The organism is Pseudoalteromonas sp. SANK 73390 (genome assembly GCF_054966645.1).
Map to the genome: position 1 here is coordinate 1 of NZ_ARPN01000118.1, position 57,671 is coordinate 57,671.

48 protein-coding genes, 1 tRNA gene and 4 pseudogenes (1 of these 53 running past the window's edge) are annotated in these 57,671 nt (G+C 40.1%); 27 read left to right on the plus strand and 26 right to left on the minus strand.

Annotation, left to right across the window (positions count from 1 at the left end; genetic code table 11):
* Positions 1 to 402: 402 nt before the first annotated feature.
* Positions 403 to 1,821: an alanine/glycine:cation symporter family protein gene (locus SANK73390_RS16425; protein ID WP_462767413.1), complete on the plus strand. Its 1,419-nt coding sequence runs from the start codon at positions 403 to 405 to the stop codon at positions 1,819 to 1,821.
* Between the two features lie 120 nt (positions 1,822 to 1,941).
* Positions 1,942 to 2,018, plus strand: a tRNA-Pro gene (locus SANK73390_RS16430).
* Between the two features lie 162 nt (positions 2,019 to 2,180).
* Here SANK73390_RS16430 and SANK73390_RS16435 read toward each other — a convergent pair.
* Complete coding sequence (locus SANK73390_RS16435) at positions 2,181 to 3,287, minus strand: replication initiation protein (RefSeq protein WP_462767414.1); 1,107 nt, start codon at positions 3,285 to 3,287, stop codon at positions 2,181 to 2,183.
* 74 nt (positions 3,288 to 3,361) lie between these two features.
* Positions 3,362 to 3,580, minus strand: a complete 219-nt coding sequence (locus SANK73390_RS16440) for a helix-turn-helix domain-containing protein (protein WP_462767415.1) — start codon at positions 3,578 to 3,580, stop codon at positions 3,362 to 3,364.
* Positions 3,581 to 3,787: 207 nt separating this feature from the next.
* On the opposite strand from SANK73390_RS16440, the gene SANK73390_RS16445 reads away from it, so the two are divergent.
* A complete protein-coding gene (locus SANK73390_RS16445) occupies positions 3,788 to 4,633 on the plus strand; it encodes a TIGR02391 family protein (RefSeq protein WP_462767416.1) in 846 nt (281 codons plus the stop codon).
* 99 nt (positions 4,634 to 4,732) lie between these two features.
* Here the strand turns inward: SANK73390_RS16445 and SANK73390_RS16450 are convergent, their stop codons facing one another.
* Entirely contained in the window at positions 4,733 to 4,924 is a 192-nt protein-coding gene (locus tag SANK73390_RS16450; protein WP_462767417.1) for a hypothetical protein, read from the minus strand.
* A 95-nt stretch (positions 4,925 to 5,019) separates the two neighbouring features.
* Between SANK73390_RS16450 and SANK73390_RS16455 the strand changes: the two genes are divergently transcribed.
* Positions 5,020 to 5,286 (plus strand): helix-turn-helix domain-containing protein, encoded by a 267-nt coding sequence (locus SANK73390_RS16455; protein ID WP_462767418.1) that lies wholly within the window; start codon positions 5,020 to 5,022, stop codon positions 5,284 to 5,286.
* A 140-nt stretch (positions 5,287 to 5,426) separates the two neighbouring features.
* Here the strand turns inward: SANK73390_RS16455 and SANK73390_RS16460 are convergent, their stop codons facing one another.
* A complete protein-coding gene (locus SANK73390_RS16460; RefSeq protein WP_281179878.1) occupies positions 5,427 to 5,555 on the minus strand; it encodes a hypothetical protein in 129 nt (42 codons plus the stop codon).
* 874 nt (positions 5,556 to 6,429) lie between these two features.
* Here SANK73390_RS16460 and SANK73390_RS16465 point away from each other — a divergent pair.
* The 4 genes from SANK73390_RS16465 (at position 6,430) to SANK73390_RS16480 (ending at position 10,592) form a co-directional block, all read left to right on the plus strand.
* Positions 6,430 to 6,651: a hypothetical protein gene (locus SANK73390_RS16465; protein ID WP_462767419.1), complete on the plus strand. Its 222-nt coding sequence runs from the start codon at positions 6,430 to 6,432 to the stop codon at positions 6,649 to 6,651.
* Positions 6,644 to 7,525, plus strand: a complete 882-nt coding sequence (locus tag SANK73390_RS16470) for a site-specific integrase (RefSeq protein ID WP_462767420.1) — start codon at positions 6,644 to 6,646, stop codon at positions 7,523 to 7,525. Before SANK73390_RS16465 ends, SANK73390_RS16470 begins: the two co-directional genes overlap by 8 nt.
* An 89-nt stretch (positions 7,526 to 7,614) precedes the next feature.
* Positions 7,615 to 9,738 (plus strand): retron Eco8 family effector endonuclease, encoded by a 2,124-nt coding sequence (locus SANK73390_RS16475; protein ID WP_462767421.1) that lies wholly within the window; start codon positions 7,615 to 7,617, stop codon positions 9,736 to 9,738.
* Between the two features lie 137 nt (positions 9,739 to 9,875).
* Entirely contained in the window at positions 9,876 to 10,592 is a 717-nt protein-coding gene (locus SANK73390_RS16480; protein ID WP_462767423.1) for a reverse transcriptase domain-containing protein, read from the plus strand.
* Between the two features lie 447 nt (positions 10,593 to 11,039).
* Here SANK73390_RS16480 and SANK73390_RS16485 read toward each other — a convergent pair whose 3' ends face one another.
* The 3 genes from SANK73390_RS16485 to SANK73390_RS16495 all read right to left on the minus strand — a co-directional run bounded on the left by SANK73390_RS16485 (position 11,040) and on the right by SANK73390_RS16495 (position 14,359).
* The gene (locus SANK73390_RS16485; protein WP_462767424.1) at positions 11,040 to 12,221 is read right to left on the minus strand and encodes a helix-turn-helix domain-containing protein; all 1,182 of its coding nucleotides are present in this window, start codon (positions 12,219 to 12,221) and stop codon (positions 11,040 to 11,042) included.
* A gap of 3 nt (positions 12,222 to 12,224) precedes the next feature.
* A complete protein-coding gene (locus tag SANK73390_RS16490) occupies positions 12,225 to 12,920 on the minus strand; it encodes a hypothetical protein (RefSeq protein WP_462767425.1) in 696 nt (231 codons plus the stop codon).
* 179 nt (positions 12,921 to 13,099) lie between these two features.
* Positions 13,100 to 14,359 (minus strand): tyrosine-type recombinase/integrase, encoded by a 1,260-nt coding sequence (locus SANK73390_RS16495; RefSeq protein ID WP_462767426.1) that lies wholly within the window; start codon positions 14,357 to 14,359, stop codon positions 13,100 to 13,102.
* A gap of 547 nt (positions 14,360 to 14,906) precedes the next feature.
* Here SANK73390_RS16495 and SANK73390_RS16500 point away from each other — a divergent pair.
* The 5 genes from SANK73390_RS16500 to SANK73390_RS16520 all read left to right on the plus strand — a co-directional run bounded on the left by SANK73390_RS16500 (position 14,907) and on the right by SANK73390_RS16520 (position 20,596).
* Positions 14,907 to 15,320 carry a LexA family protein gene (locus SANK73390_RS16500; protein ID WP_462767428.1) on the plus strand — a complete coding sequence of 138 codons (414 nt, stop codon included), beginning with the start codon at positions 14,907 to 14,909 and terminating at the stop codon, positions 15,318 to 15,320.
* Positions 15,308 to 16,564, plus strand: a complete 1,257-nt coding sequence (locus SANK73390_RS16505; RefSeq protein WP_462767430.1) for a Y-family DNA polymerase — start codon at positions 15,308 to 15,310, stop codon at positions 16,562 to 16,564. Before SANK73390_RS16500 ends, SANK73390_RS16505 begins: the two co-directional genes overlap by 13 nt.
* 236 nt (positions 16,565 to 16,800) lie before the next feature.
* Positions 16,801 to 16,992 carry a hypothetical protein gene (locus SANK73390_RS16510; RefSeq protein ID WP_462767432.1) on the plus strand — a complete coding sequence of 64 codons (192 nt, stop codon included), beginning with the start codon at positions 16,801 to 16,803 and terminating at the stop codon, positions 16,990 to 16,992.
* A gap of 198 nt (positions 16,993 to 17,190) precedes the next feature.
* Positions 17,191 to 19,041 (plus strand): hypothetical protein, encoded by a 1,851-nt coding sequence (locus SANK73390_RS16515; protein ID WP_462767433.1) that lies wholly within the window; start codon positions 17,191 to 17,193, stop codon positions 19,039 to 19,041.
* Positions 19,034 to 20,596, plus strand: coding sequence for a hypothetical protein (locus SANK73390_RS16520; protein ID WP_462767434.1), 1,563 nt, complete (start codon positions 19,034 to 19,036; stop codon positions 20,594 to 20,596). Before SANK73390_RS16515 ends, SANK73390_RS16520 begins: the two co-directional genes overlap by 8 nt.
* Positions 20,597 to 20,720: 124 nt before the next feature.
* Here the strand turns inward: SANK73390_RS16520 and SANK73390_RS16525 are convergent, their stop codons facing one another.
* Together SANK73390_RS16525 and SANK73390_RS16530 are read right to left on the minus strand one after the other, a co-directional pair.
* Positions 20,721 to 21,137 (minus strand): glycoside hydrolase family protein, encoded by a 417-nt coding sequence (locus SANK73390_RS16525; protein ID WP_462767436.1) that lies wholly within the window; start codon positions 21,135 to 21,137, stop codon positions 20,721 to 20,723.
* 489 nt (positions 21,138 to 21,626) lie between these two features.
* Positions 21,627 to 21,785, minus strand: coding sequence for a hypothetical protein (locus SANK73390_RS16530; RefSeq protein ID WP_462767437.1), 159 nt, complete (start codon positions 21,783 to 21,785; stop codon positions 21,627 to 21,629).
* A 478-nt stretch (positions 21,786 to 22,263) separates the two neighbouring features.
* Here SANK73390_RS16530 and SANK73390_RS16535 point away from each other — a divergent pair, with 478 nt between their 5' ends.
* Positions 22,264 to 23,253: a LacI family DNA-binding transcriptional regulator gene (locus SANK73390_RS16535; RefSeq protein WP_462767438.1), complete on the plus strand. Its 990-nt coding sequence runs from the start codon at positions 22,264 to 22,266 to the stop codon at positions 23,251 to 23,253.
* Between the two features lie 174 nt (positions 23,254 to 23,427).
* Here the strand turns inward: SANK73390_RS16535 and SANK73390_RS16540 are convergent, their stop codons facing one another.
* Together SANK73390_RS16540 and hrpB are read right to left on the minus strand one after the other, a co-directional pair.
* Positions 23,428 to 24,321, minus strand: a complete 894-nt coding sequence (locus tag SANK73390_RS16540; protein ID WP_462767440.1) for a hypothetical protein — start codon at positions 24,319 to 24,321, stop codon at positions 23,428 to 23,430.
* 524 nt (positions 24,322 to 24,845) lie between these two features.
* Positions 24,846 to 27,272, minus strand: coding sequence for an ATP-dependent helicase HrpB (gene hrpB / locus SANK73390_RS16545; protein WP_462767441.1), 2,427 nt, complete (start codon positions 27,270 to 27,272; stop codon positions 24,846 to 24,848).
* A 297-nt stretch (positions 27,273 to 27,569) separates the two neighbouring features.
* Between hrpB and SANK73390_RS16550 the strand changes: the two genes are divergently transcribed.
* Both SANK73390_RS16550 and SANK73390_RS16555 read left to right on the plus strand, forming a co-directional pair.
* The gene (locus SANK73390_RS16550) at positions 27,570 to 28,913 is read left to right on the plus strand and encodes an ABC transporter permease (protein WP_462767443.1); all 1,344 of its coding nucleotides are present in this window, start codon (positions 27,570 to 27,572) and stop codon (positions 28,911 to 28,913) included.
* A gap of 9 nt (positions 28,914 to 28,922) precedes the next feature.
* Positions 28,923 to 30,140 carry an ABC transporter permease gene (locus tag SANK73390_RS16555; protein WP_462767444.1) on the plus strand — a complete coding sequence of 406 codons (1,218 nt, stop codon included), beginning with the start codon at positions 28,923 to 28,925 and terminating at the stop codon, positions 30,138 to 30,140.
* A gap of 63 nt (positions 30,141 to 30,203) precedes the next feature.
* Here the strand turns inward: SANK73390_RS16555 and metH are convergent, their stop codons facing one another.
* The 4 genes from metH to SANK73390_RS16575 all read right to left on the minus strand — a co-directional run bounded on the left by metH (position 30,204) and on the right by SANK73390_RS16575 (position 35,632).
* A complete protein-coding gene (gene metH / locus SANK73390_RS16560; RefSeq protein ID WP_462767445.1) occupies positions 30,204 to 32,837 on the minus strand; it encodes a methionine synthase in 2,634 nt (877 codons plus the stop codon).
* A 9-nt stretch (positions 32,838 to 32,846) separates the two neighbouring features.
* Positions 32,847 to 33,902: a homocysteine S-methyltransferase family protein gene (locus SANK73390_RS16565; RefSeq protein WP_462767446.1), complete on the minus strand. Its 1,056-nt coding sequence runs from the start codon at positions 33,900 to 33,902 to the stop codon at positions 32,847 to 32,849.
* A complete protein-coding gene (locus SANK73390_RS16570) occupies positions 33,892 to 34,839 on the minus strand; it encodes a homoserine O-succinyltransferase (RefSeq protein WP_462767447.1) in 948 nt (315 codons plus the stop codon). The genes SANK73390_RS16565 and SANK73390_RS16570 overlap by 11 nt, the downstream gene beginning before the upstream one ends.
* Before the next feature lie 400 nt (positions 34,840 to 35,239).
* A complete protein-coding gene (locus tag SANK73390_RS16575) occupies positions 35,240 to 35,632 on the minus strand; it encodes a tellurite resistance TerB family protein (RefSeq protein WP_261592853.1) in 393 nt (130 codons plus the stop codon).
* A gap of 518 nt (positions 35,633 to 36,150) precedes the next feature.
* On the opposite strand from SANK73390_RS16575, the gene SANK73390_RS16580 reads away from it, so the two are divergent.
* The 3 genes from SANK73390_RS16580 (at position 36,151) to SANK73390_RS16590 (ending at position 41,191) form a co-directional block, all read left to right on the plus strand.
* On the plus strand, positions 36,151 to 38,412 hold the full coding sequence (locus SANK73390_RS16580; RefSeq protein ID WP_462767448.1) for a polysaccharide deacetylase family protein: 2,262 nt from the start codon (positions 36,151 to 36,153) through the stop codon (positions 38,410 to 38,412).
* A gap of 281 nt (positions 38,413 to 38,693) precedes the next feature.
* Positions 38,694 to 39,512 carry a hypothetical protein gene (locus SANK73390_RS16585; RefSeq protein ID WP_462767450.1) on the plus strand — a complete coding sequence of 273 codons (819 nt, stop codon included), beginning with the start codon at positions 38,694 to 38,696 and terminating at the stop codon, positions 39,510 to 39,512.
* A 332-nt stretch (positions 39,513 to 39,844) separates the two neighbouring features.
* Positions 39,845 to 41,191 (plus strand): amidohydrolase family protein, encoded by a 1,347-nt coding sequence (locus SANK73390_RS16590; protein WP_462767451.1) that lies wholly within the window; start codon positions 39,845 to 39,847, stop codon positions 41,189 to 41,191.
* A 199-nt stretch (positions 41,192 to 41,390) separates the two neighbouring features.
* Here the strand turns inward: SANK73390_RS16590 and tnpC are convergent.
* Positions 41,391 to 42,865: pseudogene (gene tnpC / locus SANK73390_RS16595) on the minus strand (IS66 family transposase).
* 253 nt (positions 42,866 to 43,118) lie between these two features.
* Here tnpC and SANK73390_RS16600 point away from each other — a divergent pair.
* A pseudogene (locus tag SANK73390_RS16600) lies at positions 43,119 to 43,355 on the plus strand (transposase domain-containing protein); the annotation flags it as partial.
* Positions 43,356 to 43,641: 286 nt separating this feature from the next.
* Here SANK73390_RS16600 and SANK73390_RS16605 read toward each other — a convergent pair.
* From SANK73390_RS16605 to SANK73390_RS16625, 5 genes are all read right to left on the minus strand, one after another.
* Entirely contained in the window at positions 43,642 to 43,929 is a 288-nt protein-coding gene (locus tag SANK73390_RS16605; protein ID WP_462767453.1) for a hypothetical protein, read from the minus strand.
* A 2-nt stretch (positions 43,930 to 43,931) separates the two neighbouring features.
* Positions 43,932 to 44,240, minus strand: coding sequence for a hypothetical protein (locus SANK73390_RS16610; protein WP_462767454.1), 309 nt, complete (start codon positions 44,238 to 44,240; stop codon positions 43,932 to 43,934).
* A 106-nt stretch (positions 44,241 to 44,346) separates the two neighbouring features.
* On the minus strand, positions 44,347 to 44,727 hold the full coding sequence (locus tag SANK73390_RS16615; RefSeq protein WP_462767608.1) for an RHS repeat-associated core domain-containing protein: 381 nt from the start codon (positions 44,725 to 44,727) through the stop codon (positions 44,347 to 44,349).
* A complete protein-coding gene (locus SANK73390_RS16620) occupies positions 44,727 to 45,221 on the minus strand; it encodes a hypothetical protein (RefSeq protein ID WP_462767456.1) in 495 nt (164 codons plus the stop codon). The genes SANK73390_RS16615 and SANK73390_RS16620 overlap by 1 nt, the downstream gene beginning before the upstream one ends.
* A 110-nt stretch (positions 45,222 to 45,331) precedes the next feature.
* A complete protein-coding gene (locus tag SANK73390_RS16625) occupies positions 45,332 to 45,982 on the minus strand; it encodes a hypothetical protein (RefSeq protein WP_462767458.1) in 651 nt (216 codons plus the stop codon).
* A 99-nt stretch (positions 45,983 to 46,081) separates the two neighbouring features.
* Here SANK73390_RS16625 and SANK73390_RS16630 point away from each other — a divergent pair.
* Positions 46,082 to 47,057, plus strand: a pseudogene (locus tag SANK73390_RS16630) (IS3 family transposase); the annotation flags it as partial.
* 549 nt (positions 47,058 to 47,606) lie between these two features.
* Here the strand turns inward: SANK73390_RS16630 and rluB are convergent.
* From rluB to rnm, 5 genes are read right to left on the minus strand one after another with little or no spacing between them, the layout of a single operon-like run.
* Positions 47,607 to 48,467, minus strand: coding sequence for a 23S rRNA pseudouridine(2605) synthase RluB (rluB, locus tag SANK73390_RS16635; RefSeq protein WP_462767460.1), 861 nt, complete (start codon positions 48,465 to 48,467; stop codon positions 47,607 to 47,609).
* Positions 48,467 to 49,054: an SMC-Scp complex subunit ScpB gene (gene scpB / locus SANK73390_RS16640; RefSeq protein WP_261592849.1), complete on the minus strand. Its 588-nt coding sequence runs from the start codon at positions 49,052 to 49,054 to the stop codon at positions 48,467 to 48,469. Before scpB ends, rluB begins: the two co-directional genes overlap by 1 nt.
* A gap of 49 nt (positions 49,055 to 49,103) precedes the next feature.
* Positions 49,104 to 49,907 (minus strand): segregation and condensation protein A, encoded by an 804-nt coding sequence (locus SANK73390_RS16645; protein ID WP_462767462.1) that lies wholly within the window; start codon positions 49,905 to 49,907, stop codon positions 49,104 to 49,106.
* A gap of 6 nt (positions 49,908 to 49,913) precedes the next feature.
* Positions 49,914 to 50,534 carry an L-threonylcarbamoyladenylate synthase gene (locus tag SANK73390_RS16650; RefSeq protein ID WP_462767464.1) on the minus strand — a complete coding sequence of 207 codons (621 nt, stop codon included), beginning with the start codon at positions 50,532 to 50,534 and terminating at the stop codon, positions 49,914 to 49,916.
* Between the two features lies 1 nt (position 50,535).
* A complete protein-coding gene (gene rnm, locus SANK73390_RS16655; RefSeq protein ID WP_462767466.1) occupies positions 50,536 to 51,384 on the minus strand; it encodes an RNase RNM in 849 nt (282 codons plus the stop codon).
* A gap of 438 nt (positions 51,385 to 51,822) precedes the next feature.
* Here rnm and SANK73390_RS16660 point away from each other — a divergent pair, with 438 nt between their 5' ends.
* The 6 genes and pseudogenes from SANK73390_RS16660 to trpA all read left to right on the plus strand — a co-directional run.
* Positions 51,823 to 53,403 (plus strand): anthranilate synthase component 1, encoded by a 1,581-nt coding sequence (locus tag SANK73390_RS16660; RefSeq protein ID WP_462767468.1) that lies wholly within the window; start codon positions 51,823 to 51,825, stop codon positions 53,401 to 53,403.
* On the plus strand, positions 53,393 to 53,983 hold the full coding sequence (locus tag SANK73390_RS16665; RefSeq protein WP_261625843.1) for an aminodeoxychorismate/anthranilate synthase component II: 591 nt from the start codon (positions 53,393 to 53,395) through the stop codon (positions 53,981 to 53,983). Before SANK73390_RS16660 ends, SANK73390_RS16665 begins: the two co-directional genes overlap by 11 nt.
* A gap of 8 nt (positions 53,984 to 53,991) precedes the next feature.
* Positions 53,992 to 54,998, plus strand: a pseudogene (gene trpD, locus SANK73390_RS16670) (anthranilate phosphoribosyltransferase).
* Entirely contained in the window at positions 54,991 to 56,358 is a 1,368-nt protein-coding gene (gene trpCF / locus SANK73390_RS16675) for a bifunctional indole-3-glycerol-phosphate synthase TrpC/phosphoribosylanthranilate isomerase TrpF (protein ID WP_462767470.1), read from the plus strand. Before trpD ends, trpCF begins: the two are co-directional and overlap by 8 nt.
* Positions 56,359 to 56,365: 7 nt before the next feature.
* Positions 56,366 to 57,550: a tryptophan synthase subunit beta gene (gene trpB, locus SANK73390_RS16680; RefSeq protein WP_462767472.1), complete on the plus strand. Its 1,185-nt coding sequence runs from the start codon at positions 56,366 to 56,368 to the stop codon at positions 57,548 to 57,550.
* A protein-coding gene (trpA, locus tag SANK73390_RS16685; protein WP_462767474.1) for a tryptophan synthase subunit alpha crosses the window boundary here: on the plus strand, positions 57,550 to 57,671 show its beginning. 685 nt of this gene lie beyond the right edge of the window; 122 of the gene's 807 nt are visible here — the first part of the coding sequence; its start codon is at positions 57,550 to 57,552; its stop codon lies off the right edge, out of view. The genes trpB and trpA overlap by 1 nt, the downstream gene beginning before the upstream one ends.

Sequence of the window (57,671 nt, forward strand, 5' to 3'; positions counted from 1 at the left end):
GTAAAGCGCTTTGCTTTATCTCGCTAGGGCTGCGCATGTTACGCTTTCCTATTTTTTTGTCAACACTTAATTTGAAGTTCTTGTTTTACTAAAAAATCATTTTAAGTTTTACTCGACGCTGACTCGTTTTGCTTTGCTTGTTAGCGCCGCTCTCCGTGTCAGTGGGGTCGCATTATAGGGCGACGAATAAAAAGCGCAAGCGCTTTTTTGAAGAAATTGATGCTTTTTTTAATCCCTTTTTCCTATACATATTTAGACACCTAGTTCACACAAGTTACCCACAAAAACCTGTGCATAACCATGCTAATTTGCCCTTACCAACCCTTTAAAAGACTCTTCTATATATATGTGCTAAATTACGCGCCCTGATATATTCGTTCATTTAAAGTAGGCTTTGTAGTTATGGCTGATGTTTTAAACTTTATTAGTGGGTTGCTTTGGGGTCATGTCCTTATCTATCTATTAATAGCAGCAGGTTTATTCTTTACCCTTCGTTTAGGGTTCATTCAATTTCGTCAATTTCCTTATATGGTCAAAGTAATGGCTAATAGCCGCAGTGGTGCCAATGATGGGATCTCTTCATTCCAAGCATTTTGTACCTCCTTAGCCGCGCGTGTTGGCACCGGAAATATGGCCGGTGTTGCAGTGGCACTTTATTTAGGCGGTGCCGGTGCTATTTTTTGGATGTGGCTTATTGCCTTAATTGGTATGGCAACCAGCTTTGCAGAAAGTACTCTAGCTCAGCTTTATAAAATCAAAGACGAAGATGGTAACTTCCGTGGTGGCCCTGCTTATTATATGGAATATGGCTTAGGTAAACGCTGGATGGGTGTTCTCTTCTCTCTTTGTTTAATTTTAGCATTTGGTTTGGTATTTAACGCCGTACAAGCTAACTCTATTACCGCAGCATTCGAAGTAGCCTTTGACATACCAAAATATGTAATGGGCATTATCTTAGTTATTGGTTCTGCCTTTATTATATTTGGTGGTTTGAAAACAATTTCTCGCTTTGCTGAACTTGTTGTGCCATTTATGGCATTAGCTTACCTGTTAGTAGCACTGTATGTATGTGCGATTAACTACAACTTACTCCCTGATGTGTTTATGCAAATTATATATAGTGCATTAGGTATTGAGCAAGCAGGTGCTGGGGCTATTGGTTATGCAGTAATGCAAGCTATGATCCAAGGTATAAAACGTGGTTTATTCTCCAATGAAGCAGGTATGGGCAGTGCAGCTAATGCCGCAGCTACAGCAACCCCTAATCCAAACCACCCTGCTTCACAAGGCTATGTACAAATGCTAGGTGTATTTGTTGATACCATCGTGATTTGTTCCGCAACCGCGGCGCTTATATTACTCTCAAATCAACTTGTACCCAACTCTGGTGTAACTGGTATTGCACTTACTCAAGCGGCATTGGTTCAACATGTTGGTGAATGGGGTGCTACCTTTATTGCTATCGCTATTTTGTTCTTTGCGTTTACTTCGATTGTGGCTAACTACTCTTATGCCGAAACCAATCTGATGTTTTTAGAACACAACCATAAGCACGGCATGCTAATATTCCGTATCTGCGTGTTAGGGATGGTGATGTTTGGTGCTGTTGGTGAGCTAGGCATTATTTGGACTATGGCTGATATCTCTATGGGTATGATGGCAATTGTTAACGTTATTGCACTGTTTATGCTATCAAGCTTTGTTATTTGGTTATATAAAGACTACAACCGTCAATTGAAAGTAGGTGTTACCCCTGTGTTTAATGCTGACGAACACCCTAAAATGAAAGAGACTTTACCCAGAGGTATTTGGTTTAAGTAACCTTTCAACATGTGGCTGCCTGTTTTGCAGGCAGTTACACGTAGGTGCGCTCATTTAATGTTCAAACAAACCAACTACTTATTGCCTTTCGAAAAAATATCCGTATAGTTACACCCAAGTCGGTATGTAGCGCAGCTTGGTAGCGCACTGTCATGGGGTGTCAGGGGTCGCAGGTTCAAATCCTGCCATACCGACCAGTTTTTCCTCACCCTTTTCAATAAGTTAACTCTATCAACATTTGAAAATGTAGCACTCTCTAAGAGTTAATCTTATTTTGATGTAGCATATATGTAGCCTGTTCTACTTCTACATTTTAAAGCTACATACATACTACGCTTACTCCCCTAAGTTTATATCCCTTAACTCTTAATACCCTGAGGGGCAGCATACCTAACATCATCAATTAATTGCTTATACTTCGCTACTGTTTGTCTAGTAAGTCCCGTTTCGTTCGCAATATTCTTCTGAGTAAGCTTTTGACCTTCAGAGCACAACTTGCTGAGAGCTTGTTTGATCAACGCTTCAGATGTTTTACGCCTTTTAGCGTGGGTATATCGTGCGCCTTCACGCTGAGCGAGCGCAGTGGATTGGATTGGAATTTGATATTGCCAAGTACCTGCAATCCCTCGATTGTGGTTAGGAAAGTATTTTTGCCAAGTCCAAGACGCTACGCTCTGAGTAATCGACTGCAATTCTTTGTACTTCAGGGGATATTCTTTTGCTAAGCCAAAACCTTCAAAGTTATTCAAACTTTCAGCAACCCCAAACAAGTGTTTGTGCCAATCTTCAAATCGCCAATTTTCTCTGGCGTAGTTAATTCTTTTATAAGCTGTGAAGCGTAGTTGGTGAAACAAATAACAATTACGGGAATTTGCAACTGTCCCCCAATCAAACCCATGACCATACTCCCTTTTAGGTTTATGTAGGAAGTCATTTAGTTCGTTGAGGCTGTACTCATGCGCATGTAAGAAAGTCGTTTTCCAGTGAGGGTGAAGCGGGTTTTTACACAAAGGTCCAGTATAGTCTTCATCAGCTCCAAGCTTTATTCTCATTAAATCATATACATGCTTCAAGAATTTGATAGGCTTACGCCTCGCTTTTATGCTTGTTGTGACACCCTGAATAGCATAAAGCAGATGCGCACCTCCTTGGTCAGCTTTCACGCTAAATTTGCTTATAGATGGACCACTAACAATTATATTTGGTGCAGGTAGTAGATTGTCTTCCCAAGAAAACGCGGATTCATCATCTATATCAAAAATCAGCCAATATTGAATAGCTTTTGGGTTAACTTGAATATGAAGATATTCCCCTAAAGCTATTTCACCATAACGGTAACGGCCCATTGTTATATCTTCATTTGTACAGAGTGTTCTTGGTGGTGTGGTTCTATAAAGCCTTTGAAATAGCTGTTCTCGCACGCACAAAGGCACAGCAGGAGCTAGCTGTTCTGCAATATTTGTCATAAGATATCCGTGTTGGAGTATATTCAACACGGCAGGCGGATAGTTTGGTCGCTTACGCCTGCCGTATTCGCAAGCTAAGCAACTTCGCCGTACTTTCTAAGCCAAGCCTCTAAAGTAGACTCTTCAAAAAGCAGCTTTCCGCCTATTTTTATCGCTTCTGGCGCAACTTTTTTAGCAAGATCGGAATCACCTTGCTTAAGTGCAGCCTTGCGTCTATTTCGGATATTGTACAAATGCTGCGGTGTACAATTTAAAAACCTTGCAGCTTCTTTTGTGGTAATAAATGTGGACATGAGCCCTCCTAACAAACCAAACCTGTTAAATACGTATCAACTGTGCTTTTTATAAAAAGCCGTAAGTTTCCTCATTACGTGTAACAGGCAGCCAATTAGAAGCGCCTTTTTTGATGCTGGTTTGAACCAGCACATCTAGGCTAAGATACGATTAGTTAAAAGTAAAGTGTTTATTAACCGCTTAGTAGTAAATAGGAACAAAGGAATATGAAAACAAATTTGGCAGGCATCGACTACCGAGGGCTCGCTGGTATTTCACAAGACTGTGTTGATGCTGTAGTGGAGATGATTCATTTCGGCCGAAAAATCAATACAGTCAAAATATTAACCAGCGGCAGTGACCATAGCTGTCGCCATGCATTAATATTGAACGTCGATGCTGACATAAATATTGCGATAAAATCAGGATTTACTTCTGGCTACTCGGGTGAGGGGCCACGATCTTTTGCCTATATTTTATCATTACTCAGAAAGTTCGCTGATGATATTGATGAATGTAGAGTTTCCAAAGACTTTATAAGACGAATAAATAGCTCTGCTCTAACACTACAAGATTTGGAGTGGCTTGTAGATCAAGAACCAATTAGACCTCAGCAGTGGTACGAATATATCTATGACCACCGCCATAACAACGCTTCTTGGATAGATAGTTTTCCAGCAGAAATCCCGCTTTCTCTAATAGATAAGCGGTTACTTGAAGTTGCGATATCATTCAAGGAAAACCCTGATTACGCACTAATGACAGGGTACAGACTGCTAGAGCGTTTAGTTAAAGAGAAATCAGGGCTAACTACAGAAACAGGTGCCAAGCTCTTCTCAAAAGCATTTACTGGTGAGAATGCACCGTTATATTGGGATGATTTGGATGGCAGTGAGAGTACTGGCCGTGCAAATATGTACTCAAGCATTTTTATGGCCTTTCGTAATCGCAGAGCCCATCAACAGCTAGAAAGTAACGTTCATGATGATATAAGAGAGTTTTTGGTATTGAACCAACTCTTTGTCTTAGAACAATCAACCAAAGTTAGAGAAGCTGAATATCAAAGCATCTAAAAAGGCTCCTCTAATTAAAGCGATACGCAGCTGTAAGCTGCGTATCGCATGCTATTCTGTAAAAACCCCACCCCACACTGACACTAATAACCTCGGAAATCAATAATAAAACTCCCCCCTGTCGTCAGCTTCTCGTGCTTCTTGCTCTGTGTATTCGTCACCATAGAAGTTTACGTTACCCATTCCATCATTGTGTTCATCAATAAATTTGTCTTGGTCTGATTTTTTATCGTCGTCGATCATGACTTCAAGCGCTATTAACGCTGCCGCCTTCAGTGCTTTTAAAAACATGGTTTAACCTCTCACATTAAAACTAAGGATTCCTGAGTATCAGAATACAATTAAAGCTAAGAGACTCTTAGTTTTCAAGAATTAATTGATTTACGATGAAAACAAATGACGAGTCGCCCTTTCCAAAGCGCTTAAAAGAGGCTCGAAAGAGGAAAGGTTTATCTCAAAAACAGTTAGGTATTTTGGCAGGAATGGACGAATTCTCAGCCTCTGCAAGAATGAACCAGTATGAAAAAGGGGTTCATGCACCTGATTTTAAAACAGTCAAAGCACTCGCTAAAGTTTTAGACGTACCCACTGCCTTTTTGTTTTGTGAAGAGGATGATCTTGCCGCGAGAATAGGCATATATAGAGATGATTAGGTTATTAGTATCCTATCAGAACTTGTTATCACAAATACGAATTTTTTCTAAATGAAGCGCGTAAGAGCATTCAGGGGATCTTTATTGACCATCATTATGTAAACTGCGAGTCACTTCTTCAGAGTCACTTTTAACTAATACTACTTTTTTGAAGATTTACTTGGCTTTAGATCTGGGGTATTTCCCGGAGTGTTTTTATTATCGCGTCGTCGTTGATCAGGCTTACCTGTAGAATCAGCAATTGGTTTTGGACCTGGTTTTAGAGCCATTGTGATTTTCCTTAATTATCTGAGAGCAAATCGCTCCATTACTATATATGAACGACACCTCGTATTATCAATGGGTAAAATATAACCAAATGGTCACTACAATGTGATTTAATTACTAACAGTATGAATTTATTCCATGTTTACACATGATAAAGAAGCAAAAATTCCCACGCTCATAAAGTCATTGATCAATTAAGTGCAAACAGCTTTGTGTAACGTTTTTAATTTGCGTATTCAGTAACAGTAAAGGACTAGTAACCTTCCTTGCTTGCATAGTGAAACAACACTGCAAAAAACACGACCAAACTCAGAATTAAGATATTACCGACAATAACGGGACCCATATTTTTACTCCAACGCTCGCTACTTCACTAAGCCTAATTGAGTTTTTGTACACCTGCAAATTTGCTAAAGACCAAGCCCTTTTAACCGAGGCATCATGAGCAATTTCCTGCTCTTTTAAAAGGGGCTATGCCCCCCGCTATGTCGAAGCGATAAATCGCTCGCTTCATAGCGGGGGGCTTGGTTTTGCTGAGCCTATACGCAGATTTTTATTTGCAGATTGAAAGCTGTCTTATTTAACGCTAACCTAAACTTGATTTAGCCCTTTGGGCATTGAAGAAAAACGGCGCTGCTCAGCTGCCGACAACACGTAGTGAGGACCCTCACTGTTTTAATATTTATGTCATGCCGCGCCACATTTATGGCGCTTTTCAAATTCGGCGCTTAGTTGCTGCCGCTTCCACGTATCTGAGGTTTTTATTTTAGGCGAGATCAGTCTGAGCCTTGCGCTGTTGCGCTTAACTGGGGCGAATAGGCTTTAGTGCCGCTGAGCAACTGTGTTGCCAGTTAATCTTACAACCAAGGAACAAGCATGACTTTTAACCCCAATACTGAAGTCGCTTTATTGAAAGCGCAAACAAAACTACGTGCCCGTAAACGTCATAAATCATCCAAGCTTGATAAGTATCGCACTCAACTTTGTATGCTATATGACGCGGGTGCAACTAAAGCTGAGTTACAACGCTGGCTTGCCATGAGAGGTATCGTTGTACAGTGGACGACTGTTAAAAGGTGGCTCGATAAAAATGCCTAAATTTGCCAAAGCCAGCACACAAGCCAAAAACGTTATCAAAGGGCTGACCAAAGCAAAACATATACGCTCTTTAGGCACAGCGAGAAACTACGAACAGGCACTAAAAACGGTTGCCAGCTGGTCAAAGGATATTGGTATAAACGGCATTCAATCTATGAGCATTGAGCAAGCTCGTATGTATCTCGATTACAGAGCCGAGATCGTTGGCCAAAAAGCCCTAGATATGGAGCGTCAAGCAATACAAGCTATGATGCAACTAAACGGTAAGCTACAGCCAAAAGAAACACTCTATCGAGTAAAGTCATGTTTAGAAGAAATCAAGCGCTCTCGGGCTTACACTACAGATCAAGTCAGAGCTATTTCACATCGGCAAACAGCAAAGCATCAACTCGCTACACAAATCGCCTATGCCGCAGGCCTGCGCGCCCATGAGCTACTGACGCTTGCCAAAGCAAGTGATCGAGGTCCAGACAAGCGCCCTACCATAGATTCAAAATGGCATGGTCGAAGCGGCGAGCTATATACCGTGCAAGGTAAAGGCGGCTTAATTCGCCATGTGCTGATTCCAACCACACTCGCCAATAAGCTAGAGCAACAACGTTTAGCACAACCTATCACGGTAGTAGACAGAAAAATTAACTATCTTCAGCGCTATGATATCGCTGGCGGTAAAAAGTGGTCGGACTCTTTCTCTAAGGCGTCAAACCGCGCACTGTTATTTTCGACTGGCGCACATGGCCTTAGACATAGTTATGCTCAAGAGCGGGTGGTTGAGCTGAAAAGCTTAGGGTATAAGTATGAAACAGCCTTAGAAACCGTCTCGCAAGAGATGGGGCATTTTAGGGCTGAGATTACCGAGGTTTACTTATATTAAATATTGGTTACCAAAATGGGTAGTCTTACAGCAATGTATTAGGTAAGGTTAGACTCATTCAATAGAAATAGCTAAATAATTACTTTCTAATGGCAATTAAGAATATAAAAATAACAAACTTGCTATCTTTTGATGAGCTAGAAATAGATGATCTAGAGGATGTCAATTGTATTGTAGGTAAAAACAATGTAGGTAAATCTAATCTACTCAAAGCCTTAGCGTTTTTCTATAACAAACTAGGTGGCTTAGAAGAACTCCCACCTAAATTAAACTCTAACTACTCATTTAAAGGAAGTATATCGTTAACATTCGATACTACGAGGTTGTTTAGGATTTCTAGGCGTAACACATCCAGCAAGTATTTTGATTTTATTAATAGAAAATTAATTCCTTTGCATAAGAGAAGCCCTTTTGCGCTGCAAACCTATGACAAAGACCAAACACTATTCACTTTGACACTATTTGTATATAGCAATGGCTCTGTAAAATGGTCAACCAAAGACAAGAAAACTAGAGACCTAATATTATATCTTTTCCCATTTTTTTATATTGAGCCTCGCCACATGAATTTACATGAATGGGATGGGTTGTGGGATCTCATTGCAAGAATAAAGTCGTTTAACCTATCAAATATCAAAAATGATGATGTAATAGACTTTTTTGATAACATCATAAGTTCCGGAGGCGAAAATTCTTACAAAAAATATATTATGGAGTTGAATGAGGTATTTTCAACAAAGCCAAGCACCCAGAAAGAAAAGGTTTTGAGTTATATTAAAGCTGGACTAAGAGGCTATAGATTTGAAATTGATGACAACGATTTAAAGCTTCAATCAGATGGAACAAACTCCTTCCATTTTATCAACACATTTTTAAGAGTTTTAATTACCATTTCAAGGAGAGAGTACATAACGCCTTTTGTATTCATTGATGAACCTGAAATCGGTCTACACCCCAAGATGATCGAGGTTTTAATTCATGGTATTTATGAGAGTTATAATTATAATATAAATAACAAAAACAATTTTACTAGACCAAAGTTATTTATTACCACACACTCACCGAGCATTGTAAAAGAGGCAATAAAGTGCTTTAGGGATAAACAGCGCGTATTCTGTTTCCAAAAGCAGAAGCAGTCGTCAACGAAAATTCACCCACTTAATTCAACCTACGACAGTGAAAGTTTCATCAACATATTTAGTGATAACGAATCTAGGCTCTTTTTTAGCAGCTTCATTTTATTTGTAGAAGGAGAAAGTGATATGGAAGTATTCGGTAATATGAGGCTATCGAGACACTTTCACCATCTAAAAAGCATCGATATATACAAGAGTAGTAGTAATGTAGTTGGAGAAAGAATTAACCCATCCTATTCAAACTCCTCTATTCCATATTTATTTTTATTTGATGCAGACAAAGCGATTACAATAGCTGGAAACCCAAACAACTATACTTTAAATTTGGAAAAAAATGGGAACTATTTTAGCTTAAAAAAAGAAGCTCTCGAGCTCGAGTATAGAAAGTATAAGTTTGGTTTCAGCCGTCAGTACAAAGAAAGAAAGATAAACATAGGCATGATAATAAAATATTCAAACACGAATCTAAAGGTGGAATTAACGAAACAGATTTTTTCAAAAGACAGTCAATTTGATGTTATTTTCGATGCTATAAAGAGGCATTTGCTTCTTAAAAATGTTTACTTAAATCGAACAACCATCGAAGGTTGTTTAATTCAAGAAGCTAGCGCTCCAATTTTATATAAGTGGCTAAACTATAAGTATAACATCGATATAAGCCCCGTTATAAATAGGGTTAAACAAAGTCGCTACTTAAATGAAAAGATGATAATCGATTATCTACGTGTCATTTTCGATGGTAAAACTGACACCTTAGTAGACTACAGCTCATTCAATCCAGAAGCATTTAGGCAAGCTATTTCAAATGGTAGAAAATTAAGCGCCAAGTTGAAGAAAACAAGCAGAAGAGCCAAGTTCGTAATGGAAGAACTTGAAAATTGCACTGTGAAAAATAGACACTTATCAAAAACAAGCGGATGGATAACTGAATTCTTAAACTATTCAATTATAAAAATTGAAGCTGAATGTATAACAGATAAAAAGAAATTTGGAAGTATATTTAAACTGTATTTCCCAGAGTTAGATGATATAATTAAGCGGCTTCAACCCGATAGTAGAGGGGAGATAAAATTGTAAAGTCTTTATCTGAGGGCCTGTTCCTCCAGTCTTCGGACATAGTCCCATTGATTACCACTCGAAGTTGGCTATATTAGCGTGTAGAGGGGTCACACCTGCGGTGTAATGATGTTCTTTTGTATCGGGTTGAAGCACCTATGAATAATAAAATTATCAAAAACGACTTTTTTGAACAAGCTGTTCTTAAAGGCAAGACACAACTTTTAAATAAATTTACTCCCAGTGCAGTAGAGCGAACCGTTGGCAATGATATATTTTTCGAAATCCCCAAAGATAGTGACCATTTTCTAATTAACAAAAGGATAGAGCAGCTTATTCTTTCGTCTATCCCCATTAACTCCTCCTGCTGCGGCTTTGTAAAAGCAAAATCTTACCTCGACTTTCTCAAACCACACATTAAAGGCTATTATTTTTTACGGTTGGACATAAAAGATTTTTTCCACTCTATACAGCTTTCTGATATCAAAGCACTTCTTGGTGATTATTTTGAAGATGATAAAAAAAGTTTCAAATATTCGCCGTTAGACATCGCACTAATGAGTTTAACGCACTCTGTTAGCTCAACACATCCTGCAAAAGATATGAGAGGCAAGACAATTTTGCCTATTGGCTTTCCTTCGTCTCCTGTTATTTCAAATATTTTGTTTCGGAAAGTAGATATTACAATACAAAAGTTTTGTGAGGATAAGAAAATAACTTACAGCAGATATGCTGATGACCTACTTTTTTCTTCAACAAGCACTAGGTTCCTTCATAGTGAGCAGTTTGAGAAAGAGATATCTATCTTCATCTCAATGTTGGCGCTAAGGTTGAAAAGAAAAAAAGAATCGCTGGTGAAAATACTATTTCGTTAAATGGCTACACAATACAAAACAAGAAAAAAAGCAATGTATCATTCCTGAGAGACTACCAGCAAGATCCAATTGGCAGTATTCGATTATCAAATAAAAAGCTCAAAACTCTAAAGAAGCTAGCGGCTAGCCTTATTAAAAAGCATTCTGCCGTTTCAATAATGGAAAATTTATTCGGCCTATCTTTCCAAAAGTTTAAAAGGAATCACTTCCCTGATAAAAACTTTTACAGGAAATACGCTAGGGATCAGCTGCAAAATAAACTAAAAGGGTATCGCTCGTACTTAATATCTTGGGTTATTTTTGACGATAAACACTCTTGTGTTGCTAGTGATTTTTTATTAACCGCAAGGTGCTTGATTGATATTTATGAAAAAAATATCGAATAAACACTCCTTTTCAAGTGATTCAAACATATTTAACATGTTCCCCGCCATTACGGGGAACACCCTAAAAAATTTTTACCACATCCGCTTTTTCACTTTTCACATCCCCTGAGCGATAACGGCTTTTGAGCTCTACAACATTATCCATATGGTGTGCGTCGTCAAAGTATCCCATTGGCAAACTCATTAGTTTTTCAGCGATATGAGGCGATAAAACCAACTCATGCACCAACTCAAGTTTGCTCATTAAATTTTCAGTGATCAGGTTAACCGTTCTGGGCAATACTCTAGGTATCTCAAACTCAATTTTGTCATCAAAAGGTTCTTTAGTACGCCACTTCCTCGCCGATAAACGCTTATAAAGATTTAGCTTTTGAGCATCATCAATTACTTCAAGATGATGCAAACGCATAATCATCGCAGCAATTGAAACCTTCCACTTCATTTTTAAAGCAAGTAAAGATTCAACCGTAACGTATTTAACCTCGTTTAAAAACGCCCTTTCAGGCATCAAAAAAGCGCCAGCAAATAAATGCGCCTGCCGTTCAATTTCTGCATGATGCTTCTTGTGTTCGCCATCAGTCACAAATTTGTGTAATACCAAATGCCCTAATTCATGCGCTGCATTAAACCTACTTCTACACCCATTACTTTTGTCGTCAGCTAAAAAAACGAATGGCCGTTTGGTATTCGGGCACCAAAAAGAAGTTCCATCAATTTTTTGATAGCCAATTTCATCCCGAGTAACAAATGCACCACAATTTTCAATAGCCAATACCATATTTGGCACAGGTCCAGATTTAACACCAGCAGCCTCACGAGTAGCCAAAGCAAATACTTCAATTTCCTCGTCAGATAGCTGCAAAAAGTGGGTGCTATTTTCTGGTAACCGTATATCAGGCCAGCTCACATATTTTGAAAGCGTTTCAGTTAACTCAGATAGCCAATTAAGCCTAACTTTTGTTGTCATCCTACCTCTACGAGACGACGAAGCCATGCTCCTATAAAAATACGTACTATCTGCACCATAACTCAACTCCTTGATAAACCACTCAATTGGCTGGTTAAGACACCTACTCAATGCCTCAACCTTCTCAATTTCAGGTTTTAGTTTCCCACTTTCCCAGTTGGTAACAGATGCAGGTGATACGCTAACCATAGTTGCAAGATCGCTTTTGGATATACCTAAAACCTCTCTCGCTTGGGTTAACCGCACGCCTTGAAAACCACCTATACCCGCTCTCATTTTTTACCTTTTAAATATATCTTTTTCTCGGTCAATCATGACGTCTTTCAGCGCTGGCATTGCCATATCTTCCATCGCTTCCAACTCTTCATTACCATACATACCGAGAATTAATTGCAAACTTACGAATAAATGATAGTCCGTCCAATCTGAATAAGGAACTGCTACATATATCCCCTCAGGCTCCGTAGCATCACTCGCTATTTTACTTTTATGCAGAATATATAAAGCAATATGAATCGTATTTTTAACAGCACTTTTCTGAGTGTTATCAAGAATGTCATCAAAATGCTCGAACCTTAATTGACGCGGCTCAATCACCTCGTTCTTCTTCGCCATCTTCTTTCTATGCTTGGCTGGGCGCTTCTTCTCATCCGTATGTGCTTCACAGTGACTCATCGAAATCGACCCATTACTATAAATAGTATAATACTCCCCTTTTGGCTCCGTGCTTTGAAGAGCATCGGGACCAAACATATTAACGAAGACCTGATCCACTGCATATCGGTGCATCTGTGGCTTAGCTCGATTGGCAACATCAGGGCGGTGCTCTAATGCATATGACACATCACGTGCATACTCTACATGAATCGCATTTTCTAACTGTTCTAAAACTTCTTTGTCTAGATTATCAACAATAAACTTAACAATTCGTTGTTGTGATTCATTAAGACGTTCAAACTTACTTCTATCAACCATTAAATTGAGTCTCCGCAGGTGATTTAGTTAATGTGAAATGCTGGGTTATTTTTTTAGTTATGACGAATATAGCACATTTCACAACTAGTTTTGCAACTACTATGGCTGTTTCTCGAAATTACTTTTATATGTTTATTTGACCAGTAAGAACTTAATCCGGTTGATGTCAATACTAATTATCAGATCTTATTAAACTTTCGCTCCCAAGCTGCTAGTACTCGTACTCTTTTCTCCATATACTCCTGCAAGTTATAAACCTTTTGCATCCCTTGCAATTGGTGGTTGAGTATCTTCTCAACCACTATCGGATCAGCGCCAATATCATCATCACCAAGTCGTGTAGCCATTGTTCTGCGCAGGTCATGGGGCACAAATTTAGGCACACCTAGCTCTTTTTGTTTTCGGTTTACCGCTCTTGAAAGAGAGTGTCTATCAATGGGCTGTTCACCTACAGCGCTCGTTGTGCAGGTGGTACTTGGGAACACGTATTTTGAACCTAAATAGCTGAATGAAGCGCGCAGTTCATCAAGCATAATGATCATATTTTGGGTGATGGGCACTTTGTGGATTCGCTCCCCGCCTTTGTTTTGCTTTACTCGCTCGGCTGGGATGGTCCAAATCATTTTATCAAAGTCGAACTCTTGCCACTTCGCGCCCGTCACCTCTATCGGCCTGCAACCAGTTAAGGCGATAAACTTAAGGGCATAGATCACTTGCGTGCTTACGCCTAGCTTAGGTAGGCGCTCGAATACTTGTATCAGCTCTTCAAACTCAAGAGCGCGTGTACGTGGCTTTTCAATACCGCCAACGTTCTTTTTCTTGGCGGTGCTAATGGGGTTGCCCTGCATTAAGTCACGCTCAACGGCAAAGTCGAACATTTGCTTAAGGATCGTAAGGGTTTTGTTGGCTTGAGTGCCTGCTCCCCTGTCGGTGATTGGGTCTAATACTTTGCTTAAAATGTCTCGGCGGGTAATGTCTTTTAATTTAACGCCCCCAATCGCTGGCAGAACGTCTTTTTCAAACATACGCTCAACTTCTAAAGGGTCTTTGCGATTAACCTTGATATAGCGCTCTAGGAACTCTGAGAATAGTAATTCCACCGTTGGCGAGTGATCTTCAATAAATTGTTGCTTGATGCTTAGCTGTTTGATTTCGTATACGTCTTCACCCGCAGCGATTCGCCCTTTTAAGCTTTCTACCTCTTTACGGACTTCTTTTAAATCTCGTTCACCAAAATAGCCTAACAGGTAATTACGCTGTTTGCCTTTTGCACCACCAAGTCGGTAGTTTAAATAAAGCGCTATACGGGGCTTACTATTTCCTGAAGCTTTACCTATACGAGCGTGAAACCCACTTAACTTAGTATCATTTATTCGCTTTATTTGAGCAGGAACATTATTGAGCGTAGAGTCACTAAGCAGCATTTTTATCGTAGACATATGTAGCACCAATCTGACTAAATGAACTACATGCAGCATATATGTAGCAGAAAACAAAAACAACTCATTGCTTCTACTCATTTCTAATCAAAACCAATTATTTATTTATCCTGTTGTTTTAAAGCAAGTTAAATTAGCCGAACACATCTAATCAAAGCTACTTTGAAATAATTAAAACTAATCAATTCTTTTATGGGGTGTCAGGGGTCGCAGGTTCAAATCCTGCCATACCGACCAACTTTCCCCATCCAAATCAATAAGTTACAACGCTTTTCCATTCAATTAATTTTGAACTCCGTACAAACAACGCATCATTATACAGTAGTTTAACCTCCAATTTGTCTAACATGAAATGCTCATTTAAGCTGTGTAAATCTATGGTATTTTCGCCTTTAATTATTTTGAAAATGCCAACAACCTAATGCCACATCAACTATGAGCGAGCGCAAATCCTACCCCGTCTGATTGTCTATTACGTTTACTTTAAGATCGTTGATAAAAGTCGACATTACACCTATACTGTATAAATGAACAGTATAGGTGCAGTATGAAAATAATCCCCATTAAAGCACAGGCAGGTATCACAGGGTTTGAGTCTCCTGCAGCCGAGTATCGAGAACTGGGACTGTCATTAGATCAGTTGTTAGTTCAACACCCGAATGCTACGTTCATTGGTTTAGCTTCTGGCGATTCAATGCAAGGTGTGGGTATATTTGAGGGCGACTTACTCATCGTAGATAGGGCTGTTACTCCGCAGCAGAATGATGTGATAGTTGCAAACTATAACAATGAATTTGTTTGCAAACTCTTGGACATTCAACACCGAACCTTAAGATCTGCTTCTCCCATATATTCACCTGTAAATATCAGTGACTGCGATAACTTTCAACTTGAAGGCGTTGTCATAGGCTCAGTACGAATGCATCGAAACAATTTGGAGCTCATAACATGTATGCGTTAGTAGATGCCACATCATTTTATGCCTCAGCAGAAAAAGTGTTTGACCCAAGTATTCGGAAAAAGCCCGTTGTCGTGCTTTCTAACAACGATGGATGTATTGTAGCTGTATCTGCAGAAGCAAAAGCACTTGGCATCCCTAAGTTTCAACCTTATTTTAAGCTCAAAGGTGAACTAGAGAAATACGCTGTTGTTATTCGCTCCTCTAACTATGAGCTATATACTGATCTCTCAGACAAGATGATGAGTGTAATCAATCAGTATAGTGATCAGCACTACATATACTCGATAGACGAGTCATTTCTAAAATTTGATGGCTATGCGGGCGTTGTCGATAGCTGGTATGACTATGGGCATTTGATAAGAAGAACCGTATGGCGCAGAACAAAGCTGCCTGTTGGCGTTGGATTTGGCCCTACATCTACGCTTGCAAAAGCTGCAAACCACGCAGCCAAAAAATTTTCTGATGCAACTGGTGTTGCTGTAATAGATAGCGAGCAAAGTCGCAAACAGATCTTATCTCGGATGGCCGTTGGTGATGTCTGGGGTATAGGGCGTAGACTAGCGAAAAGCCTTAATCTATTAGGCGTTGAAACCGCTTTAGATTTAGCTAAACAAAACCCTAAACGGATGCGCCAGCAATTTAGCGTTGTGCTAGAGCGGACTATTTCAGAGTTAAATGGCGTTAAGTGTTTATCATGGGATGAAATAAAACAGCGAAAAAAAGAGATTTATAGCACTCGAAGTTTTGGCGAACGAGTTACCGATCCCTCTTCTTTGAAAGCTTCACTTGTAACACACTGCTCTATTGTCACTAAAAAACTAAGACAACAAAACTCACTCGCCAAACGTATTGTTATCTTTGCTCATAGCTCCCCCTTTGAAGAGCACTATTTTAAAAAGTCATTCATTCAGGAGTTGCCTGTTTCATCAAATGATTTAACTGTATTTGCAAATATTGTAGCAAATGTATTTAGCCAGATATATTCACCTCGTGTTCGATACTATAAAGCGGGTGTAGGCGCAATAGAGCTTGAAGATGATGTATATCAGCAAGCTGATATGTTTAATCAATCCCTAGACAACCCTAAACTGATGAAGTGCATAGATGAAATTAACAATAGATACGGCTCCACTGCCATGCAAGTGGGCTCAGAACTACACACAAAGTCATGGAGAATGCGCAGAGAGTTTTTATCACCGCGTTACACTACTCGGTGGTCAGATATACCGATTATAAAATGCTAAAGCCTTGTTGACCAAAAAGCCATCTATTGCTATTTTTGTTCTGCGGCGAAAGCCAACCAATTTTATTGTGGCCGCAACATAACGCTTGTTATGGGCTTCTACTCAAATAATAACGAGACAGCAGTCATCGTGCATTTCAAAAAAGATAGGCGCTAGTTTATAGCTTGCTGCCTTCAAGCACATCATGTGCATAGTAGTAAAAATCATTCAAATTTTTAAATAACCCGGAGGCACTTATGTCTTTTAAACCGTACACAATGGCTATTGGATTTGCTTTTATGATCGCTGCTATATTTTTTTTAACTGAAATTCTGGGCAGCACTTATGAAGTAAGCTCTTTTCAAGATTTAAAAATACTCTTAATTGAGTTTGCAGTAATGTCAGCTTGCTTCTTCTTTGGAGGGTTGTTAGTAGACTATTGCCGCTAAGCTTATGGGAAGCCTGACTTCCCTCTTTTTAACCTCACTTCCTAACCCTTCGTCGCATTACTGTAACCCCGTGTAATACGCAAATTGCCTAATACCTACTATGGTAGTAGGCAGGTAAAAGGCTTATTAATTTTCAGCTTTAGTTATTTTGTAGAGTTGAAAATACAACGTAGCACACCCTCAATAAGGAGATTTGCAATGACCGATACTAAATTACACAACAATAATGATGATATTTCGATCAACCTTACCTTTAATACACCCGCTTTTATACAAGATCTAAGTAATAGCCCAGCTAAGCAGGCACAACTTGACACTATTTGGAACACTTATTTATATGCATTTGTAGAGCAAGCAACACCCAGTGGTGAAGCTTATTTTTATAACCCAGCTACAACCATAGTTCCTACTGGCACAGCTTCTGCACCAGTAACTTGGAATGCCTTCCCTGGGCGTTTGCAACAATATTTTTCGGCTTCAACTCCTGTAAGTCCACCAAACCCATACAACTTGTCGTTAACTCAGTTACGAGAGTTAGCAGATACAGGGAGTTATACAACTAACGGGCAACCTCAAGCATTGCAAGATATCCCCGCCGTTTTTTGCCCTGAAGCAGATTGGAGCGGTACGTTAAACCCATTTTTGCCATATGGTCCTAGAGGCTGGCAAGATGAGTATTGTGAATGGGCCGTTCAAAAAAATGATGATGGTAATATCACCCGTGTAGATTTTGCCTGTGAAAACCCTGAATACTGGCATGCGCTTTGGTCAGTAAGCCCAGACACTGTTGCTAAGCTTTATCAAGACACACTAAACTTTGACGCCCCTACAAGCAGTCAAATCACAGTGTCAGTTGATGACTTAACGCTAAAAGATCAACACGGCCATGCAGTGATTAACCCTGTAAATGGCAACCCTGTTTATAACCCGTTGAACAAATGGAATAACAGCCCTATTTCAAATCGTCAAAGTGCCAATATGAATGGTGGGGTAATGCACTTAACGAGCACGCCAAACACACTTCAAACGGAAATAGGTTTGGCTGGCTTCTCAACACCGCAATATGAAAGTGGAAATGAAAGTCAACAAAAACTGCTTTGTTGCGGTCAGTTCGGTCAAGCATATCGCCATAGCGATCCGCATATCGGCCAAACAGTTAACCAAATAGTAGGTGGGCAATTCATTGAGAACCAATATTTTAAGGTTAACCTAGCCAATCCATTTGGCTTATATATTCAACAGCCACAAAGTTTAGGTTCATGGACATTCTCAAGCAGAGTAAAGAAAGGGGTAAATGTCCCTGCTGATGCAAAAGCTTCTGATATTTGGCAAATAATCAGGGGGAGTACGCAAGTGAACGACCCTATTACAAACTCTGCATTTCCAGGGAATTTAATCTTGCATGCTATTTGCCAAATTCCATCAGCATGGTTAGCAATGGACCCAACATTGACGCTTGCGGATATTGAGATTAATGGTGCGCCAATTCAATGGGGATCACAAATAACTGAACAAATAGACATCGGTTTATTTGCAAGACCTTTAAGTGCTAGCAAAGCGCCTCCTCAGGTTCCTTGTGCAGGTCCATCTGCAGCGGGTGCACCATTGCAAGCAATGCAACAACATGTGTGGGATGCTTATTATGGTGTAAATGAAACCAACCCCGCGGGCTCAGAGCTATCATTAGCGAGCAACAGCGTTATCGTACCAGCGGTCGCAACTGCAGGTAGTACCGCCAATATAGCACTCACAGTCAATAAACTTCCCGCTGGTGTTCAACCAATCGTCAAAGTGCTAACTGACTCAACAGATGGTAGTAATGACCCTAAAGTCACTGTCAGCGTAACAGATAAAAGTACGGTAACCTACGCCGTCCCGGGCAACTCTGGACCAGATACATATACCTCACTTTCACTTACTGTCACCACTGATAAATCAGCAGTGGCAGGTTTAAGAGCAATAGAAGTGAGTTATACCGGTGCGCAACCACAAACCATGGCGTCCTTGCTATTTGTACAGCCGAAAACCAAGGAGTCTGGTAATGCGTAACCGACACGTCAGGCCCGCAAGGGCTTTTATTCTCATGATATGGACCCTACTCGCCACACTAGGTCTAAATGTGCAAATAGCCATGGCTGACCCCGTTGCTAATCCATGCACAGCCTTTGGTACAAATCCAGTTTCACTAAACCCACAACTACCAAGTAATTTTAATTCTCGCAATCAAACTAACGCTGACTGTACAGCGTGGCAGCAGTTTATTTACGCAAATTGGCCTGCAGACCCTAACAACCCTGGTTATCCAAACTCAAGCTTGCCATCCAGTTCATTTGGTAACCCCACCACGAGTGACTTAACCGTTTGGGAAAGTTACCTGCAATCAACAGAAGTTTTTAACAATACGCAAGCTAATACCTTAGCAAAAAAGACCGATGAAAAACGTCCGCTAATTCTACATCAAGTATCAAAAACAGGGGCTATTGATTTAAGCTCAATAGGTCAAGCAACGGGCGAGTGGTTAACTGACCAACGCGGTAACCTCGTGTATTATGATATTCGTTTAAACCCCGATGAAGTAGATTATATTTACAACGCTAATCCAACAGGTAAAAACTTAACGTGGGCGGCGGGCCAGAGCGCATGTGCGCAAGGAACTGGCGGGTTTCGCCTACCTTCGGGTTATAACAATGATAAGACCTGTGATGGTAAGCCTAAGATATTTGGCGGTAATGTTGGTGCGATGGAGATCAAAGCAGCTTGGATCAAATTGCCCGAAGATGGTTCTCTGAATTATCGCTATTTAACCGCTCAGGCTGTACTACTTAAGCCAGGTGCTGACACAAATGCCACAAAGCAAAGTAACCCTGTCACCGTCGGTCTTATTGGGCTACATATTATTAGGCACTTACCTGGTGCACCTCAAATGCTTTGGACAACGTTTGAACAGGTTGATAACACGCCAGATGCGGGTAAACATACGGTTAATTTGCCTAGTAATCCAAATCGCAAGCCACGCCCGTCTTATACTTTGTTTAACCCTGATTGTAATCCGGAACAAGATATTTATTATCAGTGTAAGCCTAATTGGACGCCTAATATGGCCCCCCAAATTCCGTGTGACAGCGGCCCTGCGCGCAGCCCAGATAACTGTATACCTTACTCAGCCCCCGTACAGGTCAACCGAGTTACTCCTGTAGATTCAACAGCTAATAGTGTGAATGCTTACGCTTGGAGCCTATTGCCAGCTAACTCTGTGTTTAACTACTACCGCCTTATAGATGTACAGTGGCCTAATAACCCAAGTACTATTCAAGCGGGCGCAACACCGCCATTGACGACCGGAGACATCACTCCCAGCAATGGAACACGCATTGTTGCTAATACCACTTTGGAGACATTTGTACAAAACAAAGACAGCTGTATGGATTGCCACAAATATGCAGCGACGGCTTCGCAAACTCAAACGGCTGTTATTGCGGCCTTCAACACACTTAAATTAGCTGGAAGTAAGGCGCCAAGAGCAATGTTGTCAACAGGCAACGCAAATAGTGCGCCCTATGCGTCGTATTATTCATTCGTATTCTCATCAAGTACAACTAAGTAACTTATAAGCCCTATTTTGTTAAAGTAGGGCTTTATTTCTTATTTTACGTATTAAAAACGTTTATTTCGGTATATCTAAAGTTACTTACTAATTATAAAGCCAATGATTTAAGCCACTTTATTTATTACCCACGCATCATGTCAGCTAATCGATGGGCTCTATGTCCAACCTGACAAGCCCAACGGCTGTCAAGCATTTCAACTGCTGCTTTATCGTAATCTTTAATATCTAGTGCTACAAACATACGCTTAAACTTGAATAACCCTGCCATGCCTAAGTTAAAACCCATATCAACCAATACCCGCTGTCTAACATCGTCTAGTTCTGAAAACCCTTTAAAACGTCGACTAAGCTCAGCATAAGTGCTTTTTATATCATTACTAAGTAGGTAATCAATTTCATCATCAGATAAGCCCCTATCTTCTAGGTTGCGACCCACTCCTATTGTTAACTTACCGCCAGAACATGTGTAGGCAGTATGTTTTTTACCTTCATGCATGGTGAGTTGTTTCTTCATTTCATTCATTAAAACTTGGTTCACAGTTCATACCTCATAATTGAACAATCAAGGCTGACAGCCATTGTATCTCTTTTTTGCAATCAACGTCTTAGCTTCTCTCAAGCCATTATTTTCTATTTTTGGCACATCAGTAAATTAACATATTAATGCATAATAGGTTAATAAGTTTGACTCATTATATTTATTGATATTCTGAAACTAATCAATTAATTGCAGTGGTGTTTTTAATTGTGTTCAACACTGTTATATTAACGCAGGTAAGGTGACAACTACCTTGAAAAACACCAAGTTGGTTAGTCGGCTTGCTGGAGTTAAACGAAGATTCGTAATCGTTCAAAGTATAATGAATCGATCAGCTGAAGATACAACAATGATGATTAATTCATACAACATCATCAGTGAATGTATACCCTAATTACTCAGGTTCTCATTACTTTTAATTTAATATACCTAACTTTGTTCGCTCAGTGTTTGCTGTGTGGCTCAGTAAACACTGAGCCGCTAACATTATTAACAAATGATCGCCGTTGGGCAATGTGCTGGAGATGTATAACACGCTCCATAAGCTTTACTATAAGCACCCGTGCCACCCGCCACTTCTTTAGTTTGGCTATTATCTAGTGTTTTGTTTTTGTTCAATGCTTTAAGTTGTACTTTTTTAAGTTTCATGTTGTTTCCTATTATTTCGTTATAAATTTATTTTATAAGTATAAAGACAAGCAACCGCTGACGCTGTACTCATCTAATAAACAATGTGTTTAATTTTGCAACAAAACTCAAGAGCTCCAAGCAAGCTATTTTAGTAATTTTTGCAGTCACTTGTTTTTTAAGTTATTTATTATATTGAATTTTTATCATGTTAAAGAAAAATGACAGCGTTCGACATTTAAAGCGCTTATTGCTTAACTCAGAACGAAATATAACTTACTAGATTTTAGTCACTAACTACTTTTTAAAGATTGACAATCAATAGCTTCAAAACATCACAACACGTTTATACTTTATTGTCCGTCAATCAAAATCGGTAACATCGCATAAAGGTATTTTGACTATACTTGTTTAGCATTGTTACAATGCTAAACAAGTACCGCTGCTATGTCATTATGGGCCCAAGGTCTGTTCACTCACATTTATAGAAAATATTACCTTGAATAAAAGTAACACACAGTCAGTCACTGTACATGACGTGGCACGTATTGCAGGCGTCTCTAAATCCACTGTATCGCTGGTATTGCGTCATAGTGAAAAAGTAAGCAAAAACACCAAAGAAAAAGTGCTAAGCGCCATAAAGCAAACAGGATATGTATATAATCGTGAAGCTGCGGCAATGCGAAGCAAGTCCTCTGATTTGGTGGCTATTGTTATTAACGACCTAACCCACCCATTTTTTGCTAAATTAGCTGTTTCTATCGAAGCACATATTCGCAAGCTTGGTTTTATGACCACTTTAGTTAGCACCAATGAAAACGCATTAACACAAACGCAGGTAGTTGCTAAACTCCAAGAGTATCGTGTAAAAGCATTTGTTATCTGCCCTACCGTCAACACACAAGCAAGCTGGCTAAATCAATTAAGAACTCCTAGCACTCAAGTTATAACGGTTATACGCCAAGTTAACAACTGCGATGTATCTTGCGTACTACCCAACAATGAGCTAGGTACATTTCAAGCAACAAAAGCCTTAATTGCACGCGGGCACAAACACATTGCATTTATTGGAGGAGATGCCACCGTATCTGATTACCAACAACGATTAAACGGTTTCAATAGTGCAATAAATACGCAAAGCAATCTACATTCTTGGGTGTTTAACAGCGTAGCAAGCAGGTATGGAGGGCGTATGGCTATGTCTGAATGCTTAGCTCAGGTACCTCAAGTAGAGTCTATCGTTTGTTTTAATGACATGGTTGCGTATGGGTCTGTCGAACACTTACTTGAGCAGGGCCTTAAACCAGGCGAGAATATTGGTGTAATAGGTTTTGATGACCTAGATGAATCCAAAAATATGGGTGTCCCTTTAAGTACTGTACAAATTAATACTGATGAGATTGCAAAGACGGTCTGTAACATAATTCAGGGGATCACCTGTGAAGGTTTACATCAAATTCCCGTTGCACTTATAGAGCGCGATTCATAGCGCCCCCTCAAAGCACTAATCTCTAGGTAATTCACTCATTTTATTACACTCTCCTTTTTACATTGACTGAAGGTTATAAACCGCCCGCTACCCAATTATATTCATTTTACTTACTCGCCGTAATTAAAGGTGGGCTGCCACCTTTAATATAATGCTTAGTCAATTGAGTATGGTTTATTGTTTAGTTCTGAGGTTCTCAATAATCTGGGCATCCACCCAGTATTTTTTGCCTATGTAATTACGGCTTCCATCTTCTTTGACTTCCCAGTCTCCTCTACTAAAAAAGAGATATTTCCCATCATATGTCACCTGTGGAGCACTTTCCTGTAAATCTGTGTTTATTTGCGGACCCATATTTGTTGGTGATGACCAAGAGCCGTCATCCTGTTTAAAACTAATGTAGAGATCCGATTGTCCGTAGCCATCCTCTCGCACTACATCCCATATTAAATAGGATTCATCTAACGCGATAAATGGATGAGCAATCCACTTACCTTTATTCATCTCATTGCTCAATGTCACTGGGGATTCATATTGGCCATCAACCAGTCGAGAATAACTAAGTTTACCGTGTCCCGTATTAAAATCTTTTTCAAACAGAGGAAAATAATAAGTACCTTTAGATGAAACTGATAAACCATGCGCGGTTTGCTTTAAGAAATCCCCAGGGCTTTTCAGGTCTGACCAACCATTGTCGGTTCGTTCTCTATATTCCTTTCCAACGTAAATTATATTGCCATCAGCAGAGAATTGTGGCCACTTTATATCAGTCTCAAACTCCTGCCCCCAGAGATTTTGTTCATAACGAATAACAAAAAATGTGCGTTTTTTATGTGTCCCTCCTCTTCGAGTGAAATAAAACTCCTTCATATCTGGTGAAAACCAACCAGCATCAAACCTTCCTTCTGGAGATACTATTTTAGGGTCAAAAAGTTTAGGAATTAAGGCCGGTGGCTTTTCGCCAAAATAATCGCTTTCTACGATTGGAGATTCACCTTTACTATAACTATTGCCACTAATCGTTATAGTAAAAAACAGTAATATACTTGACATAAAAATTCGATTCATAATCTACTTCCCTTTAAATCAAAGCGTTATTCAACTTCCCTATTGAAGTTGCTTTAATTGATATAATGTTTAAATGTAATTGAGTAAGCATCGAACTTAAATAAAGCTGCTTTAAAATACCAGACGCGCTTATGACTTTTAGATGACTTTTTGCTGACGGCAACAATTAAATATTAACAAAACTTAGAAAACAAAGGGTTACACCCAATTAGTGACACACCACTAAACTAGAGTTTTCCAATTTAGCTTGGTAAACGGCTGGCGGCAGATCACCAAAGTTTTCATGAGTATGCTCATAATTGTGAGCTAATCACCAGAACCATTACTTTTACTTGAGAGGTATTTTCAAATAAGTAAATATCTGAAAATTATTGCCTGCATGAATCGTTGTATTCACAAGCTTGGTTTTATGACAACCCGAGTTAGCATTAGTGAAAATGTGTTAACACAAACGCAAGTTGTAACTAACCGCAATTCATAACACTCCCTCAAAGCCCTGGATTTTTGTTAATTCACTAGCTTTATTACATTTTACTTTTTACTTTATTAGTCGCTTGCGCATTGGCGGGGTCATCTGGCCAAAAATGTTTGGGGTAGCGCCCTTTCATTTCTTTTTGAACCTCTTTGTAGCTTGTTTGCCAAAAATGGGCTAAGTCTTGTGTTAACTGCAAAGGTCGCCGCGCGGGCGACAATAACTCCATTAATAATGGTAATTGGCCATTACACAATTTTGGCGTTTCAGTCAGACCGTACACTTCTTGCATTCGCACCGAAAGCTTTGCTGGGCCCTCTAATTGATATTCAATTTTTATGCTAGAACCGCTGGGCACGTCAATGCGCTTTGGTAAAATATGCTCCAAACGCTGTTGTAAGTGCCAATCTAACAAGGTTTGCAATGAATTGGCCAAATCAAATTTTTTTAATTCAGTAAATTGCTTAACATTATCTAAAAAAGGTGCCAGCCATTTCGCTAAATTAGCAAGTAACGACACCTCATCAATTTGCTTAAACTCTTGTGGATAAAACTGCTGAGCAAGTGTCATTCTAATCAATAACTGTTTAGTTTGCGGGTATTGCTCAAAAAACTCTAAGCCATGCTTTTGTAATAAATTTAACCAAGCTTGTGTACGGGTTTGCACATTTAGCGCTTTACTACTTGGCTGTGAATGTATTATTAACGCACCTACCAGAGTACGCTCTTCATGTAAAAATCGCTCTTTTTTTTCATCAAATTCACACACACTTTGTTGGCTAAACAAGTGTGGCAGCATATCTTGAACTAACACCATATTAAGCTCTGTAGCACTAAAAATACGCTGCCCTTTTACACCGCCCAAAGTTGCAACCGCAATATAGTCGCTATCTAACCAAAGGCTTTCGTGATTGTTTACACCGGCTCCATTAGCAAGCAAAAAACCTTGCCCGCGACGTTTGGCTAATCTATCAGGAAAAGCAAGCGCAACAACTATGCTTAAAAATTCACATGCCAGCTCTGTCGGTTTATTTAATTTAAATCGCTTTAACCAAATAGCTAAATGCTCAGAAAATTGTTTTTGCGGTTTTTCAAACTGAGCTTGCAAAGCAAGCCTCAGTTCAGTGGGTCCCTTAACTCGGCTCTCTAACAAAGCAATAAAATAACACCCTAGCACACTAATGCCGGGAAGCTGGTCTTCTAACTCTTGAGTTTTTATTAACATATGCGCAAGTCGAGGATCTGTACCAAATTGATGAATTTTTTGGCCCAATGCTGTTAGCCTGTTGTCTTCATCTAGAATTTCTAGCATTTGCAGCAAGCCATGTGCTTGTTTAATCGCTATGGGAGTTGGCTTATCAAGTAAAGGCAGCTGGGTAATATCCGTGCCCCAAATTTTAGCTTCAAGCACTAAAGGCGCTATATCAGAACACAAAATTTCCGCTATATCATATTTATCTCGGCGTTCAAACTGCGCATGAGATCCGAGTCGAAAAACAACACCTGGCTCAATTCTGCCAGCTCGGCCAGCCCTTTGTACTGCTGAGGAACGTGATATGGAAAGCGTGATCAGTTCAGTAACGCCTGTTTTTAAATTAAATCGTGCTGCTCTGCGTTTGCCACAATCGACAACTACTCTAATACCTTCAATCGTTAATGAAGTTTCTGCCACATTGGTGGTTAATACAACCTTACGCCTGCCTTTTTGCGCGGGCGCTATCGCTGTTTGTTGTGTCGCTTTATCTTGTTCACCAAACAAAGTAACAACATCTACATCATTCGCTACTTTTTCACTTAACTGCCCTAGCAAGTAATTAATCTCTCGTTGGCCTGGTAAAAACACAAGTGCGCTACCATCTTGCTGCTCTAGTGCATTTAACACCAATGATGGCATAGCTTCTAGCCATTTACCTTCGTCATGTAATGGCTGGTAGATTTCACTTACGGGATAACTACGCCCCTGTGAAGATACAAGGGGGCAATGTAAAAATGACTGATAACGCTCACTGTCTAATGTAGCCGACATAACCAAAATATTTAAATCATCACGAAAGGCTGACTGTGTTTCTAACGCAAATGCCAATGCCGTATCTGCCGCTAAAGAGCGCTCATGAAACTCATCAAAAATAACTAAATCAACACCACTGAGTTCTGGGTCTGCTTGGAGCATTCGTGTTAACACCCCCTCAGTGACAATTTCTAGACGTGTCGCACTTGAAACCACTACTTCATTGCGCATGCGTAAACCAATCGTTTGCCCTAAAGGCTCTTGCTGTTGAATTGATAAAAAATACGCAATATTGCGCGCAGCCAAACGCCGAGGTTCTAACATGATAATTCGTTGAAAATGATTATCTCGTACTAATTGTAATGGCAGCCATGATGACTTACCTGCGCCAGGCGGCGCTTGCAACAAAACGGTGTTGTGACTTTTAAACTTAGAGACCAATTGCGGGTAAACAGACTGGATGGGTAACACAATACAACTCTTCACGATTTTTTTTACAATTTTAGCACGCTAGTAGCAAACGCTTAAGCGCCATTTTACCTTTATTCTTAAGCGCTTTCAGCATGCTTTTTGTATCAAAAAAATAGTAACTAAAATACTCACAAATCAAAATACGCACAATAGTATATATAAAGTTATTAATATGTAAAAAATAAAGACAAACATAGGTAACTTACTGTATCCTAGCAATTAATGGAAAATGCAAATAGCCTTTCGTGATGCTTTGCTTTTATTCAAACTCAATGTTTGTCTCTACAAGGAGAACTAATGATCCCCTATTATTTTAAGCTTGCTTGGTTGAGTATCCGTGCCACACCCTTGCTTAGCCTATTAATGGTGCTAATCATTGCTATTGGTATTGCAACATCTATGGTCGCTTATACTATTACCTATATGATGTCCAAACACCCCCTCGAAGCCAAAGCCGATACCGTATTTAAAGTTTACTTAAATGCATGGAATGCAAGTCGCCCCTACAAAGAAAAAAATGGCAAAGAGCAGGCTTCAGACTTGCTCACCTACATGGATTACACTAATTTATCTGCAGCCCATAAAAAGAGTAACATAGTAAAAACACACACTCCTGTTGCACAACATAAAGCGTTAATAAGAACCCCACAACAAGCAAAAGCTGAAGCCCAAATGCGTTATATGTACACTGTTAATAAATCGTTCTTCACAATGTTTGACTCTCCTTTTTTATATGGTGCGCCTTGGACAACACAATCTGATGAAAAAGGCGGACTTGATGTTGTAATAAGTAAGCCCTTTAATGACTTAGTTTTCAAAGGACAAAACTCCGTAGGTAAACCGCTGATGATAGGCGAACATACATTTACAGTGTCAGGCGTGTTAGATACTTGGCACCCGATCCCTAAATATTTTGACTATGCAAGCTATGCTTATAATAAACCTCATGATCTATACGTACCGTTTCAAACTCAAATAAGCTCACAGCTTTATTTAGGTCCTTACTTTCCAATCTATTGCCCAAGGCTGCCTGAAAATATCACCTTTCATACTATTTTAAAATCAGACTGTTTATGGCTGTTTTTGTGGGTTGAGCTAAATGATAGTAATCAAAGAGATGCTTATAATGCACTGCTTAGAGATTATGATGAGCAGCAAAAGCAAATGGGCCGTTTTCCTAGACCAATAAATAGTTATGTGCGTAATATTTCTGAGTATTTTGTGTATGCTGGGGTGGTGCCAGAGCACTCAAAAATGGCTGTTTGGCTAGCATTTGCGTTTTTAGCTGTTTGCTTATTAAATTGTATGAGCCTACTGGTAAATAAATTTCATAATAAACGAAACGAAATTGGCTTACGACGAGCAATAGGTGCCAGTAAGCAACAGATTGCCATACAATTTGGTTGCGAAACCGTGTTAATCGGTTTGGTAGGGGGCATATTTGGTCTATTACTTGCTCAGGTCGGCTTACTCACAGCCAGAAATATCTTTCACTTCCTCAATATCAGTTTTATGCAGATGGATGCCCTACTCGTTATTTCCACCCTTATTTTAGCTGTCTGTTCAACCTGCTTATTTGGATTATGGCCAATTTATAAAGCGATAAAAATACAGCCTTCTAGCCAATTAAAAAGTTTGTAGGAGCCAGTAGTGAAAGACTTATTACCCATATTAAAATCTCTAAAGCAAAAAAAAGGCTCAGCGATATTACTGATATTGCAAATTTCAGTGACGCTAACCATTATTATTAATACCGCATTCATACTACAACAAAAACAAGCACGCATTTTAGCTGATAGCGGTATATCTGAAAAAGACACATTCAGTTTCAACATGAACCTGCAAGGTGAACCTGATGAGCTTGTCTCACTACTAAAACAAGACCTATTAGCCATAAGAGCTTTGCCAAGTGTTCATAACGCATCATCAACATCAAGTATTCCCTATTCACAACGCGGTGGAACAGAAAACATCAGTTTGCCTACTAACCCTGACGAAGTAGTGATCCGAGCTGCAAGTTACTGGGGTAGCTATAATATGAAAGACACTTGGAAAATCGAGATGCTTGCAGGTGAGTGGTTCAAAGAGAGTGACGTCTTTTATTATACTGACGCCAGCGAAAGCCGAGCTGGTCAGAATCAGCTGGTGATTTCCCAAGCGCTGGCAAAAAAACTATTTCCGGATGATTGGCGACAAGTAGTTGGTGAAATGATTTTTGCATCAGGCACTGCCTATACAGTACGTGGGGTTGCATATCAGTTTCCTAGTAGTGGCTGGAGCTGGTGGGAAAACCACTGGTATGGCATTATCACTAATGCAAATTTGCTCTCTACAGAGCCTAAAATTATTGTAAGAGCGCAGCCAGGGATGCGTGAACAAGCAATGAAAGATGTAACTGAATTACTAATGAAAACACCTGAACGCTGGATTGACCAAATGATTTCATTCGAACAACTAAGGCAGACTGCGCATCAAAATGACGCTGCAGTGGTAGTAATATTAGTCGTTATGATAGTGATCATTAGCATTGCCGCGTCACTGGGGATCTTTGCTCAAGTTCGCTTTTCAATTATTACTCGGCGCAAACAAATTGGTACGCGTCGTGCTCTGGGTGCGAGTAAAACTCAAGTTTTAAGGTTCTTTATGTTAGAGAGCTTTATTATCTGTAGCGTGGGCGTACTAATTGGCATTAGCTTTAGTATCATTATTAATGTTTATCTGATAAACACACTTTCAATTAGTCCAGTACCAGCAAGCTATTTATTTATTGGTGCGCTATGCATGTGGTTTATCAGCCAATTAGCGACTATGCAGCCCGTTATTCAAGCAAGTAAAATATCGCCTGCAATTGTTACTCGTAGTGCATAACCTTACCTTATAAACAATAAAAAGCGCTTCATTTTAAAGCGCTTTTTGTTAAAGTGATAAAAGTTAACTAGGCTCATAACCAAGATTCGGTGATAACCAACGCTCGGCCTCAACTAACGTCATGTCGGTGCGTCTTGCATAGTCTTCTACCTGATCCTTTTGAATACTGGCTACCGCATAATATTTTGCTTCTGGATGCGAAAAATACCATCCAGACACTGCCGCACCCGGCCACATCGCATAAGAACTTGTAAGCTGCATACCTATTCGTTGCTCAGTGTTTAGCAGCTGCCAAATTTTCTTTTTCTCGGTATGCTCTGGGCATGCAGGGTAGCCTGGAGCTGGGCGAATACCTTGATAGTTTTCACGAATAAGCGCCTCATTGCTCAGGTGCTCATCTGGTGCATAACCCCAGTATTGCTTTCGCACTTGTTCATGCAAATATTCTGCAAACGCTTCGGCAAGTCTATCAGCAATGGCCTTAACCATAATTTTATTGTAGTCATCTTGTTGAGCATCAAACGCATCTGCTAAATCATCTTCCTCTAAACCACCAGTTACGGCAAAAGCACCAAAATAATCGGCAACACCTTTAGGGGCAACATAATCTGCTAAGCAATAATTTGGAAAATCTGTTTTTTCAGTTTGCTGGCGCAAGTGACACGACAATGACAAAATTTCAGAGCGTGTTTCATCGGTATAAATCTCAATATCGTCACCAACACGATTAGCCGGGAATAACCCAATCACACCTAACGGCTGCAATACACCCGTTTTTTCAAATTCATCTAGCATCGCATTGGCATCTGCAAACAAACTTTGCGCCTGTTCACCAACCACTTCATCATTAAGAATACGCGGGTACTTACCTGCCAACGACCAAGTCATAAAAAACGGGGTCCAGTCGATATAGTTTCGAAGTGTGCTAATACTTACATTGGTGAATTCAGTTACGCCCAATTTCTTTGGCACCGGAGGGGTATAGTTATCCCAATCAAGTTTTATCGCATTATCCCGTGCACGTTGTAAAGTAACTGGCTTTGAACGTGGTTTTTTACGTGCTTGTTGCTCACGTACTTTTTCATATTCCACAGTTGTTTTGGCTAAAAAATCACTCTTTTGCGTTTTGCTAAGCAAATTAGACACAACACCGACTGCGCGGCTAGCATTATTTACATACACCACACCTTTATCATACTGTGGCTCTATTTTAACCGCTGTATGCGCTTTAGACGTTGTTGCACCACCTATCAATAGCGGAAGCTCAAACCCTCTACGCTTCATTTCTTTGCCCACATGCACCATTTCATCTAAAGAAGGCGTGATCAAACCAGATAAACCGATTATATCTGCCTTTTCGTCAATGGCGGTTTGTAGAATTTTTTCTGCAGGCACCATCACACCAAGATCAATCACTTCATAATTATTACATTGCAGTACCACACCAACAATATTCTTACCAATATCGTGAACGTCGCCTTTTACTGTCGCCATCACGATTTTACCGTTGGTATCACCTTCTTGTTTTTCTTCTTCGATATAAGGGTCAAGATAAGCCACCGCACGCTTCATAACTCGCGCCGATTTAACCACTTGAGGCAAAAACATTTTACCGGCACCAAATAAGTCTCCAACCACGTTCATGCCATCCATCAGCGGCCCTTCAATGACCTCTATAGGCTTATTCATACCAGCTCGACATTCTTCCGTATCATCATCAATATATTCGGTAATGCCTTTAACTAACGCATGCTCTAACCGTTTTGCCACAGGCCAAGCGCGCCACTCTAAGTCTTCAACTTTCGCTGCCTGTGCCATACCTGAGTACTTCGGGGCAAGTTCAACCAAACGCTCACCCGCTTCACTATCCTTATTTAGAATAACGTCTTCTACTGCTTGTCTAAGCTCTTGTGGTATATCGTCATACACAGCCAACTGACCTGCATTCACAATTCCCATATCCATGCCCGCTTGAATAGCATGATATAAAAAGACTGAATGGATGGCCTCTCGAACAGGGTTGTTACCCCGAAATGAGAATGATACGTTAGAGACCCCACCCGATACCTTGCAATGCGGTAGTTCTGACTTTATACGGCGTGTTCCTTCAATGAATTCAACAGCATAGTTGTCATGCTCTTCAATACCGGTAGCTACAGCAAAAATATTAGGGTCAAAAATAATGTCTTCAGGCGCAAAGCCTAACTGCTCGACCAAAATACGATATGAACGTTGGCAAATTTCAAACTTTCTTTTTGCAGTTTCTGCTTGCCCTACTTCATCAAATGCCATAACCACTGCAGCGGCACCAAAGCGCTTGATGATCTTAGCCTGATGAATAAAGGGTTCTTCACCTTCTTTAAGAGAGATAGAGTTAACAATGGCTTTACCTTGGATACATTTCAGACCAGCCTCAATTACTTCCCATTTGGATGAGTCAACCATGATAGGTACTCGAGAAATATCAGGCTCAGAGGCAATCAAATTCAAAAACTTCACCATCGCGGCTTTTGAATCTAACATGGCTTCATCCATGTTGATGTCAATTATCTGTGCACCATTTTCTACCTGATCGCGTGCGACATCTAAGGCTTTTTCGTATTCTTCTTCTAAAATTAGGCGCTTAAAACGCGCAGAGCCGGTCACATTAGTCCGCTCACCAACGTTGGTAAATATGGCTATAGATTGTTGCGTCATAATTACTTCCTAATTCAAGTTACAAGCTTCAAGCCCAGCTAAGCGCATACGCACTTCAAGCTCAGGTAATTGTCGAGGAGCAATTTGTGCCAAGCCATCTGCAAATGCTTTAATGTGAGCGGGCGTTGTGCCACAGCACCCCCCAACAATGTTAATCAACCCTTCTTTGCCCCAATCAATGATTTCTTTTGCCATTTCAGGTGCTTCTAAATCATACTCACCAAATTCATTTGGCAAACCCGCATTTGGGTGAACGGAAGTAAAAGTTTCACACACCCGTGATAACTCAACCACGTACTGGCGCAACAAGTCAGGTCCAAGCGCACAGTTCAAGCCAATTGAAAGCGGTTTAATGTGTCGAATAGAATTATAGAAAGCTTCGGTTGTTTGACCTGACAATGTACGCCCTGAAGCATCTGTAATCGTGCCTGATATCATCACAGGTAATGTTCTACCAGCTTGCTCGAACGCTTCTTCCACCGCAAATGAAGCTGCTTTTGCATTTAGCGTATCAAATATCGTTTCGATTAAAATAAGATCAACGCCCCCTTCCATCAATGCCAAAGTAGATTCTACATAAGCTTTAACAAGTTGGTCGAATGTTACATTACGATAACCTGGGTCATTCACATCTGGAGAAATAGAGCACGTTTTAGAAGTAGGTCCTAACACACCCGCTACGAAACGCGGCTTGGCTGGGTTTTGCGCCGTAAATTCGTCACAAAGCGCTCTAGCTAGTGTAGCAGAAGCAAGGTTAATTTCCTTACTGACACTGGCCATATCATAATCTTCCATTGAAATTGTAGTTGCATTAAATGTATTGGTTTCAATGATATCAGCACCGGCTTGTAAGAAATCTCGGTGAATTTTTTCAATCACTTCTGGTTTAGTCAAACTGAGTAAATCATTATTCCCTTTGATAAGTACATGCCAATCTTTGAACCGTTTACCTCGGTAGTCTTGCTCTTCAAGTTTATATTCTTGGATCATGGTACCCATTGCACCATCAAGAATTAAAATACGTTGTTTTAACGCCTCAGTTAAGGCTGTACGTTTATTCGGCATAATTGTTAGTCCTTACATCGTGGCTAACGAGGTTAATATCATAGGGCGTTGTCTGGTAAACATAATAGTTTAACCAATTGGAGAATAACAAAAAGGCGTGGCTTTGCCACGTTTTAGCTGGTTTTTGCGAGGTATCATCATTTGGAAAATAATGTTTAGGTTTAGGTGCATCCGCATTTTTAGCAACATCACGCTGGTACTCTTTTAGTAGTGTATCAGCATCATATTCTGGGTGCCCAGTTAAATACACTTGGCTACCTGAAACATTTTTAACTAAGTAAGCCCCCACCGTTTGCGATCCAGCCAGTGTTACTAGATTTTTATTTTCCGCAATTTGCGTAGGGTCGATATGCCCATAGCGCGAATGGGGAACCAAAAATTCGTCATCAAAACCCCGAGTCAAGGCGCCATGCTCGAAATGACACTGATGTTTAAAAACGCCACATAACTTATTTTTCATCAGCGTTCGTTTAAGTCCATGATGATGATAAAGCCCCGCATGTGCAGCCCAACATGAAAATAAAGTTGAGGTGACATGGTGCTCTGCCCAATCAAAAAACTCTTTTAGCTCTTGCCAGTAAATTACTTCATCGTACTCAAGGTGCGCAAGTGGAGCACCGGTAATTATAAGCGCATCGTAATTTTGCTCTTTTACATCTGAGAAGTAACGATAAAACATATCTAAATGTTGTCCGGAGTTATCAGAACTTCTATGCGTATCTAAGCGCAACAAATCAACATTCACTTGTAGCGGAGAGTTTGCCAATAAACGAATAAACTGCACCTCAGTTTCCACCTTGTTTGGCATTAAATTTAAAATAGCCAAACGCATTGGGCGGATCTCTTGGGTTTTTGCGCGGCTTTTTGGCATCACGAACACATTTTCTTGACGCAAGTGCACAATTGCTGGCAATTCGTCTTTTACTGTAATTGGCATACTTCACTCCCCATCCTTAATTTAGCTGACATTATGAATGGAATTCTAAAAATATCAACCTCTAGATGTTTAGACGTCTGAATGGACCGAGTTAATCAACTTCATTTCCAGTAAATCTTGTTCGTTGTGAAACCAAGTTGTTTGCACAATGCATAGTCATATAACTTATAAATTGAAATTCTAGAGGTTGATAGAGTGTCGCTCAATATTTGTTGTTGAGTTGATATGAGTTATAACTGGAGGCAGTTAGATTTGAAGGAAAACAATTAACACATGATGAGATTTTGAGCACACAAAAACCGTCGTAATAACTCGACTAAAATTCGACAGAGTAGTTATCTAACCCATTGTAATAAAAATACTTAACAAGTCGTAATGAAAAGGAACAACAAGTTATAACCTACACTTGCTCTTCCAAAAACTCCATTGCTGACTTTTCACTTGCATCTAATTTTCCATCTGCGTCGATAACTTCTTGTACAATTTTTAATGCTAATTCTCGCATTGGCCGATCAATAATATACTTCACCCGATGTTGAATGAACGCTTCAACATCTGCTGTTTTAACCGCATGAACACATTTACCAGTCATATCGGTAATATAATTATCCATACTGACCGCCGAGTTCCATTTAAGCGTCGCCGCCCACTCTCTGACCACATTTAATTCCGAGTCAGACACTGAGCCATCAATAGCAACAAATAATAGTGCTAAGTCGAGAAGAGACTCTTTTTGTAGCTGTTCAACACAAATGCCACTATCAAAGTGGTTAAGTAGTTGTTCAAATTTCATAATTCCTTACTCCTTGAATTTAGTAAACGATGTACATACGACTAAATCACCATCGCACTGTACTACCATATTAGACAAATTGCTAAATGTCACATTAAAAACTCTCATCATGACCCAAACCTAAATAACCTATCCACATATTGTTTAAAAGTTTTCTGTTAATCACAAACCATAGCGCGCAATACGATAAAGCTTGTTTGTTCGTTAGTTGGTTAGTAATTTGTGTTCTTTAGTTTACCAATTTAATAGTCATATATTTCAACACAGTGACGATATCAATTAAGAGTTGGTAAAGCGCAGCCAACTAAGCTGCTTAGAACATTGTCATGTTGGCTTAATTAGTAACTTTAAGTCATTTTGCCATAGCTTGACCATTGCCTCGCACTCGAATAAAAGCAAATAGTTCAATTTAAAATGATAAATTTCTATTTTAATTATGTTGCATTTTTGTACCTGTATTTACTCCAAACTTTAAACCTTGTACCCTTTACCGTTTTAATTCATATAAGGGAAATTTCATGAAGCTAAATGTTTATTGTGCAATCATGAGTATGCTGCTAACTGGTTGTGGCAGTGAAAGTAAACAAGTCGAAGAACAAACATCAATCAGGGAAAATAGTACGGTACAAACAAGTGTTAATCTCAAAAGCACTGCTTTAGCTGAAATAGTATTGAGTCAAGGTAACCTAGACGCATCTAACAAGATTAGCTTGTCACAGTTTAAAAACGCTAAATTTGAATGTATTACTGAAGAAAACTTGCCTGCAGTTCATAGCTACCTGAGTGCCACAGAAGATCATTTAAAAGAAGCAGAATTAAAAAAAAGACTATGCGACGTAGTATCACTGTACCAACTTAAAAACAAAGAGCAGTTAACCGCCCAAATACTAAAACAAGTAGGTATTCGTCGTTTATTTGATGCCGATGGTAAACTAAATGAATGGGCTTTTGATGAAGTGAAGATGGCTGCACCTGAACATCATTTTAATTTTGCTCCACTACAAAAATCTGTTGATAACTTCCATCATAATCAGGCGTATGTATGGCCTAAACAGATAAACCTATCTTTCGATGACGGTGGTGCACTGCCTACATTGTACAATCATTTATGGTTATTTGATAAATACAATGCCAAGTTCACATTTTATGCAAGCTTCTATTCTGACTTAGATAAGCAGCAAATGATAGAGCTGGTCAAACAAGGTCACGAAATCGGACACCACGGAACGCGACACGTAAATGCAGAATTATACTCTGCGGAACATGGCATACAGGCCTGGTTAAAAGATGATGTACTATCTCAATTAGGGACTATGAAAATTGACGGTTTTAATGTCACCTCTTTTGCATACCCTTATGGCGCTAACACGCCGGCGACAGACAACGCTTTAAAGAATGAGTTTTCTCACGTCCGTAAGTTTGCAGCATGGGAAAACTTAGAGTATGTACCTGAACGGAGCGATACAATTGTCACCTACGGGTTCTCTATAGACTCACATGTTCTTGACTTTGAGCGAGTAAAAAAAGCGATAAATAACTTAAAAGGCGGTGAAACGTTGTATCTAGCATCACATGCTATTGGTGTTCAAGGAGATGTTTGGTACATCACGCCTGAAAACCTTGAAAAGATACTTTCATACGCAAAATCACAAGGCATAAAATTCTGTACAACATCTAAATGTCAAAACTTTAAAGGTCTAGAATACAAACAGACAACTAGCGGTGCCTTAGAAACAATACTGTCATATCAAGGCAAGCGCAACGCGAATAAACTGACACTCGATGACTTTACAAACGCTGACTTAAATTGTATTCGCGAAGACAACCTTATTGCAATGCATAGTTACCTCACAGCAACGAAAGACTCATTAACAATCAGAAAGTTGCAACAAAGGTTTTGCGAACTAGATAAATTATTTAAACTTGATGACAAATCACAATTGAGTATAGAGTTTCTTAATAGCATTGGAATATCAGGTCTAAATGGAGATGATCAAGCAATTAACCAATGGGCTTTTGAAGAGCTATTATTAAACTCCGCTCAAAGCAAGCTATTGTTTTCTGATTTACAGCAGCTTGTTGACGAATTTCATTACAGTCAGGCAAACGTTTGGTCAAAGCAAATAAACATTTCGTTTGATGATGGTGGGGCACTGCCGACTCTTCATAAGCACCTCTGGTTATTTGAAAAATATAATGCCAAATTCACATTCTACGCTAGCTTCTATCACGATTTAAGTAAAGAGATGATGAAAGAGCTTGTCAAACATGGACACGAAATTGGCCATCATGGTACACAGCATGTTAATGCCGAGCTGTATTCACAGAAGCACGGGTTAGAAAAGTGGTTAGAAGATGATGTTCTATCTCAGCTAAGAGCGATGAAAGAAGATGGCTTTGAAGTAACTTCATTCGCATATCCTTATGGTGCTCATTCACTGGCGACTGATATTGCCCTGCAAAAGCACTTCAAGCATGTTAGAAAGTTCGCTGCATGGGAAAACTTAGTGTATACACCCGAACGAAGTGACGCTAATGTCATCTACGGATTTTCTGTAGATTCACATATATTTAACTTTGAAAGTGTTAAACAAGCTATTGATAGTTTAAAAGGCGGTGAAACATTATATCTCGCCTCACACGCCATAGGTGTTCAAGGTGATGTTTGGTATATCACAGCAGAAAACTTAGAAGCTATTTTAGCCTATGCGACTCAAAAAGGGCTTAAATTTTGCGTAACAAGTGAATGTATGAACTTTAAGCAAACCACACCCAATTAATACTATAAATACTTAATTAGCTGAGTAAACAATCCTGAATACCTAAGTGATTGATCTGTTTTTATAGTAACTATAAAAAAAACAGATCAATCACTTAAAGTCATGTCCTAAAATTGGGGGCAAGCTCTCTTCATTTACCAAAGCAACACAAGATTCGCTCATTAACCGATTAAATAACTTTCATAATCTGTGCTTAAACTACACTTAATAGTACATATTTATTTTACGGTTTATTTATGCACTGCGTTTGTATTTTGATATTTATTGTATGGAGCAAGTTAGTGTGTGCCCAAGTGGTGTCAATAACAATAGAGAAAGACATATACCATTACGCGCAGGTTATACTTGGGGATCAGTCAGTACATGATATTAAAGACTTTAATCACCCATTATGTCAAAGAGATGTTGTTGAGTTTGTACTGATCCAAAAAGCACTCAAGTTAGGTGGTATTGACTTAAAATTTAACTTTCACCTTGGTAACTATGATGCAAGAAATATTAAGCTACTCATTAATGGCATGTTGTTAGTTGGTTTTGATACAATTTGGTTACAAACTGCCAAAAAATATAGTAGTAAACTGTATATTTCAGACCCTATTATTCGCAAAGGTGAATACGTTGCAGGCGTGTACACCAAAAAAAATAACCTAAAGACCATGAAAGATAAAATTGATAGCGGCCTTTCAAAAGTAACCTTTGTGTCAAGCAGCGCTTGGCATGCGGACTGGCACACACTTAAAGCATTAAAGCCAAAGTCGCTAGTAGATGAATCCGATTGGATTGTAATGGCAAAAATGGTCAGCCGAGGCTGGGTTGACGCCATGTTAGTGCCGTTCAATAACCAAATACCCTTTCAGTACAGTGGTAACGGTTACTCTATTGAAGCTATTAATGGAATAAAAGTGCCACTACAAGACAGCCGCCACTTTGCAGTATCACGCTCACACCCGCTAGCAGAGCAAACATTTTTAGCACTACAGTCTGGAATCAAAAAGTTAAGAGCCCAAGGGTTTATTGAACAAGCATACCGTCAATGTGGCTTTTTTAATGAGATGGTAAATGATTGGCGTGCAATTTTACCGCAAAATACACCAGAATAACCACCTATGATTATTCATCACAGCTTAAAAATTTAGTATAACTGTATTTAACATTATATGTACGTTTCAACACACAATAACAGCTAAGGTTTATGATCTGCGCATAAGTAACCACATGAAGATGTTAAAATATTCCACACATTGATTTCAAAATAGCCATTGAGTAAATCGGCGCAAATCTATATGATGCTGTTTGAAAATTAGACGTACAGCCAATGCATTACGCGTCGAACTTCAAACTAATTACAACTCAGTCTTGATTATAGTGGTGTGAGTCCAAAACAATTACAACCACACCTGTTTTTAAATAAATGGATTTTGGAGTTTTCTGCATGTTTTCGCTAATAAATATAAAATCTGTCGCAGTTATCATTTATACAACCCTGCTACTTGGCTGCGTGTCTGCTGAGCAAAAAACCTCACAAAATAAATACGCTCAACAAGATATCGCCTATGTGAACGGCCAGTTTTTTAATCCAAGCCATGGCTTTGAAAACAAAGCCATAATCATAAGAGAAGGCATTGTCATCGCTACTGTGAATACTTTGTCAGATAGCTTTCCAGGCAAAGTCATTGACTTACAAGGTAAGTGGGGGATCCCAGGGCTGATAGATATGCATACCCATTCATTTGGTAATTTTATACCAAATGCTAAAAATGATGCTCCTGGAACTCAAGGTGTTTCACAAAGAGTATTAAAAGCTGGCGTCACAGGCTTTGTTGACTTATTTGGAGATGAAACCGCACTTGTTGCTGTCAGAAATCGACAACGAAACGGCGAGTTTGTTGGTGCAGATATCTATGCCAGTCTAACTTGCTTTACGGCGCCTAAAGGACATTGCTCAGAATATGGCATTACAACAAGAACCGTCAGTACTGTTGAGCAAGCGCAGAAGCAAATGGCGGAACTTGCAAAGCAAAAACCCGATGTAATTAAGATTGTTTATCAACCGAGCGATGATCAACCTTCTATTTCTAAAGCAGTGTTTGCGCAATTAGTTCAAGAGTCTAAAAAGCTGGGTATTAAAAGCATTGCACATATAAAAACTTGGCAAGACATTAGAGATGCAGCCAAAGTCGGTGTTTCGGCAGTAACTCACGTGCCAAGGGGCGAAATGCCGAAAGATATTGCTGATTTGATGGCAAACGCTGACGTTGCAATAATACCTACGTTATCCGTTCATAGCGATTTCGTGAACTATTTATTTGACCCTTCAGTACTAAACTCTCCATTACTTACAGAACTTGTGCCAGACACTTTAATTTCTGCCTATCGCGCCAATGATTTAATTGCTAAATACCAAGACAGTAAGACGATTTTTAAACAAAGGAATGAAGTTATGCTTAGAGCTGTTAAGGCAATGAGTGATGCTGGCGTTAAGGTTTTGGTAGGCACCGATGCTGGAAATTGGAATACCGTTCAAGGATATTCTGTGCACAGAGAAATGAAACTACTGACCGATGCAGGTATTTCACCGCTGCAAGCGATTGCATCAGCAACCACACATTCGGCAGACTTTTTAGGTATCAAAAGTGGCTTTAATGAAGGGGAGCATGCCAATTTTGTTATCTTAAATGCATCCCCTGTTGACGACATTTTAAATACTCAACAAATAGCGCTAGTAGTAAAAAGTGGCAATATAGTAGTGCAAAATGACCCGAGTCTTAGCAAACTATAAAGCTCAATAAACAAACTGCAAGACTAGCCACTGTAGAACTAAAAAAACCCGCATTAAGCGTAATGCTGATCAGTTAAGAAATAAACAGATCATTTGACCGATCTTTAAAAGGGTTCAGAATCCGATATTAGGAAACTAATATCGGATTTTTTTATGCCCCTTTCTAATAATTTTAACGTAAGCGCCGCCTAAACCACACCTATAGCCTAACATTCCAGGGCAGTAAACTATCGATATCGCAGTGTGGCTGAGCAAGTGCGTTTAAGCAGTGCATCAAATAATCGAATGGGATAAGGCCGTTTGCTTTGGCAGTTTCGATTAGACTGTAGAGGATTGCACTGCTGTGGGCACCACTTGTGGTGAAACTAAACAGCCAGTTTTTACGGCCGATGACGAACGGTTTGATGACGCGCTCAGCACTGTTGTTGTCTATGCTTAGCTGTTCATCTTCGAGGTAGCGGATGAGCTTTGGCCATTGTCTCAACGTGTAATGGACTGCTAACCCTAACTTCGATTTGGGCAAAACCATTTGTGCAGACTTTTCTAACCAAGTTTTAAATTGCGCGAGCAGGAGTGCGCTTTGTTTTTCTCTCGCGACTTGCCTTTTTGGGCGCCCGCGGTCTTTATTGTTGTTTCGACTCGGTATAGCTTTTGAATATGGTTGAGCGCCCAGTTGGCTTTACCTGTTTTACCTTTAACTTGTGCGTCTGCGGCTTCTTTGAATTTGCATCTTGCATGTGCCCAGCAACCAACGAGGGTAGCTTGGGTTTGCTCGTAGCCTGCGTAACCATCTACTTGCAGATAACCATCATACCCTTGTAAAAAGCCCACAGGACAACGCCCCGCACGGCTATTTTGATAGTCGAACAGTACAATATTAGGGATGTTTTCCTCAGCCACAGGCAAGTCCGTGCCGCTGCAATATAGACACATGTAACTGGTCTGTTTGTCTTCTTTCACCACCTTAACTGTGGTTTCATCGGCGTGTATCACCGGTTGTTGTAACAACATCGTTTGCAGCCTGTCGTAGAGCGGTTTAAATAAACTGGCGCAGCGTAACATCCAGTCCGCCATGGTCGCCTACCTAACGCGATACCATATTGTTTGAACAGGCTTTCTTGTCGATATAGCGGTAGGCCATACTGATATTTACTGGTGATGATTTGGCTCAGCAAACTGGCCGTGGCAATCCCTTTGGGAATAGGGCTCGCTGGTACAGGGGCTTGTTTTATCTCAACTTGTGTTTGTGTTTTTTCACTCTTTCGGCTGCTATATTTGAGCCTAACATGTTCAATCACTTTAACTTGAGCTGGAATAAACTCGAGCTTTTCACTGGCGTCCTCACCCATTTGGTGTAGCTCACCACCACTGTTTGTGGTCGATGTCATAGACAACACGTTCGCGGGGGAGATCTTTAGGTAGTAGCTGGCGCGTTGGCTTTTTACGCTGATATTCGATGGTTTCAACATCTTGCTCTGATGCCTCTTCAACAAGCGTTTCGGCTTCATTGAACAGGTCAGCTTGTGCCGGGTGCGACTCACTGCTGGCCCCGAAGCGTTTTTGCTGGGCCAGTCTGAATTGTTCTTCTAAGTAGTTATTACGCGCCTGAAGCTGAGCAATCATTTCTGCTTGCTTCGCTAGCTGCTGACGTAATACATCAAGTTCATTTTGCATATGTGTTATTTTACTAGCGAAGGAACTGTTTTAAAATTAATAGCTTAGATTATTTTTTGTTCTAAAAACCGCTGTTATGATCATACGTTATAACCATAATTAAGCGGCTTATGGGCAATCACCGATAATCCAGATAATAGCCATTACCACTGCTCAGCGGTTTTATGTTTAGGCATGGTATGCTCCAAATTGAGATCAGTGCTTTACTTTATGAGCCTGTAGCCTCAGCGGCTAGGTGTGGTTTATACGACGCTTACACAACAACCACGCAGAGCGGGCAATAAAACCGTTCGTGATAGGTCGCAAAAACTGGCTGTGCTCAAATACCCGCAATGGCGCACATGCCAGTGCGATACTCTATAGTCTTGTTGAAACTGCAAAGGCTAACGACCTGATGGTGCATGATTATGTTTCTACTTGTTTGCAGCACCTTGCAGAGCAGCCAGAAAACCTTGAATCACTATTACCTTGGAACATTAAACAAGAATAAGTGTCGTTAACTAGACGCTTACATTCAAAGTTAAAAATTAAGCAGGTAAATAATATAAGAAAGGCACGAGGCGACTAAAAAGTCACCTCGATTGGTTAGTATTGTTTGACAAAGGCTGAGCGTCCATATATGTCTTATTTATTTTTGTTATTTCGGATGTCCTGTTCTTTCGTTGGTTTAGCTACTTGAACGGAAGTGCGAAATAACAATTAAAATCCGGCTGAGTCTGTTGGCTCAGCCGGAGTGACCGTATGTGTCCACGTTAATTAGTTCATTCTTTAACTTTCTAAACGAATAAAGTAAAGAAAGTAAAGCAAGTACAGCCAACTACACCTACAAAAAATAAAAAAAATCTTGCTACATTTCTTTCACCTGTAGGAGGGAGCTCCTCACCTGAATAAGGTACATACATAGGTCTGTTGAGAAAAAAAGCGTAAATATATCTAAAGCAAATTGCAAACATAAACATACAAGCAAACAATTTTTCTATAGGTTCAAAGCCTATAACAAATAACGCACTTAGTGCAAACCAGACGATACCAAATGCAATAACTAGTACTTTTTTCCATTCCATATTTAGCGGTCCCTACCTCTTTTCCCATTTCTGAACTTTTGCGCTCTAGTCGGCATTTCAATAACAAAAAACTCTGGATTATTTTGCTTACTGGTGGATTGTTCATTAGATTTTGCTTGATTGATCGTTTGCCCAGTAAGAATGGCTGAACTAGCCCCAATTTGATGAGCTTTTTGAGTATTAGTAGCTTTTAACCCTTTATATCCTCTATTAATAGCTTCTCCACCTACACCAGGAATTAAAGTTAATACCGCTTCACCATATTCTTCATTAGCTAGGTTGTCAGTTCCTAATCCAATATCAATGAGCAAAGAAGCCCCCCACATATAGCTGAGCAAGGTGTCAAAGACCCAGCAGCTAGACCAAGAGAAGCGTTTGATGCGATCGTTCTAACATTCTGTCTAGTTGGGTTAATCGTTACGAGGGTATTGACGATGCAATATTTTCTCCAACCACTACGGCAGGTTCCCACATCTGCACCCATTGATCAAACCCACTTAATATATTGATTGAGTTCAATCCATCAGGGTCAATATATTTATATGGATTATTATTGCCATAGACATAACGGTTAAAACTATGCACATCACGATAACTCAACGGATCATTAGAATAAAACCGACCTATAACTGGATCATAGTATCGTGCCTGCATATAACTCAAGCCTAAGTCCGTATCGAACTTATGACCTGTATAACCCACATCATCTTTAGGAGCCTCTATCGTTTCACCAAAAGGTCGATAGTGCTGTCTACTCTCTTCAAATGTCTGTGGTTTAACGTCCCCGTACTTAGCAATTAACTTCTTACCAAGTAAATGTAGTTGACCCCTTCTCCAGCAAAGCTATCATCCTCACGATACAGAAGCACACCGTTTTTGCTATACATCGAATAACTAGTACCATTACCATCTTCTTGTTTCACACGACGATTATGCCCATCGTACAAGTAAGTATTACCTTTTGCTTTGCTAAGCTGATTTGCATGGTTAAAAGTTAACGAGAATTTACCATTATGCTTAATATTGCCTCGCGCATCATACAATATTGAACCGTATTTTCCATCCGTACCAGTACCTGTCACACTCGTTAAACGGTTAGAAGTACTATTATATTTATATGTTAAAGCCCTATCTTTACTGCTATAGCTGGTTATATTACCCAGCGAATCGTAATTAATGCTACTGTTGCCAATACCTGCTCCACCGGTCACAGTTTTCAATCTATCGAGTCCATCGTAGACAAAGTTCGACAGGCTATATTGGCTGTTTTGATAATCGGTAATTGACGTCACATTACCCTTGTTATCGTAGGTATAACCTAATTTAACAATATGACTTGAACCCTCTACATATTTGATCTCATTTGGGCGTAGCGTATCAAGTTCAAGAGTTGTGGTATGCGTTACGCCATTGCCATAAGCGAATAATTTAACATAGCATTAACATGAAAAGTTGCATCACTTGCAAATGTTGCATCTGCACTTATTGCCTGTGTTGCAGAGCCATACTCATTAGGTGCATAGGCCACATAAGTACCATCAGGGTACGCTAGACCAATATGATGACCTGACTCATTATAGCTGTAGTCAAGTTGCCGCGTACCGTCGCTACCAATGGTGAGAGTTTCATCTTCTAGTAAACCTAGGTTATTGTAATTATATAAATGCTGAACACTGCCCGATGTAAGAATGGTAACATTACCTACGTTATCTCGCGTGTAAGTTACATCAATACCCGACCCAGGATAGTCAACCTTGTAAAGCTGACCGTGATTATCATAAGAGAAGTGATTACTGTTAGATGGTTTTTCTGAAACACACGTCGTATTACTAACCCCTGCCTTTTGCCAAATAAGGCGACCCCGCGCATTACGTTTTGACACCGTGTTACCTACATCAGCACGTTGCACTAAACATAGTTGTCCATTGCCATCATATTTGCGGGTTTCTGTTAGTGATTTGCCGTTACCTGATTGGGTAATGCTTTTAACTTGACCTAGCACATTAACGTCAATAACCGTTGTGACGCTCTCGGGCGATTCTACTTTAGTCACCACTTCGTAACTGGGTTGTTGGTAAGATGGTAATCCTCCCGAAAAATAGTTGACGTCAAAAGTGGAATTTTCTCGTAAAATAATCGAAGGAGATTCTGCATGAAAAAATCAAAATTTAGTGATAGCCAGATTATGGCTATTTTAAAACAAGCTGATGAAGGTATTCCTGTTCCTGACATTTGTCGTGAACATAACATTGGTAATTCAACATTTTATAAGTGGCGCTCCAAGTATGGTGGTATGGATACGTCTTTAATGGCTCGAGTGAAGGAGCTTGAAGAAGAAAATCGTAGACTTAAAAAGATGTACGTCGATGAAAAACTAAAAGCAGAAATCGTGCAGGAAGCAATGCAAAAAAAGTGGTAAAGCCATCGAAACGCAAAGAGATGGCGCAATACTACGTTGCCTCTATGGGCGTAACTATAAAGCTAGCTTGCCAAGCTTTTCAAATAAGCGAAACGTGTTATCGATACAAAGCAAAGCTTTTTGATGAGAATCAAGAAATAGCACAAATGCTTGTCGATTTACCCAATGAGGAAAGCGACTGGGGTTTTGGTCTTTGCTTTGATTATCTGCGTAACGTGAAAGGTAAAAAGTGGAACCACAAACGTGTTTACCGCATTTATACTGAGCTTTCATTGAATCTGAGAATAAAGCCAAGGCGACGCTTAAATCGTCATAAGCCAGAGCCTCTCAAAGAGCCAATTAAGCCGAATCAAGTTTGGTCAATAGATTTTATGCATGACCAGCTAAGTAACGGTCGCACAATTCGCTTGTTTAACGTTATTGACGATTACAAACGTGAAGGGTTGGTAATTGAACCTGGTTACTCATTCCCAACAGCTAGAGTGCTGCGAAGCTTAAATCAGCTTATTGAGTGGAGGGGGAAGCCGTTGGCAATTCGGTGTGATAATGGCCCTGAATTTATTTCTCATGAGTTTGTAAAATGGGCAAATAAAAGTGACATCAGAATTGAATATATTCAGCCAGGTAACCCACACAAAATGGTTATGTTGAGAGGTTTAATAAAACGGTTCGTTATGGATGGCTAAGTAAAAAGTTATTTGATAGCTTAGGAGGAACTGCTTTTAAATTAATAGCTTAGATTATTTTGTGTTCTAGAAACCGCTGTTATGATCATACGTTATAACCATAATTAAGCGGCTTATGGGCAATCACCGATAATCCTGATAATAGCCATTGCCACTGCTCAGCGGTTTTATGTTTAGCATTATATGGCTCCAGATTGAGATAAGAGCTTTACTTATGAGCCTGTAGCCTCAGCGGCTAGGTGTGCTTTAGGCGACGCTTACAGTTGACCTAAACAGTTGGTCGTTGCAAAGCAACGAAAAATTTGTTTTTCCTTGTAGTACAACACTTGCGCCTAATGCCATATTGAGAGTGTATGAGAACTATATAGATCATGAAACAGGTGGGTATTCATTCAACAGCAAAAAACGCGTTTTCTCTCCTTCTTCAGACTGTATCAATCTATTAGATCACAACCAAGTGCTTGTTTATCAGTACGAATATACTTAACAGGCTAAGTTATCAAATTTAGCTGTGAAATTAAAAGAAAAACCCCGTTTTACGGGGTTCGCTATCATCTTTGTTGGTTTTAATATTAACGCTTTTTAGGTTTTTGCACGCGTTGGTTGTGCTTTTTAACGGCTTTGCGAATTTGATTAATTTTGGCACGTTTGTCTTTGCGTTTCTCTGGCATTACCGATAATTTGGTTTCTGTTTCATTACGCAATTGCACCGACTTACGTAAGTAATTCACTTCTTCCAGCTTAAGCTCTTCCCAGCCGCCTTGTGGTAAGCGTTTATCGAGCTCTAACTTACCGTAACGAATACGAATTAGACGAGAAACCTCCACATCTTGTGACTGCCATAAACGACGGACTTCTCGATTGCGACCTTCTGTCAGGGTAACGTTAAACCATTTGTTAATACCCTCACCGCCCATCGGCTTTATTTTAAGGAATTTAGCCATACCATCTTCTAATTCAACACCCTTGGTTAAGTTATTAAGTGTATCGTTAGTAACCTCTCCAAATACACGTGCTGAATATTCACGTTCAACTTCATACTTTGGATGCATTAAACGATTGGCTAACTCACCATCGTTGGTAAACAACAAAAGTCCTGAAGTATTAATGTCTAGGCGTCCAATGGCTATCCAACGATCACCATCAATACGAGGTAACCTATCAAATACCGTGCGACGACCTTCTGGGTCTTTACGTGTACACAGCTCACCTTCAGGTTTGTGGTACATGATCACACGACAAATTCTGTCTTCTTTTTGCTCAATCTTAACAATGTGTCCATCAACACGAATTATCGCATTTTCTTCAACGCGGTCGCCTAACTTAGCTACCTTACCATCAACACTAACACGGTTTGCTTCGATATACTTTTCCATTTCCCGACGTGATCCCACACCGGCTCTCGCTAATACTTTTTGTAACTTTTCACTCATTAAGATGGTTCTCTCACAGAAGGATCGTTCAACATCTGATCTATTTTCACTCGATGCTGCTCCGGTAATCTAGGCAACATGTTTAAACCAGATAAAGAAAAATAATCTAAAAATTGCTTTGTGGTTGCATATAATGCGGGTTTGCCAGGTACTTCTTTATACCCAACAACTTTTATCCACTCTCTTTCTTGTAAACTCTTGATAATATTAGAACTTACAGTAACACCTCGAACTTGCTCTATTTCTCCACGCGTAATAGGCTGACGATAAGCTATCAGTGCCATCGTTTCCAAAGTGGCGCGCGAATACTTCGGTGCTTTTTCTTGAAATAAGTTACTTAACCAAGGGCTTAAGCTCGCACATGCTTGAAAACGAAAACCTGTGGCAACTTCAACAAGGCGAATACCACGTGTTTGATAATGCTCAAATATACTATCCAAGGCTTTATCTACACGAGTATTAGAAACCGCAATATCTTGTAAAACAGTTTCTTTTAAACGTTTTTTTGACAGCGGTTTATCAGCAACAAAAATAGCCGCTTCTATTAGCTCAATTAATTGCTCATCGCTAATTCGACGTGTGGTCATACCTTGCAGCCTTTTCAACACACAGACGTTTATTATGACAGAGGTTGCACTACTGTTGTAGCTGCAAGCTCAAATAAATTTGGCCATTAGACGCAACTTGTACACAATTGATCAATTGCTCTTTCAACAATTCCAACATTGCAATAAACGTAACAACCACGCCACTGCGACCTTCTTCAACTTTAAACAATGTATTAAAAGCACAAGGCCCAACATGTTCAGACAAATATTGTAGAATTTGGCTCATTCGTTCTCTGGTCGACAGCACTTCTGCACTGATATGATGATGCTCAAACGTTTTAGCTCTGGCCATGACATCTCCCAATGCTAAAACCAACTCTTTTAGTTCAATAATAGGCAGGACCGGTTCAGGTTCTGCTGACTCATCAACTAACGCATGGGCAGTAAAAATATCTCGCTTTACACGCGGGAGCGCATCTAAATTCTCAGCGGCGCGTTTAAATTGCTCATATTCTTGTAAGCGCCTTACTAACTCGGCTCTTGGGTCTTCTTCTTCTTCTAATTCCTCATGCACAGGCAACAACATACGCGACTTTATTTGAGCCAAAAGCGCAGCCATAACCAAATACTCACCAGCAAGCTCTAATTGCAAATCTTTCATTAACTCAACATAAGCAACATATTGCTCAGTAATGCTTAGAACTGGCAGTTGTAAAATGTCTAATTTGTGCTTTTTAATTAGGTACAGTAAGAGATCTAGCGGACCTTCAAACGTCTCTAATATAACTTCCAATGCATCAGGAGGAATATAAAGGTCCTCAGGCTTCTCAACAACGGCTTCACCATTTAAAAAAGCTAAAGGCAATTTTTGCTGCTGTTGTACTTCTTTCACAGCCAATTACTCGAATACTGAAGTATCACCACAGCCAGCCCGTAATATCTCAATGTTATCTTCTGATAAATCAACAACCGTGGTAGTTTGCTCAATCAAAAAGCCACCGTGAATAATAAGATCTACCTGCTTTTCAATTCTCATACGGATCTCATCAGGATCTGACTCAGTAAACTGCTCACCAGGTAGAATCAGCGAACAAGACATAATTGGCTCACCCAATTCGGCTAGAAGTGCCGATGTGATTGGATTATCTGTGACACGAATACCGATGGTTTTCTTTTTATCATTTAATAAACGTTTAGGGACCTCTTTTGTGCCTTTAAAGATAAAGGTGTAAGGCCCAGGTGTATTATTTTTTATCAATCGAAACATCTGGTTATCAACTCTTGCATACGTTGCAAGCTCTGATAAATCACGACACATAAGGGTAAAATTATGGTGCTTTTCAATACCGCGAATACGCTCTATTCGTTCCTTTGCCTGCTTATTACCTATGTTACAGCCTATTGCATAACCTGAATCAGTAGGATAAACAACAACACCACCTTGGCGAATGATTTCAGCTGCCTGCTTTATGAGCCGAGCTTGTGGGTTTTCTGGATGTATATGGAAAAAATGACTCATGTTAACACTCCTCGTTAGCCTGCCAAAACTGCCAAACACCTTGGCAATCTTTTGGTAAGTATAGGTTTTTTCCTAAATCTAACCAAGGCATGGGATAATGAAAGTCTGATCCTTGACTCGCAAACAAATTATACTCTTGACTTAATTGCCCTAAAAATTGACGTTCTGATGGCGCTTGCTGAGGCTGTGCTACCTCCATGGCTTGACCACCAGCTTGAGAAAATTCATCAAGTAACTTACGCAACCATTTGTTCGACATCTGATACCGTGCTGGGTGCGCTACAATGCTTACCCCACCTGCCGCTTTAATAGCTTCAATTGCCGTAGCCATGTCACACCACTGACTGGGAACATAACCTATTTTATTACGTGCTAGGAACTTTTTAAACACACCTTGAATGTTCTTTGCTACACCTTGTTCAACTAAAGCGGCTGCAAAGTGAGCACGCGTGATTTGCGCTTCCCCAGCCAACTCCTTAGCACGCTCATAAACGCCCTCATAGCCGTTTTTTGTCAAACGTTTACCTATTTCTTCTGCACGGGCTTGTCTTTTAGCTTGTTGCTGCTGTAGCAATGCAACTAACTGGGGATGTTCAATATTAACCGCTAAGCCAACGATATGAATCTCAAAGCTATGCCATTTAGTAGATACTTCAACGCCTGAAATTAACTTTAAATTTAATGAATTTTCATCTATGTAAGTTTTTGCAGGTACTATCGCTGCGGTAGTATCATGATCGGTGATGGCTAGCACATCAACGCCTTTTTCTGTTGCGCGCTCAAGCAGCTCTGCCACGCTTAAACGACCATCAGAAAAAGTGGTATGACTATGTAAGTCGTATTTTATCACATTAACCCTTTGTGAATTTATGATTTTGTCTTAAAGCGCCATTGTATCACTGGTTTCTACGACAACCTTCGACTATTTTTTCTTTTTGTTTAAATTTTGTTTGCAAAAGGGTTGACAGAATATCAAACAGTGCGGTTTACTGTACCCACTAAAGACATCTAAACGTATAGAACCATGATATCAACAAACAATAAAAACAAAATCTGGTGGTGGCGCTCGTAATTTGCGGGTGTTTCGTTGTGTCTTAACGAAAGCTTAAACCCGCTATATAAGCGGGTTTTTTTATATCTAAATTTTAGGAAAAACAATGTTCGACAATATAACTACAATTGGTTGGTGGTGGTGCCTGGCTTAGCGGGACGGTATTGTTGTATCAAGTTAACAACCCCGCTAAGCCTAAACAGTTAGTGGGGTTTTTTATTTTTAGGGGAATGAGGTTTGATATTTAGTCACATTACAACAACTCCAGGTGAAGTGACCAGCATACGACAAAGGCGCGACTATATAAGTAGCCCGCTGTCTTTGTATGCATCACTGGGGAAAAATAACTCACTGCTGTTAGAGTCAGCAGAGATTGATTCAAAAGATAATGTCAAAAGCATTATTCTCGCTGATGCAGCACTGCGTATTGAATGTGTTGGCAAACAGGTTACGGTAAAAGCGCTTTCAAACAATGGTCAACAATTACTTGCTTTTTTACAAGACAAAGTAGCCAATTGCCTAAGTGAGTTACATGCAGATACGCTGACACTCACTTATCTAGGTATTGATGATGATTTAGATGAAGTTAGCAAACTCAAGGCCGACAATGCCTTTAGCGCACTTCGGACCTGCATTAACAGTATTAAACGTAACTCAGACACGCCACTATCGGTATTTTTGGGTGGTGTATTTGCCTATGACATGGTGGCCAATTTTGAGCAATTACCTGATATACCTAATGGTGAAAATACCTGCCCTGATTACGTATTTTACTTAGCCGAGACTTTGGTATTGATTGATCACCAAGCGCAAACCACAGAGCTAATCGGCAACGTATTTAATGGTCCAGACGTGCATGCAAACTGCTTTGAAGTTGGCAAACAGCTTGAACAACTTAATGCCCGTTGTGATGAGCTTACTCCTTACTTGGCAGCACCCAGTAAAGGCAAAGCTAATGTACAAGTGAATATCAACGATGCAACGTTTTGTGAACAAGTTGCACAATTGAAAGAAAATATTATTGATGGTGATATTTTTCAAGTGGTCCCATCTCGGACATTTTCATTGCCTTGTGCCCAACCACTTGCAGCCTATCAACAGCTAAAACAACAAAATCCAAGCCCTTACATGTTTTACATGCAAGACCAAGACTTTGTGCTGTTTGGAGCCTCGCCAGAGTCGGCTTTAAAATACGATACTAACAGTAATCAAGTCGAGATTTATCCCATTGCAGGCACACGAGCACGCGGTAAATTTGTTGACGGACGCATTAACCCTGATTTAGACAGCCGTATCGAGTTAGAACTGCGTAATGATCAAAAGGAGCGCGCGGAGCATTTAATGCTTGTAGACCTTGCTCGTAATGATATCGCACGCATTAGTGTTGCAGGTACGCGCCATGCCAAAGAATTATTAAAGGTAGACCGCTACTCTCAAGTAATGCACTTGGTGTCTCGTGTCGTAGGTCAGCTAAAACCCGACCTTGATGCACTGCACGCATACCAAGCTTGTATGAATATGGGCACTTTAGTGGGAGCCCCTAAAGTCAAAGCCGCTCAATTAGTTCGTCACGTAGAGAAAAAGCGCAGAGGTAGCTACGGCGGTGCCGTCGGCTATCTAACGGGTGATGGCGCGATGGACTCATGTATCGTAATTCGCTCAGCATTTGTAAAAAATGCCACCGCATATGTACAAGCAGGTGCGGGGGTGGTTTATGACTCTATCCCTCAAGCTGAAGCGGATGAAACACGCGCAAAAGCACAAGCTGTTATTAAAGCCGTGCAGTCTACCTATCAAGGAGTGAGTGATGAACAGTAATACAAAGGTTTATTTTTTAGATAATTTTGATTCCTTTAGCTACAACTTGGTCGATGAGTTAACCCTCTTAGGGCTTGATATGGTGGTGTATCGCAACCATTTAAGTGCGCAACGAATTTTTGAGAAAATGAGTAAAGAGCAGCAACCGGTTATTTTGGTACTCTCGCCTGGTCCGGGAACCCCAGCACAAGCAGGCTGCTTATTAGAGTTAGTTGCATTGTGCAAAGGCAAATTCCCCATACTAGGTATTTGCTTAGGGCAGCAAGCACTCACGCAAAGCTATGGCGGCACCATAGGCCATGCAGGAGAAACAGTTCATGGCAAAGCGTCTATCATTGATGCACAGCCGCACCCCGTTTTTGATGGGCTTGGGGCGCAGTTCCCTGTCGCTCGCTACCACTCGTTGATGGCCACACATGTGCCTGACTCGTTGAAAGTCATTGCCCAATATCAGGATATACCCATGGCGATTTACCACAGCGAAGACAAAGTGCTCGGCTACCAATTTCACCCTGAATCAATATTAACCCCAGATGGTGCCCGCCTATTGCAGCAAAGCATCGCCTATTTAACGCGTTAGGAGTTATCATGGATAGTATTAACACATTAATCGCACAACAATCGTTAGACTATGAACAAAGCAGCGCCCTATTCAATCAGATTATGCTTGGCCAGCTTAACGATATAGAATTAACTGCTGTATTAATCGCGCTAAAAATCAAAGGCGAATCAGCTCAAGAAATAGCAGGCGCTGCAAATGCCATGCGCAAAAATGCAAAAGCTTTTAATACCCAAGGTCTGCATTGTGTTGATAGCTGTGGCACTGGTGGGGATGGCGCTAATACCATTAACGTGAGCACAACTGCAGCCATTGTTGCAGCTGCCTGTGGCCTTAATGTAGTCAAACATGGTAACCGTAGCGTATCAAGTAAATCAGGCTCGGCTGATTTATTAAGAACGCTTGGCATAAACTTAGATATGGATAGTGACATTGCTAGCAAATGCCTTGCACAAACCGGCTTTACGTTTTATTTGCCCCAAACTATCATCAAGGCACAAAACACGCGATGGCGGTTCGCACCACGTTAAAAACACGTACTATTTTCAATATTCTTGGCCCATTAGCCAACCCAGCAGCACCACAAACACAGCTATTAGGTGTATACGATCCGAAACTGTGTGCTCCAATGGCGCAAACGTTAAAAACATTAGGAACAGAGCGTGCGATGATCGTTCACGGTGCTGGCACTGACGAAATTGCTTTACATGGCCCAACGCAAGTCACTGAGCTTAATCATGGCGAACTGACACAATATACTCTCAATGCGCAAGACTTTGGTCTTGAAAACTATTCGCTTGCTGACATTGCCGGTGATACGCCAGAGTATAATGCCAAAGCCAGCCTAAATATTTTAACAGGCCAAGGTCATGTGGCACATAATGCCGCGATTGCTGTCAATGTTGCTGCATTATTAGTAATGGAACAAAAAGCGGACAACTTTAAGGTGGCTACTGAGCAAGTGCTTGAAGTATTAAACTCCGGTATCGCCCATGAAAAATTGGCACAAATTGTAGAGGTTAGTAACAATGCCTAATGTACTAGAAAAAATCGTTGCCGATAAACGTATAGAACTTGAAAAGCGTAAAGCTGAGTTTTCATTAGATTCGTTCAAACATAAAGTACAACCAACACAACGTGATTTTTACGCAGCACTGGCTAAGGCCGGTACACAGTTTATTTTAGAGTGTAAAAAGGCATCCCCCTCTAAGGGGCTGATACGAGAGAATTTTGACCTTGATGAAATTACCCGTGTTTATAAGCGCTATGCCAGTTGTATCAGTGTATTAACTGATGAAAAGTATTTTCAAGGTAGCTTTGATTACTTAAGCTATGTACGTCAAAAGGTTGAACAACCAATTATTTGTAAAGACTTTTTCATTGATGAATACCAAGTATACTTAGCTAGATTAAATGGCGGCGATGCCATTTTACTCATGCTATCTGTACTGGGTGATGAGCAATATAATACTCTAGCGCAAGTGGCAAAATCACTCAACATGGCCGTGTTAACCGAAGTAAGTAATGAGCAAGAAGTCGCACGTGCACTAACACTTAATGCCCAAATTATTGGGATTAATAATCGTAATCTAAGAGACTTAACAACTGATTTAGCCACCACTGAGCAGCTTAAAAAACTGATCCCTAAAGGTAAAGTGGTGATTTCAGAATCCGGCATTTATACCCATCAAGATGTGAAACGATTAGCACCGCTGTGTGACGGCTTTTTAGTAGGCAGTTCATTAATGGCAGAGCAAAACTTAGAAGCTGCTTGTCGTAAGCTGATTTTAGGGGAAAATAAAGTTTGTGGTTTAACACGTTGCCAAGATGCGCAAGCGACTTATGATGCTGGTGCACTTTATGGTGGATTGATCTTTTACCCTAAATCTGAACGTTATGTAGATTTAGATTGTGCAAAAGCTATTGTAGAGAGCGCCCCACTTAAGTATGTGGGGGTGTTTGTTAACGCACAATTAGCCCAAGTCGCAGAATATGCACAATTACTCAAGCTCAGCGCTGTACAACTGCATGGACAAGAAGATGAAGCTTATATCAATGCACTAAGAAACCAGTTACCTATTAGCTGCCAAATTTGGAAAGCTCAGGGTATTAGCACAACGCTACCTGAGCCTGTAAAAGGGGTGGATAAACATCTTTACGATACCAAAACGAGCAATGGCTTCGGGGGCACTGGCCAATCATTTGACTGGCAATTATTAACCGAACAAACAGCCAGCAACTTTATGCTTGCTGGTGGACTAAATCCAGATAATGTCATTGCTGCCGCCAAGCTTGGCGCTCAGGGATTAGATTTAAATTCAGGGGTTGAACAAAGCCCTGGTAAAAAGTGCCAGAAGAAACTTCAGGCTGCTTTTGCAAACATTAGAAATTATTGAGGTGGAAATGAAAAACGCAGCTTATTTTGGTGATTTTGGTGGCATGTATGTCCCTGAATTACTCGTTCCTGCGCTCAAGCAACTTGAGCAAGAGTTTAATAATGCACAAAAAGATCCTGACTTTTTACAGGAATTTCATCAGTTACTCAATGAGTATGCTGGACGCCCTACGCCTTTAACATTAACGCGTAACCTAGTCAAAAACCCAAAAGTAAAACTGTATCTTAAACGCGAAGATTTACTCCATGGCGGGGCTCACAAAACCAATCAAGTATTAGGTCAAGCTTTGCTTACCAAGCGTATGGGTAAAAAAGAGGTGATTGCTGAAACCGGCGCGGGTCAACATGGCGTAGCAACCGCTTTAGCCTGCGCACTGCTTGGCTTAAAGTGTCGTGTTTACATGGGCGCAAAAGACGTAGAGCGTCAACAACCGAACGTATTTAGAATGCGTTTGATGGGCGCTGAGGTTATTCCAGTTACGGCAGGCTCTGGCACATTGAAAGATGCCGTAAATGAAGCCATGCGTGATTGGTCAGCTAACTACCAAACAGCGCATTATTTACTTGGTACTGCGGCAGGCCCTCACCCCTTCCCCACCGTTGTTCGAGAGTTTCAAAAGATGATTGGTGAAGAAGCTAAGCAGCAAGTACTCGACACTGAAGGTCGTTTGCCTGACGTAGTGATGGCGTGTGTGGGTGGTGGTTCAAATGCGATTGGCATGTTTAGTGATTTTATTAATGACCCAAGTGTAAAACTTATCGGCATAGAGCCCGCTGGTAAGGGCTTAGACACTCAAGAGCATGGTGCTGCCTTATGTAAAGGCACTAAAGGTATATTACACGGTGCTTATACTTACATTATGCAAAACTCAGATGGGCAAATTGAAGAATCTTACTCAGTGTCCGCTGGCTTAGATTACCCAGCGGTAGGTCCACAACATGCTTATTTACACGAAACAGGTCGTGCGCAGTACGTGGCTATTACTGATACCGAGGCGCTTAATGCATTTCAATCTTTAGCAAAAAATGAAGGTATCATTCCAGCGCTTGAGTCTAGTCACGCGTTAGCGTACGCACTAAAATATGCAGAACAACAAACCGAAGAAACAATTATTGTAGTAAACCTAAGTGGCCGTGGTGATAAAGATTTGGCCCATGTACATCAAGTTTTAAATGAGCTAGGAGAACTGTAATGAGCCGTTACGCCCAAACGTTTAATGCCTTGGATGAACAAAACCAAGGGGCTTTTGTTCCTTTTGTCACCATAGGCGACCCAAATAAAGCACTTAGCCTTGATATTATAAAAAGCTTGAT

Bases quoted from the DNA above. Each gene is read 5' to 3' on its own strand.
- SANK73390_RS16455 (WP_462767418.1), top strand. From the start codon at position 5,020: ATGAAAACAAATGACGAGTCGCCCTTTCCAAAGCGCTTAAAAGAGGCT.
- SANK73390_RS16540 (WP_462767440.1), bottom strand. From the start codon at position 24,321: ATGAATCGAATTTTTATGTCAAGTATATTACTGTTTTTTACTATAACG.
- SANK73390_RS16435 (WP_462767414.1), bottom strand. From the start codon at position 3,287: ATGACAAATATTGCAGAACAGCTAGCTCCTGCTGTGCCTTTGTGCGTG.
- SANK73390_RS16550 (WP_462767443.1), top strand. From the start codon at position 27,570: ATGATCCCCTATTATTTTAAGCTTGCTTGGTTGAGTATCCGTGCCACA.
- SANK73390_RS16480 (WP_462767423.1), top strand. From the start codon at position 9,876: ATGAATAATAAAATTATCAAAAACGACTTTTTTGAACAAGCTGTTCTT.
- SANK73390_RS16500 (WP_462767428.1), top strand. From the start codon at position 14,907: ATGAAAATAATCCCCATTAAAGCACAGGCAGGTATCACAGGGTTTGAG.
- SANK73390_RS16445 (WP_462767416.1), top strand. From the start codon at position 3,788: ATGAAAACAAATTTGGCAGGCATCGACTACCGAGGGCTCGCTGGTATT.
- SANK73390_RS16450 (WP_462767417.1), bottom strand. From the start codon at position 4,924: ATGTTTTTAAAAGCACTGAAGGCGGCAGCGTTAATAGCGCTTGAAGTC.
- SANK73390_RS16520 (WP_462767434.1), top strand. From the start codon at position 19,034: ATGCGTAACCGACACGTCAGGCCCGCAAGGGCTTTTATTCTCATGATA.
- rluB (WP_462767460.1), bottom strand. From the start codon at position 48,467: ATGAGTGAAAAGTTACAAAAAGTATTAGCGAGAGCCGGTGTGGGATCA.
- SANK73390_RS16440 (WP_462767415.1), bottom strand. From the start codon at position 3,580: ATGTCCACATTTATTACCACAAAAGAAGCTGCAAGGTTTTTAAATTGT.
- SANK73390_RS16490 (WP_462767425.1), bottom strand. From the start codon at position 12,920: ATGGTTGATAGAAGTAAGTTTGAACGTCTTAATGAATCACAACAACGA.
- SANK73390_RS16580 (WP_462767448.1), top strand. From the start codon at position 36,151: ATGAAGCTAAATGTTTATTGTGCAATCATGAGTATGCTGCTAACTGGT.
- SANK73390_RS16570 (WP_462767447.1), bottom strand. From the start codon at position 34,839: ATGCCAATTACAGTAAAAGACGAATTGCCAGCAATTGTGCACTTGCGT.
- SANK73390_RS16515 (WP_462767433.1), top strand. From the start codon at position 17,191: ATGACCGATACTAAATTACACAACAATAATGATGATATTTCGATCAAC.
- SANK73390_RS16530 (WP_462767437.1), bottom strand. From the start codon at position 21,785: ATGAAACTTAAAAAAGTACAACTTAAAGCATTGAACAAAAACAAAACA.
- SANK73390_RS16425 (WP_462767413.1), top strand. From the start codon at position 403: ATGGCTGATGTTTTAAACTTTATTAGTGGGTTGCTTTGGGGTCATGTC.
- SANK73390_RS16565 (WP_462767446.1), bottom strand. From the start codon at position 33,902: ATGCCGAATAAACGTACAGCCTTAACTGAGGCGTTAAAACAACGTATT.
- SANK73390_RS16510 (WP_462767432.1), top strand. From the start codon at position 16,801: ATGTCTTTTAAACCGTACACAATGGCTATTGGATTTGCTTTTATGATC.
- SANK73390_RS16495 (WP_462767426.1), bottom strand. From the start codon at position 14,359: ATGTCTACGATAAAAATGCTGCTTAGTGACTCTACGCTCAATAATGTT.
- SANK73390_RS16465 (WP_462767419.1), top strand. From the start codon at position 6,430: ATGACTTTTAACCCCAATACTGAAGTCGCTTTATTGAAAGCGCAAACA.
- trpB (WP_462767472.1), top strand. From the start codon at position 56,366: ATGAAAAACGCAGCTTATTTTGGTGATTTTGGTGGCATGTATGTCCCT.
- SANK73390_RS16665 (WP_261625843.1), top strand. From the start codon at position 53,393: ATGAACAGTAATACAAAGGTTTATTTTTTAGATAATTTTGATTCCTTT.
- SANK73390_RS16590 (WP_462767451.1), top strand. From the start codon at position 39,845: ATGTTTTCGCTAATAAATATAAAATCTGTCGCAGTTATCATTTATACA.
- SANK73390_RS16460 (WP_281179878.1), bottom strand. From the start codon at position 5,555: ATGGCTCTAAAACCAGGTCCAAAACCAATTGCTGATTCTACAGGTAAG.
- metH (WP_462767445.1), bottom strand. From the start codon at position 32,837: ATGACGCAACAATCTATAGCCATATTTACCAACGTTGGTGAGCGGACT.
- SANK73390_RS16475 (WP_462767421.1), top strand. From the start codon at position 7,615: ATGGCAATTAAGAATATAAAAATAACAAACTTGCTATCTTTTGATGAG.
- scpB (WP_261592849.1), bottom strand. From the start codon at position 49,054: ATGACCACACGTCGAATTAGCGATGAGCAATTAATTGAGCTAATAGAA.
- SANK73390_RS16485 (WP_462767424.1), bottom strand. From the start codon at position 12,221: ATGAGAGCGGGTATAGGTGGTTTTCAAGGCGTGCGGTTAACCCAAGCG.
- SANK73390_RS16470 (WP_462767420.1), top strand. From the start codon at position 6,644: ATGCCTAAATTTGCCAAAGCCAGCACACAAGCCAAAAACGTTATCAAA.
- SANK73390_RS16575 (WP_261592853.1), bottom strand. From the start codon at position 35,632: ATGAAATTTGAACAACTACTTAACCACTTTGATAGTGGCATTTGTGTT.
- trpCF (WP_462767470.1), top strand. From the start codon at position 54,991: ATGCCTAATGTACTAGAAAAAATCGTTGCCGATAAACGTATAGAACTT.
- SANK73390_RS16505 (WP_462767430.1), top strand. From the start codon at position 15,308: ATGTATGCGTTAGTAGATGCCACATCATTTTATGCCTCAGCAGAAAAA.
- SANK73390_RS16650 (WP_462767464.1), bottom strand. From the start codon at position 50,534: ATGAGTCATTTTTTCCATATACATCCAGAAAACCCACAAGCTCGGCTC.
- SANK73390_RS16605 (WP_462767453.1), bottom strand. From the start codon at position 43,929: ATGGAATGGAAAAAAGTACTAGTTATTGCATTTGGTATCGTCTGGTTT.